We start from the raw sequence: 55,026 nt of genomic DNA on the forward strand, positions 1-55,026 counted from the left end.
GGGCTTCACACGCGCAAGCGCGATCCGGAACGGCGTCTCGCGCGCATGGCGCTCGGCATATTCCGGCTTGGCGAACTCCAATGCATAGAGCCGCGCCGCCGGCCAGCGCACCAAGTCGAGCTGGCGCGCGCCCAGCCACATGGGGCCGCGGAACTCGAAGGCAATCTCGGGCAGCTCGAACTCGCGATTGTCGAGATCGACATCGCGATAGATGAGATCTTCCTTCTGCAGGCGGCCACCGCCATCGAGCTTGCCGATGAACCGGGCAATGCTCTTGGAGCGCAGCAGGTCGGAGCGGAAGGAGAAGTCCGGAAGCTGCGATTGCGCGAGTGCTGCGATCATGGCGCCGACCGCGACCGTGGTCTTGGGGTCCTCGACCCTGAGCCGCGCGTCGCGGAACGGGTACCAGGCGCCGACGCGATAATCGTGCAGCGAGATCACCCGCTCCGGCGGCAGCGGCAGCAGTTCCATCACCAATGCGCGGATGCCGGGCAGGCGCGACGGACGGCCCGAGAGCAGCAGCACGTCGCAATCGTAGGCGTGGACGATCTCGGCCAATGGCGCCAGCACGCGGCCCATCTCGGCCCGCACCGTCTTGTCGAGGCCCGGCAGGTCGACCGGGAACACGACCTCGCGCAGGTCGAAGTTCTGCGCGCCGCGCTTGCGCGCCGCCTCGTTCACGAAGGTGATGACCTCCTCGGAGGGCTTGGCGCCGCCGGGGAAGAAGGTCTCGTAGGGCCGCGGCTCGGCCGCGACGACGCCCGAGGTCGGATCGTAGGTTTCGGCAGCGCGCAAAAATTCGAGGGCGAGCGGATGGGCGATCTGCAGCGCGAACTGCTGGCGCAGGTTGCGCTGGATCACGTCCTCGCCGCCGCGGTCGCCACCGACCAGCTCGGCCATCAGGTCGGCCGGATTGGCAATGCCGGCCGTGCGCAGGGCCGCCTCGATCGGCGGCAGCACATGGCCCTGTACGACGCGCAGCAGGATATCGTCGCCCGCGACGCTGAAGCCCTCGCGGAACTTCTGTTCGGGGAACAAGGTCACCGAGGTGCCGGCGCCCTCGAGGCGATAGGAGTTGATGATGAGGTCGGTCGTGCCGCCGCCCACGTCGATGCTCGCGATGTTGAGCACGTCGTCGCTGGGCTTGCCGCGCGGCTTGCGCGTGATCTGGAAGAAGCGGCGGGCGTCGCCGCCGAAATTGCGCGCAACCTCGGTATAGAGATAGACGAGCTGCGTGCAGCTCGCCTCGTCCCAGTCGGTCAGTACGCGCGGCGCCGGCGCTGCCGGATCGTCGAGCTTCCAGCCCAGCATCATCCAGACGAGATCGCGCGCGGCCTCGGCGCGCTTGCGGAAGATCAGGCGCTCGGCCAGCGGCATGCCGGTCGGCAGGGTGAGCACGATGCGGCGCAGCCGGCGCGGCGTTTCGGCATGGGCACGCCGTCCGCGCTGCTGCGGCGAGTTCATGAGGGTCAGTGCCTGCAGCAGCACTTCGGTCAGCACGAAAGTCATCACCGAGGAGCGCGAATAGAGCGGCTCGAACACCGGCAGGTGGTCCGCCGAATCGGCATCGGCATCGACCAGATGCAGCGGCTCGCCCTTCTGGTTCACGAGCTGGGCCATCGGTCCGGCCGCGGCCGGCATCGCCGTCTGGTCCTGCGCGTAGGCCACGTTGAAGCGCCATTCGCGTTGCTGCGGCTCCTCGTCCCACAGATAACGCTTGGGGCTCGACATGCCGGTATTGCCCTCGGTGCCGCGGCGGCGTGCGGCCAATCGCGTCGCCTCGGGACCGACGCGCGTCATGGTCGGCCAGACGAAGGCATCGGCACGGCCGCCGAGGCGCGAGAGATGGTTCTTGCCGAACCATGCCTGCGCGAACTCGACCCTCGATTCGAAGGGCCGCGTATGCACGACCTCGGGATGCGAGAGGTCGCGCAACGCGAGTTCGTAGGAATCATTCAGGTTGACGCCCAGCTCGCCGGCCGCCTCGATCAACAGGCCGCAGGTCCGCGAGTTGCCGACGTCGAGCACGAGATCGACCTCGATGGCGCCGCGGCCCGGCCGCTCGGCATCGCCCACCAGCTTGACCGGCGGGAAGTGCGCCGCGGCGGCGAGCAGGCCGAGGAAGGCGAGATAGCGCGCGGTGGCTTCCTGCGGCTTCTGCTTGATGTCGTTGTCGATCTCTTCGGCCGTCGCGCGCGGATGCAGTTCGTGGAACAATTCGTCGAGCCACTGGGTCATCCAGCTTTGGCGCAGCAGCCAGTGATTGGCGCGCTGTTGCGGCGCCAGCGCGAACAAAGCGCCCGAGGTCACGTCCTTCGGTGACGGCGCGAGATAGGCGCGGCCCTCGGCCTCGGCGATCAGGCCGGTATCGAAGGCCAGCACCGCGCGGTAGCGGTTGCCCTGCTCGTCGCGATAGCCCGAGCCGTAGCGCGCCTCGAGATCGACCACGCGCACCCGCGCCCAGTCGGCGGGGCCTTCGCGGAACTGGTTGTTGGGCCGCACCTGCAGGAACGGCACCGGCACCCACTTGTCGAGAAAGGGCGCGAGCGCGTCCTTGGCGGTGACGACCAGGTTGGGGTCGGCAGCGCGGCGGCGGCCGTTCTCGACCACCTCGTACTGGCCGCGGCCCTCGTCGAAGTCGAGCTGCACCAGATCGTCGACCGCGTGCGAGGTAGCGGCGTCATGGAAGCCCCATTCGCGCACCTTGAGGCGCACGGGGTCGAAGCCGAAATCGAGGAACTGGATGCCGGAGCGGGCAATCAGCGTCGTCGGGCTGGGATAGCTCGGCAGGCGGGCGAGGTCGCTCATGTCAATCCAGTACGGCCATCATCATGTTTATGTAGGGTCTCAGCGACCGATCTGCACCTGGTAGCTGCGCGGGTCACCGGGTTGGCTGCCCTTGCACTGCGCCGCGCCATCGGCGCCGATCTCGCAGTTCACGGTGTTGCGGGCATAGGTCTTGCCATCGCTGCAACGCGGGTTGCTCTTCTCCTCGATCACCAGCTTGGTGCCGTCCCAGCGCGCCTCGGCGGGAGCCTCGCAGGTGGCGCCGTTCTTCTGGGTGAACGAGACCTTGCCCTTGCCCTTGTCATCTAGCGTGTAGGACGGGCGAATGTCCCTCTCGCCGGTCGCCGTCGCGAGGCCGGTGCGCGAGCGCCAGTCGCCCTTCAGGAAGGCGAGGTCCTGCTTCTGCTTGGCCTCGGGCGGGACGACCATCGGCTTGGGTTCGTCCTTCTTGTTCTGCGCGTTGTTCTTGGGATCGTTTCTCGGATCGTTCTGTGCCGCGTTCTTGTCCTTGTTCTGATCGTCCGGCCCCTTCATGTCGGCGCCCTTGGCGTCCGGCTTGTTGGGATCCTTCGCCGGATCGTTGGCGCCCATGGCGGCATCGGGGCCGGCGCCGCGCTCGATCGGCGGTCCACCCATGTAGCCCATGGCGCCACCCGGCACGACGATGCCTGCCGCGCAATCGCCGCCGCGGCGTGAGAGCTCGTCGGTGAGACGGGCCAGCTCAAGGCGCAATTCCTCATTGTCGTGCACCAGGGTCGAGACGCGGGTCTGCTGCAGCTCCATGGGCTGAAGAACGCCGAAGCGCAGCGCGCGCTCCCGCGCTTCCGCCTCGATGTAGGGCTCGATGCGCGGCAGGTAGGGGCGCACCAGCCAGGCGAGCAGCGCCAGGATCAGCATCAGCAGCACGCCGAGCAGTACCCATTGCCACCATATGGTGCGCGGCGCCGCGACCGCGGCAAATGCCGGTGCCGATGCCATGACCGCCTCAGGTCGCCCGAGGTGCGGCGCGGCGGCTATGCGCGGGGCCGCCGCCATGGGCGGAAGGCTCGGCAGGAACACGCCGGGCAGCGCCGCATCGGCGGTGAAGCCCCAGAAGGTCATGACCGGACGGCCGCCCACGACATAGAGCGTCTCTTCGCCCGGTGCGGTAAGCGCGTGACGCAGCAGGCGCGCGAAGTTGCGCTCAGCGTTGGAGCGCTCGACCGCTTCCATCTGGGTCGCGAGGCCCGCGATCTCGCCGTGCAGGCGGTGCACCTGGTCGAGGATCTCGCGCTTCTCGGCCTCGCCGAGATCGGAGAGGCGCTTCACCTCACCGTCGAACGGCGCGTACCAGTTGATCGTGCGACCGCTCGGCTCGGCTTCGGGCAGCGCCAGCAGATCGGCATGCTCGCGCGACAGGCGCGCGGCAATGGCGGCGCGCAACTGTCCCGCGGCGCGCCACACCGGATCGCCGGCGAGCCCCAGCGCGCGATAGCGCTGCAGCGGCTCACTGACCAGTAGCGGACCTGCGGCCATCTCGGCTCCTTACCGTCTGCTGCCACGGGGGCAGGAAATCGCGTAGTTCCAGCGCGTGCCCCATTGTTCACCCGTTACGATCACATCGACCGAATAATCCCCGGCGACCGGATTCCAGTCGAACCCGAAGCCGCCGCGACCGCTGCGCGGCCCGCCGGTGCCGGCGATGTTCTGGCCGCGATACATCACCCTGATGTCGTCGGGCCGCACGAAGAGCTGGTAGTTCAGCGCCACGAAGCCGGGCTTGTCACCGAGATAGTGCTTGTTGCGTGTGACGCCCTCGCCGCCGGAATCGCCCGACCAGTCGCAGGGAAGCTGGCCCGGCGGCGGCCGGTTGACCGGCGGCGCGGAGGCCTGCTGCGGCGGCTGCGGCTTGGGAGCGGGCGGCGGCGGGGGCGGCTTCGGCGGTTCGGCCTTGGCCACGGGTGGCGGCGCGGGCGGCGGCTTGGGCGGCTCGATCGGCTTGCACTGATCGAGCTTGTCCTTGAGCTCGGCCTGAAGCGACGCGAGTTCGGCCTTGAGCTTCTGTTCCTCGTCGACCGCCGAATCGAGCCCGGCCTTCAGAAGAGGCGTCGGATCGGGCGGCGCTTCGGGGGCGGGCGGTGCCGGCGTCTCGAGCGTGGCGATGTTCACGGTCGGATCGACCGGCACGCAGGCGCGCAACAGCCACGAGGTCAGCAGCAGGAGAAGCAGCAGCAGCAGACCGAACAGCAGCGCGCTGAACCATGGCGCCCAACCGACGATGCGCGTTGCCGGCAGCATAGCCGCCGCTGGTGCGCTGGCGAACACGGCCTCGGGCCGTGCCGCCGCGGGAACGGTCGCAAGCTGGAAGGTTCGCAGGCTCGCCGCGGCATCGGCTTCGTAGCCCCAGGCGACGATCACCGGCTGGCCGTCGACGACGAACACGAAATCGTCCGAGGGACGCGAGGTCGAGATCTCGAGCGAGCGGCCGATCAGCCGCGCTTCCTCGCTGGTCTGCGAGCCCATGAGCTGCGCAGCCAGGGCGCGGATGGAAGAGAGGTGCTCCTCCACGGTGCGCAGTACCTGTGATCGTTGCGCGTCGTCCAGTTCGGAAAGGCGTTGGACAGTGCCGCTACGTGCGGCGTACCAATCGATGCCGTCACCGGACTCGCGAAGCTGCGGATCGGCCAGCAGGTCGGCGGGACCGTCGCCCAGGCGACGGCGGATGACGGACAGCAACTGGCCGGCGACCGAGTGCAGCGGTTCGCCTCGTACGCCCAGCGGGCGCACACCGAGTCGCGTCGTCATCAACAGTGTGGGGCGTTCGCCCATGGATGCCCGAGGTCAGAATTCCGGATACTGGCTGAGGCATCATATCATCGTCCGAATCCGGCGGGACTATGTCGGATTGAACACCGATTCGCGGTGAATCAGCCGGGGCTCAGGAATGCAGTCCCACTGGCGGCCTCGATCCGCACGATCGGCGTGGCGAACACGGACGAGAGCCGTTCCGGATCGAGCGTCTCGCGCGTCGGCCCCAGATTGGTCACACGGCCCTCCTCGACGATGCCGACCCGGTCGGCGTAACGCGCCGCCATGTTGAGATCGTGCAGCACCGCCAGCACGCCCAGCCCGCGATCGGCACGGCGCCGGGCGCTGGCCAGTGCGGCGTGCTGGTGCGAAAGGTCGAGGCCGGTGATCGGCTCGTCGAGTAGCAGGAAGGGCGTCGCCGCGGGATCGGCGTCGCATTGGGCAAGCACGCGGGCGAGCTGGATGCGCTGGCGTTCGCCGCCGGACAGAACCGTATAGGGACGATCCGCGAAGGCGAGCGCCTCGGTCTCGGCGAGGGCCTTCTCGGCCAGCGCCTGCATCTGTCGCTCCGACAGGGTGCCGCGAAAGGCGAGCAGCCCCAGCATCGCGATCTGCAGGCCGGTGAAATCGAAGGCCACGGCCGAATGCTGCGGCAGCACGGCGCGCCGCCGCGCCAGTTCCAGCTTGCTCCATTGTCCCAGCGGTCGTCCGTCGAACAGGATCTCGCCGGCAGCCAGGACGCGATCACCGGCCAGGGCGTTCAGCAGCGTGCTCTTGCCGGCACCGTTGGGGCCGATGATCGCCACGAACTCGCCCGGCGACACTTCGAGCGAGACGTCGCGCAGCAACGTCTTGGTGCGGGCTCGCACCTCGATGCCGATGGCCTGCAGGAGCTTCACAGCCCACCTCGCGCGGCGCGGCTGGCCAGCAGCCAGAGGAAGAACGGACCGCCGACCAGCGCCGTCAGCACGCCGATCGGTAGCTCGGCGGGCGAGACCATGGTGCGGGCCAATGCGTCGGCCAGCACGAGAAAGGCACCGCCGAACAAGGCGGCGGCCGGCAGCAGGGTGCGGTGCGAGGGGCCGAGCAGCAGGCGCACGATGTGCGGCGCGATCAGGCCGACGAAGCCCACGATGCCGGAGATCGCCACGCCGGCGCCCACGGCCAGCGCGACCTGCGCCACGAGGCGCTTCTTCAGCCGCTCGACATCGACACCGACATGGCCGGCCTCGCGCTCGCCGAGCGCCAGCGCATCGAGCAGGTGCGCGGTCGGCAGCAAGGTCGGCACGCTTATGAGGAGGATCAACAGGGCGGGCGTGATCGCGATCCAGGTGACCGAACCGAAGCCGCCCATGGTCCAGAAGATCAGCGTCCGCAGCTGCTGGTCGTCGGCGACGAACACCAGCATGCCGATACCGGCGGAGGTCAGCGCGTTGATCGCGATGCCGGCCAATAGCAGCGTGCCGACCAGGGTCACGCCCTCGCGCGCGGCGATGCGATAGACGACGACGGTGGCCGCGAGGCCGCCGAGGAAAGCCGCGATCGGCAGGGTCCAGGGCCTGAAGCCCGGCGGCACGATGTGCATCACCTTCTCGCCCAGCACGATCACCGACACGGCGGCCAGCGCGGCGCCGCTCGAAACGCCGAGCAGGCCGGGATCGGCCAGCGGGTTGCGGAACAGGCTCTGCATCGCAGCGCCACCGGCCGCCAGCGCGGCACCGACGGCGAAGGCCGCGAATACGCGCGGCGCGCGGATCGCATAGAGGACGGCGGCCGTCGTGTCGTCGAGCGGCGCGCTCGACAGGCCGATCGCCGACAGGATCTGGCCGAGGCCGACGGGAAAGGCGCCGATGCACAGGCTCGCCACCACGCTCGCCAGGGCGGCGAGCGCGAACAGCGGGATCGGACGGCGCAGCGCGAACGCCGTCACGGCGCGCGGACGAGGTCGGGATGCAGCGCCATCGCGAGTTCGGTGGCGGCTTCCGGCGTGCGCGGGCCGAAGCCCAGCAGGAGCAGCGTGTCGAACTCGATGATCTTCCCGGCCTTGCCGGCCGGCGTGCGGTTGAGCGACGGCTGGTCGAGGATCGCCTGCTTGCCGCCCATCGCCTCCACGGTCTGGCGCGTTACCAGCACGAAGTCGGCATTGGAGGCGATGACCGATTCCGGCGTGAGCGGCCGGTAGCCCGAGTAGCCGTCGACCGCGTTGACGCCGCCCGCCAGCTTGATGATGCCGGCGGCCGCGGTGTCCTTGCCCGCGGCCTGCGGGGCACCGCCGCTCATGGAGAGAAGGAACAGAACCCGCGGATGGGTCTTGGCCGTCGCGAGCTTTTCCGCGAGCGACTTCATGGCTTCGCGGCCCTTGGCGATCATGGCGTCGGCTTCGGCGACCTTGCCGGTCACCTTGCCGATGGCGGCGATCTTGGTGACCACGCTGTCGTAATCGTACTTGTCCGGCAGGATCATGACCTCGATGCCGGTCGCTTTGAGTTGCTCGATCGCGCCGGCCGGTCCGGCCGCCGTGGTCGCGATGATCAGGGTCGGCTTCAGCGACAGGACGCCCTCGGCCGACAAAGCGCGCATATAGCCGACCTGCGGCAGCTTTCGTGCGGCCTCGGGATAGAGGCTCGTCGTATCGACGCCGACCAGCAGCTTCTCGGCGCCGAGCCCGTAGATGATCTCGGTGATCGAGCTGCCGACCGATACGATGCGGGGCGGCTGCTGCGCGTTGGCGGGGAGGGCGGCGGCCGCCGCCGCGGCGGCTCCCAGTCCAAGGAGGGTCCGGCGCTGCATCACGAGGCTGCCTGCTTCTCGGCGTTCGCGACGATGGTGCGCCATTCCTCGAGTTCGGGGTTGCCGGGTTTGCGCGCGCCGAACATCAGCAGGATGTTGCGGTTGTGCGCGTCGAAGGCTTCGATCGAGGTCACGATTCCGTCCTCGGTCGGCTTGCGCACCGAGAAGACGCGGGCCACGCCCGCGTCGCGCAGATGCAGGTTGAAGTCCGGGTCGAGCACGTTGAACCAGCCGTGCACGTCGACCAGCCGCTTCACCGGGCCGGTATGGATCTGGATGCAGCCATGGCTGCCGACGAAGACCATGATCGGCGTGCCGTTGGCGGCCGCCGCCTCGAAAGCAGCGCGCAAGGTTCGCACCGGCAGCTCGCGGGCGAGATCCTCGCCGACCAGGCGCAGCGCCTGGACGCGGCCGACCTTGAATTTGCCCAGCATGCCGAAGAATTCGTGCGTGTCCTTCATGCCGAGCCAGGCGGCGCGCAGGCCCGCGACGTCGATCTCGGAGTCGGGACGGTCGATCGCGCTTGGCGCGCGCTCGACGATTTTCAGGTCGGCCAGAGTGTCGGCCGTATAGCGCGCGATCAGCGTATCGAAGGCCGGCCGGTCGGTCTCGTCGGTGGCGTAGATCTTGTGCACGGCCTCGCCGGCGGCGTCGAAGAACTGCAGGCTGAGCCGCTCGCCCTGCTTCAGAGGCTCGCGCACGGCAAAGCCGTGCTTCCAGATGCCGAGAAACAGCCGCAGGTCGATGTCCGGGCCGAGCACGATCCCGTGGTGCCCCTTCACGTTCACACCCTCGAAGCGGCCATGGCGCTCGTGCACGCAATGCTCGTTGCGCGTCAGGCACATCACGCGGCCGACCTCGGGCATGTCGCTCAGAATGCCGCGCCAGTCCGTCTTCAGTGGAGTCGCGGTCCTACCGACGCCCAGCGCCACCAGCTCGGCCTCGCTGACGCCCAAGGTCGCGGCGGCATCGCGGATGCGCAGCGCAGGCTTCTCGCCGCGCAGTTGGCTCCAGCGCAAGGCAAGATCGGTGTTCGCGGGTGAAAGCATGGGGCTGTCCTTTCAACGAAGGTGGAAACGAACGGGTATTTCGACCCAGGCGGCGACCGGATGACCGTCGCGCATGGCAGGAAGGAACTGCCAGCCGCGCACGGCAGCGAGGGCAGAACGGTCCAGCAGGGGAAAGTTGCTGCTGCGCGAGATCACGATTTCGGCGGCGCTGCCGTCGGGATCGAGGCGCACGCGCACCATGACTTCACCCTGCTGGCCAAGCTCGATGGAGCGCGGCGGATAGACGGCGGGCGTCGGCGGCACGCGGTAGCGCGGCTTGCCCTCGAACACGATGAGCGACGAGGAGGCGGCCGCCTGCTGCTGCGTGATGCTGGCATTGCCAGTGTCGGGCGAAGGTGCCCGGGTAACGGTGGCCTGCGGCGTCGGGCGCGGCGCGGCTGCCGGCGTGGGCGGCTTCGGCTTGGGCGCCTCGACCGGCTTCATTTCAGCCGCCGTGGGGGGCGGCGGCTCGTCGGGTGGGGGGAGCTCGACCTTGATCTCGGGCTCCGCGGCGGCAACCTCCTGCGGAGGCGGTGGCTCCGGTTCGGGCGGCGGCGTCACTTCGGTCTGCTCGACCGGAGGCGTCGGCGGCTCGGCTTGCTGTTGAGGTTCTGGAGTGGCTTCGGGTTGGTCGGCTTCGGACGCGGGACCCTCGGTGGGCGCCGCGAGCGACAGTTCGACCATGAGGGCCGGCGCCGAATCGTCGTTGGCGCTGCTGCCGGACATGCCGGCGAGAAGAAGGGGAACGATGGCCAGCCCATGCAGTGCAAGCGACAACGCCACCGGCACGCGCGGACCGCGTGCCGGTGGCGCCGGCAGTCGCTCGGCAGAGAGGGCTGCCGGGACTACCATCGCGCTATGAGGTTGACGCCGAAATACCGGCCGGGCTGCGCGTAGAGATCGAGCAGCGGGTTGGTCGGCGCGATGCCGATCGTGTCCGGGGAGTTCCAGTACTTGGCGTTGGTGATGTTGAACGCGCCGGCATTGACCTTGAAGTGGTCGTTGAAGATGTAGCTGACGGTGGCGTCGAGGTTGAAGTAGCCCGGTGCCTGGAAGTAGGTCGGGCTGCTGACCTGGTTGTGAGCGGCCGCCACCGTACCGATGAGCTGCGCCACGAAGCCCTTGTCGAAGCCGTAGCGGATGCGTGCCTGTGTGGTCCACGGCGACACCGAGTCGACCGGCAGGCCGGTCCTCTGGTCGGTGCCCTGCGCGAAGGCCGTCCAGCCGGCAACCGCCCATTCCGGCGCGAAGCGGTACTCGCCGCGCGCCTCGATGCCCCAGATCGTCACATTGGTGAGGTTGACGTACTGGTACTGGGTGACCGGGCCCACCATGCCGACGACGACCGATTCGAGGAAATTGTTGTAGAGGTTGTAGAAGCCGGTGAGCTGCCAGCTCGAGCCGTTCTCGTACTTGCCGCGGAAGCCCACTTCGAACGAGTTCGCCGTCTCGGGCTTCAGGTTGGCGTTGGGCAGGATCTGGTAGAACGATGCTGCATTGGTGAAGCCGAAGTTCGCATTGTCGTACGGCGGCGCGCGGAAGCCTGTCGCGTACTGGAAGTAGCCCGAGTAGGTGTCGTTGAAGTGATACAGCAGGCCGAGCTTCGGCGAGGCCGAGACGTAGGTGGTGGCCGTCGGCACGGCGTTGAGCGTGGCGCCCGTCGAGTTCCAGAAGTAGCGGTCTGGATTGGGCGTCATGTTGTAGTAGTCGAGGCGCACCGCCGGCGTGATCTTCAGGCGACCGCCCATCGCAGTGATTTCATCCTGGACGTAGATGCCGGCCTGGACCGTGTCGGTGTCGGGGAAGTTCTTGTTGGGATAGGTCTCGCCGCCCACCGCGTTGGTGACGGCGCCGGTTGCCAGCGTGATCTGGTACCGGTCGCGCGGCCTGGTCGTCGTCGTCCACGAGAAGCTCGCCCCGTAGGTGAAGAAGTTGTCGAGGCCACCGATGTTGCGATCGGTGTGCATCTGCAGTTCGGCACCCGTGACGTTCTGGTTGTAGTAGAACCGCGACGTGCGGGCATTGGTCGGGATGACGCCGTTGAAGCCGCCGCGCAGCGTGTAGGTGTCGGCCTGCGTGTTGACCGAATTGAAGTAGGCCAGGAAGCTCAGCCGGTCGACGAAGCCGATCGGGGCGTTGTGTTCCCACTGCGCGCTGAGTCGATAGGTCTGGGTGTAGTCCTTGCCCCATTCGTCGAAGACGCGCGCGAACAGGCTGGAGAAGTTGCCGATGCTGGAAAGTGCGTTGGTGGTCTGGATGCCGTTCGAGTAGGTGCCGGTGAGGCGGATCGTGTCGACCTCGGTGGGCTTGATCACCAGCTTGGCGAAGAAGTTGTTGTTGAACCAGTTCGTCGGGTTGGTGCTGACGTCGGACTGCGCCGGCTGGAACTGTTGTCCGTCGCGCCGCGTGTAGATGCCCATGAACTCGACGTTGCCGGAGCGCACCGCGCCCGTGAACGACTCGGAGAACTGCTGGTTGGCGCCGCTATAGGCAGCCTTGGCGCTGGCATAGAAGTCCTTGCCGCCCAGCATGTAGTCGCCGGGATCCTTGGTCGTGTAGGCCACCACGCCGCCGATCGCGTCCGAGCCGTAGAGCGCCGAGGCGGGGCCGCGGATGATCTCGACCCGCTTGATGTCCTCGAGGTCGGGCTGCTCGCGAGAGTAGGTGCCGGCGCCCTGGTTGCTGTCGGGGAAGTCGGGCGTGCGCATGCCGTCGACCATCAGCAGCACGCGATTGCCGCCGATGCCGCGGATCACGAAGTTCTGGAAGCCGGCGCGCGTCGCGTTGTTGCCGATCGTGACGCCGGGCTCGTTGCGGACGAGATCACGGACATCCTGCATGTTCTCGCGATCGATGTTCTCGGTGGTGATCACGGAGACGGTGGCCGGCACGTCGTCGAGCGGTCGCCGGCTGCGCATGGCGGCCGTCGTCACGGCATCGAGTTGGGTGGGAACGGCCTGGGTCGCCGGCGGGACCTGGGCCGGCGGCACCGGGGTCGGGACGACGGACGGAGCCGTCGTCGTTTGTGACCATGCAGGCGTGCTTAAAGGCGCACTGATGGCTGTTGTCGCCATCAGCGCATAAACGATGCGCGTTTTCATTTGAGCCAGGTCCCCAAGAAAAAAGGACGCCTGGCTTGCGGACCCCGTGCGGGGACCTGCTGGCTGGGCAGTTTAGCCGAGGAGGGATGGCCCCTCGGGGTCTCAGAATTACTTCGTCAGAATGAGCTTGTTCGAGGCGGTGAGGCGCAGCCGGTACGTCTCGGCACCGTGGCGGATCATGAGCTCACGCCGTCCCTGCAGGATCGCGGCGCTCTCGACGGCGGAAACGGTCAGTTCCAGCCGGTCGCTCTGCGCATCCAGTACCCGAAGCGGACGGGTCATCTCGTTCATGGCGTTTCTCGCTTGCCTTTTTAAGTTTGCGAACGACTCTTAATTGCATAGACTGTCGATCCCGTCAAGCTCCTTCAATTTTCGGTGAGGCCATGGAAACCATTCAGGAACAGCGGCTTAGCGCCCTGCACAGCGATCCGAAGCCGGGCTGCGGAAAAGCCGACTGCGCCTGCGCCCTGCCCGTAAGCGAGCGCTTCGTGCTGTGGGCGCTGCGCCAATGGCAGCAGGATCGTGCGCTGCCCTGCGAAGGGTCGATCCTTCATCGCGGCTTCAAGGTCGCGGGCCTGCTCAACGCGCTGCCGGACTTCGCGATCGCCATGGACGCCTTCCTGTTCGGCGCCCGCCGCGCGATGGAAATCCATGTGCCGACATGCTCCAGCGTGAGCCGCGACGAGGCCGTGCTGGTCGCGCTCTGCGGCCTCGCCCAGGCCGACCATGACCGGCCGCTGCTCGCCTCGCTCGACATCATGATGGCGCCGACCGCGTCGCGCGTGGCGGCGATCCGCCTGAAAGCATTCGCCGTCGCCCTCGCGGGCGCGGGCCTCAGGCTTGCTCCCGCGGCCGGCGCCGCCGCTGGCCGTCTCAATTGAAAGGCGCTCCCATGACTGCACCGATGCCCGATCGCCTGTCCGACCTGCAGCACGCCATGCGCGTGATCGCCGATGCCGTCGAAAGCCTGCCCACGGAATGCCGCGACCTTGCCGGCAACGCCCTGCTCAATATCGCTGCTGAGGCGGTGGCCCAGGATGTCGGCTGCACCGAAGCGGGCCGCATCTTCGCGCGGCTGGGCGATCTCCTCTCGCGCGGGCTGCAGCCGCCGGCTAGAGATGCGATCTCGCTCACCGGCTTCGATGCATGACGACGGACTTCGCCCGCACCCTCCCGATCCTCGCCTCCCTCGACATCGCCGAGACCAGTGCCTTCTACGTCGACTGGCTGGGCTTCGCGGTCGGTTACCAGGACGGCAACTACCTGATCGTCAAACGCGACGAGATGGAGCTGCACTTCTGGAAGACCGACGACCGGCAGTTCCCCGAGAACACCTCCTGCTACATCCGCGGCGGCCAGGTCGCCGCGCTCCACGCGGAGTATTCGGCGCGCGGCGTGCCGAACCTGTCACCCTTCCTGGTGCGGCCGTGGAACATGAAGGAATTCTACATCCACGACCCGCACGGCAACCTGCTGAAGTTCGGCTGCGGCGAATGGTGAGGCGCTAGATCTCGATGCGGCTGCCCAGCTCGACCACACGGTTGGTGGGCAGGCCGAAGAAGTCGCCGGCACTGGCGGCAAAGCGCGACAGAGAGAGGAAGAGCTTCTGTTGCCAGCGTGGCAGCAGTGGTTTGCTGGCGCCCATGTAGGTGTTGCGGCCGACGAAGTAGGACGTCCGCATCGGGTCGAACGGTATGCCCTTGTCTTCGAGCAGGGCGAGGTCGCTCGGCACGTCGGGCTGCTCCATGAAGCCGTAGTGCATCACGACGCGGTGCACGCCCTTGCCGAGATGGGTGACCTGGCTGCGCGCTTCGGGCGATACGAAAGGTGTTTCGGGGACCTCGATACTCAGCAGGACGACATGCTCATGCAGCACTTCGTTGTGCTTGAGATTGTGCATCAGTGAGCGCGGTGCGTTGGCCGAGGAGGCGGTCAGGTAGACGGCGGTACCCTGTGGCCGGTGCACGCGGGCCGGATTGATGCTCTCGAGCAGCGTCTCTAGGGGCAGCGCATCTTCCTGCTCGCGTTTGGCCACGGCGGCTCGACCCGTCAGCCAGGTCCACATGCAGAGGAAGATCATGGCGGCGATCGCCAGCGGCACCCAGCCGCCGTCGAAGAACTTCAGCATGTTGGAGGAGAGCAGGGCCAGGTCGAGCGCCATGAAGCTGCCGAATACAAGGATGCTGAGCGGCCAGCCCCAGTTCCAGCTGCGCACGGCCAGGACGAAGACCAGCGTGCTGGTGATCAGCATCGTGCCGGTGACGGCGATGCCGTAGGCCGAGGCCAGCGCGGTCGACGACTTGAACGCCAGGATCAGGATGACGACGCCCACCATCTGCAGCCAGTTGACCACCGGCAGATAGACCTGCCCGAACTCGCTGGCCGAGGTGTGCTCGATGTGGACCCTGGGGCTCAGGCCCAGCAGGGCCGCCTGCTTGGCCATCGAGAAGGCGCCCGAGATGGTGGCCTGCGAGGCGATCACGGTGGCGGCCGTGGCAAGGGCAACCAGCGGATAGAGCGCCCAGTCCGGGCCGAGATTGAAGAACGGGTTGGCCAGTGCGGTCGGATCGTCGAGGATCAGCGCCCCTTGCCCATAGTAGTTGAGGAGCAGGGACGGCAACACGAGGCCGAGCCAGGCCATCCGAATGGGCTTGGCGCCGAAATGGCCCATGTCGGCGTACAGCGCCTCGGCGCCGGTGATGGCCAGCGTGATCGCACCCAGGGCGACGAAGGCCACGATCTTCTCGCGTATGGCGAAGCCGATCGCATGGTGCGGCGACAGCGCCAGCAGCACTTCGGGACGCTGCACGATCTGGTGCACGCCGAGCAGCGCCAGCACGATGAACCAGATCAGCGTGATCGGGCCGAACCATTTGCCGATGCCGCTGGTGCCGAAATGCTGGACCGAGAACAAAGCGACGATCACGCCCACCGCAATCGGCAGGACCATCGGTTGAAAAGCCGGGGTGGCGACGGTGAGACCCTCGACGGCGCTCAGCACGGAGATCGCGGGCGTCAGCAGGCAGTCGCCGTAGAACAGCGCGGCACCGGCAATGCCCAGCATGAGATAGAAGCGGCGTCGCCAGGCCCCTGGAATGTTGTTCTGGCTGGCGACCAGCGCCATCAGCGCCAGTACGCCGCCCTCGCCCTTGTTGTCGGCGCGCATGACCACGACCACGTATTTCAGCGTGACGACGATGATCAGCGCCCAGGTGATGAACGACAGCATGCCCAGCACGTTGTCGTGCGTCGGCAGGATGCCGGTGTACTCGCTGAAGCACTCCTTGACGGTGTAGAGCGGGCTGGTGCCGATGTCGCCGAAGACGACACCGAGGGCGGCCAGGGTCAGCGCCGCCCGGCGCCGCCGGCCGGCGGGTTCAACTACGGTGCCGTTGGCGGCCATTTGTGCGACGCGACTCCCCCTGCGAACGATTGATCCTAGCCGCGAATTCCGGGACGCTGCAGTCCAGAATTCGTAACAAAGGAGGAAACGATGGCCGAGAGCGAGAACTACAAGAAGGGCAGCGAAATACGGGCGAAGCTCATGGGGGAGAAATTCGCCGCCGACATGAACAAGTCGGTCTACGACGACCCCATGATGAAGAAATTCGGCGACTACGCCCGCGAGGCGGTGTTCGGCATGCTGTGGTCGCGTCCCGGCCTGGACCTCAAGACGAAGACCCTGATCTGCGTGATTTCCGACACCGCCCAGGCCCGCTGGCCGGAACTGGCCATCCACCTCCGCATGGCCCGCCGCCAGGGCTGGACCGAGGATGAATTGTCCGAGGCGCTGATGCACCTTTGCGGCTATATCGGCCTGCCGTCGGTGCGCGAGGCGATGCTCACCGCCAAGGAAGTGTTCGAGGAACTGCGCAAGGAAGGCTGAGGCCGATGATGCTGATGACGGTGAGCGACCTGCCGCTGGAGCGGATCGCGCGCGGCAAGGTGCGCGATGTCTATGCGGTGGATGCAGACCGGCTGCTGCTGGTCGCGACCGACCGGGTGAGCGCCTACGACGTAGTGATGGCCGAGCCCATCCCGCAGAAAGGCGCCGTGCTGACCCAGGTCAGCGCCTGGTGGTTCCGCCAGCTGGGCGGCCTCGTCGAGCATCACATGATCTCGGCCGACGCCGACGAGATCATCGCCGCGGTGCCGGCCCTCAAGGGCCACCGCGCCGAGATCGCCGGCCGCGCCATGCTCTGCCGGCGCGGCACGGTGTTCCCCATCGAATGCGTCGTGCGCGGCTACATCACCGGCTCGGCCTGGCGCGAATATGCCAAGGCCGGGACCCTGGCCGGCGAGACGCTGCCCAAGGGCCTGAAGGAAAGCGGCCGCCTCGACCCGCCGATCTTCAGCCCGGCGACCAAGGCCGAGAGCGGCCATGACGAGAATATCACCGTCTCCCAGATGCAGAAGGAACTGGGGGCCGACGTCACCGCCGAGCTCGAACGGCTGACCCGCCTCGTCTACACGCGCGGCCGCGACGTCGCGCTGAAGCAGGGCATCATCATCGCCGACACCAAATTCGAATTCGGCCGCACCGCCGCCGGCAAGATCCTGTTGATCGACGAGGTGATGACCCCGGATTCCTCGCGCTTCTGGCCGCTCGACGGCTATGAAGAGGGGCGCCCGCAGCCCAGTTTCGACAAGCAGCCATTGCGCGACTGGCTCGACGTCGAGCGCCATGCCGGCCGCTGGAACGGCGAGGCGCCGCCGCCGAAGCTGCCAACCGAAGTCGTCGAGGCGACCAGCAAACGCTACCTCGAAGCCTATCGGCGGCTGACCAGTGCCGACCTGTCGGTGTCGTGACGGAAGACAAGGACTGGCGGGCGATCAATCGCGCCAACTGGGACGAGCGAGTCGCCGTCCACCTCAAGGCGCCGGGCTACGATCTGGCGCCGCTGCGGGCCGGTCAGGGCAGGCTGAACGTCATCGAGGAAGCCGAGCTGGGCGACGTGCGGGGCTTGCGCGTGCTCCACCTGCAATGTCATTTCGGCGCCGACACGCTCTGCCTGGCCCAGCGCGGCGCTTCGGTGATCGGCCTCGATTTTTCGCCGGCCGCCATCGACGCGGCCAATGCGCTGGCTGCGGAACTCGGTCTCACCGACCGCGCGCGCTTCGTCTGCGCCGATCTTTACGACGCGTCGTCGGCGATCCCGGAGCCGGGCTCGTTCGATCTCGTCTATGTGACCTGGGGTGCCACCTGCTGGTTGCCCGACATAAGGCGATGGGCGGAAATCGTTTCCGGGTTCCTGAAGCCCGGCGGCCGACTCTACTACGCCGACGGCCATCCGGCCGCGCTCGTCCTCGACGATCTCGTTCCGCAGCCGGACGGCATGCCGGGGTTCTTCCTGTCCTACTTCGAGCGCCGGCCGCTGACGTTCGACGACCCCAATGACTATGCCGATCCTGCCGCGCGGCTGATGAACGCCACCAACGTCAGCTGGCTTCACCCGCTGTCGGACATCGTCTGCGGCCTGATCGACGCCGGCCTGTCGCTCGACTGGCTGCACGAGCATCCGAACGTGCCGTGGCGGATGTTCAAGATTCTGGAGCAGCGCGACGATGGCGACTGGCACTGGCCCGACCGGCCCTGGCTGCCGCTCGCCGTATCGCTGCAGGCGAGCCGTAAGCGTTAATCGCCGGCGTCAGTCGCGCTTGGGCAACGTGAAGCGCGCGTCGCGCAGCTTCTTCTCGAGCGGCGGGATGCCGGCGGCATAGTTGCCTTTGGCGCATTCGGACATCGCGACGCCCGCGGTGACGTCGGGGAAGAGCTGGCCGTTGCCGTTGCCGCCCAGATAGCGGCGATAGAGGCTCGACAGTTCGGCGCAGTAGGAGGCGTCATCGGCGAGAGCGGCCGACGGCGCCAGCAGGATTGCGAGAAGGGGCAGGAGCTTGCGGGACATGCGCGCGGTCCTACGCCGCGCCACAAGGCCCCGCAAGCATCGTACCTTCAGCCTTACTGCGGGCTGCGCGCCACGCGGGCGTTGCGCAGCACGAGCCGCTCACGCACCCACAGGAAGAGTGCGGCGAGCGGCAGCCAGCCGATCCAGCGCAGGCCTTCCATCAGGTACTCGCCCTGCGTCGTCGCCATGAGGTAGTCGGCCTGGACCTTCCAGACGCTGGCGGCGATCTCGAAGCCCAGCATCCAGATCAGGATGGCTGGCAGCAGCACGGTCAGCGGCTTCATCGGCTCGCTGAGACGCTCGGCGTACCAGGGCGCCAACGCGATCGAGAAGGCCAGCACGGCCAGCACCAGCTTGGCGGCCGGGTGGGCCTCGAACCAGCTCACCAGCATCGGCTCGCGGACGATCATCCCGTAGGCGGTCCAGCACAGGACCGCGCCGCCCAGCAGGATCACCGACGGGTAGCGGTCGACCAGCTTGATCACGAGCTGGCTGCCCCAGACGATGATCGGCACGCTGATGGCGAGGCCCAGCAGGATCAGGAGGATCGAGCCGTGCGAGGCGCCGCCGATGGCCAGCACGTTGTCGATGCCCATTACCGCGTCGGCGATGATGATCGTGCGCACCGCCGCGGCAAAGCTCGCCGCCGGCGCCTTGACGAGGTGGCTCTCCTCCGCATTGTCCTGGGGCGTGAGCAGCTTGCGCGCGATCCAGACCAGCGCGAGGCCGCCGGCCAGCATGAAGCCCGGCACGGCCAGGATGTAGACGACGAGGATGGCCATCAGGGCGCGGATGGCGATGGCGCCGAACGTGCCCCAGAAGATGACCTTGTTCTGGCTTTCCTTGGGAAGATTGCGCGCGACCAGGCCGATGATGAGGGCATTGTCGCCCGCCAGCACGAGGTCGATCAGGATGATGGCGAGCAGCGCCGAGAAAAACGCGCCCGAAAACAGTTCGAGTTCCATGAGAGTCTCCAACAACAAGTGAATGAGTGCCGACGCCGCTCACTTCCTAGGAAGGGCGGTCGCCGGCGTTTTCAGCCAGTCGTCAGAGCTTGATCGGCACCTTCTCGACGTCGTCGGGTGCAGCGGAATCGAGCGGCCGGAAGAACGCGCCGGCCACGATACGAAGGACCATGATGCCCGCGGCCATCACGCCGCCCGCGAAGAGCAGCTCGATGAGGTGCCAGTGGCGCATCGCCAGCACCGAGAACTCGCCGCCCAGGTCGAAGAAGGCGAATTCCAGTCCAGCCTCGCCCAGCCAGGTCGGATCGACGGCATCGCCGAACGAGGCCAGGATCATGCAGATCACGATCGACGCAACGAACAGCTCGCCGCTCGGAGACACGGTCCGGACGGCGTTGGCGGCGCGATGCGATCGATGGATCAGGCGCATGGTTCGGTCAATTTCCGGCGTGGCCGCCTGCAGATCAAGCGCAAAGCGACACGACCGTCCCGAAATGTCGCAGACAGGTTTTAGATTTCCAGCCGTCGCAGTCGGAGTGCATTTCCGATGACGCTGACTGAACTCAAGGCCATGGCCGCGGCGGCGAGAATGGGGCTGAGCGTGATGCCGAGGACCGGATAGAGCACGCCTGCCGCCACCGGCACGCCCGCCGCGTTGTAGACGAAGGCGAAGAACAGGTTCTGGCGGATGTTGGCCATGGTCGCCCGGGAGAGGTGACGCGCACGGGCGATGCCCAGAAGGTCGCCCTTCACCAGGGTGATGCCGGCGCTCTCGATGGCAATGTCGGTGCCGGTGCCCATGGCGATGCCGACATCGGCCGCCGCGAGGGCCGGCGCATCGTTGATGCCGTCGCCGGCCATGGCGACGACGCGGCCTTCGGCCTTGAGGCGCTGGACGATCCGAGCCTTGTCCTCGGGCAGGACCTCGGCCTCGACCGCGTCGATGCCCAGCCGGTCTGCGACCGCTGACGCGCTGCGCCGGTTGTCGCCGGTCAGCATGACGATGTGCAGGCCGGCCTCGCGCAGGCGCTTCAGCGCCTCCGGCGTCGTGTCCTTCACGGGATCGCTGACCGACAGCAGCCCCTCGGCCTTGCCGTCGACCGCCAGCAGCACGACCGTGGCGCCGGTCTCGCGCAGGGCGTTGGCCTTCGCGTCGGCGGTCGCCCCGTCGATGCCGGCCTCGCGCAGGAAGGCGGCATTGCCCAGCAGCAGGCGCCTGCCGTCGACCGTGCCCGACACGCCTTTGCCGGCGGGCGAGGCGAAGCCTTCGACGGTCGCCATCGCGAGACCCTGCGCCTGCGCACCGGCCAGGATCGCGGTGGCGATGGGATGCTCGCTGCCACGCTCCAGGCTCGCCGCCAGCCGCAGGATCTCGGCTTCCGGCAGGTTGCCCACCGGCTCGACGGCCGACAGGGTCGGCTTGCCGAGCGTCAAGGTGCCGGTCTTGTCGACCACCAGGGTGTCGACCTTCTCCAGCCGCTCCAGCGCCTCGGCGTTGCGGATCAGGATGCCGGCGGCGGCGCCGCGGCCGACGCCGACCATGATCGACATCGGCGTGGCGAGGCCCAGCGCACAGGGGCAGGCGATGATCAGCACCGAGACCGCCGCGACCAGCGCGTAGGAAAAGGCGGGCGACGGACCCCAGATCGACCAGGCGGCGAAGGCGATCACCGAGACGGCGATCACCGCCGGCACGAACCAGCCGGCGACGATGTCGGCCAGGCGCTGGATCGGCGCACGGCTGCGCTGTGCCTCGGCCACCATCTTGACGATGCGCGACAGCATCGTGTCGCTGCCGACCAGCTCGGCCTTCATGACGAAGGTGCCGCTGGCGTTCACCGTGCCGCCGATCACCTTGGCGCCAGCGGCCTTGGAGACGGGCATCGGCTCGCCGGTGATGCTCGATTCATCGACCGAGCCCGCGCCCTCGACGATCGAGCCGTCGACCGGCACCTTCTCGCCCGGTCGCACGCGCAGCCGGTCGCCGACCGCGATCTGGTCGATCGCCACTTCGGCATCGTTGCCGCCCGCGTCGACACGCAACGCCGTGCGCGGCGCCAGTCCCAGCAGCGCCTTGATGGCACCGCCCGTGGCGTCGCGCGCCCGCAATTCCAGCACCTGTCCGACCAGTACCAGCACGACGATCACCGCCGCCGGCTCGAAATAGACCGGCACCATGCCGTCGGCGCCGCGCAGGCCGGTTGGGAAGAGGCCAGGGGCGATCGTCGCCACGACGCTGTAGATCCACGCCACGCCCGTGCCGAGCGCGATCAGGGTGAACATGTTGAGATGACCGGTGCGCACCGATTGCCAGCCGCGCACGAAGAACGGCCAGCCGGCCCACAGGACCACCGGTGTGGCGAGCGCCATCAGCAGCCAGGGCGTGAGACCGTGCGGCAGGAGCCCGTGCAGATTGAAGAGATGCCCGCCCATGTCGAGCGCCACGACGGGAACGGTGAGGGCGCCGCCGATCCACAGGCGGCGAGTCATGTCCAAAAGTTCTTCGTTCGGGCCGTCGTCGAGCGAGATCTCGGCCGGCTCCAGCGCCATGCCGCAGATCGGGCAGCTTCCCGGTCCGACCTGGCGGATCTCGGGATGCATGGGGCAGGTGAAGATGGTGCCGGGCGCGACCGGCGGGGCGGGCGGCGCTTCCTCGGGCTTCAGGTAGCGCGCCGGCTCGGCGGTGAACTTCTGCAGGCACTTCGGGCTGCAGAAATAGTAGGGCCGCCCTTCGTGGACCGTCGTGTTCTTCGCGCCCTCGATCTTCACCTTCATCCCGCAGACGGGATCGATGGCGATATTCGGATCCGCGGCCGGATGGGCGGCGGGCGCATGGGAAGCGTGGCAGCAGGCGTGACTCATGCTTGCTATCTATACCCTACGGGGGTATGGTTCAAGGATGGACGACAAGCTCAAGAAGTCGCAGCTCGCGCGCCTCAGCCGGATCGAGGGCCAGGTGCGCGGCGTGGCGCGCATGATCGAGGAGGAGCGCTACTGCATCGACGTGCTGACGCAGATCCGCGCCGTCCGCGCCGCGCTCGACAAGGTCGAGCAGGAGACGCTGGGCGATCACCTGCAGCATTGCGTGGCGCACGCCTTCCATGCCGGCTCGGAGAAGGACCGGCAGATCAAGATCGACGAGATCCTCGAAGTGCTGGACAGCCGGCGCCGCTGACATGATCCGCCTGCGCTCCCTCCTCTGGCTGTTCGCCCTGGTCGCCCTGGTCTCTCCGTCGTTGGGAACCTGGGCGGCAACGCAGCCGGCGATGGAGCATGCGGCGACGATGGATTGCGGCGGGCACGAAGCGCCGCTACCCGATGACGGCTCGTCCAGGGACGTGGCCAAGCACGTCGCCGGCGAGTGCTGCGCCTTCATGTGCGTCGGTATGGCTGTAATGCCCGCCGATCCGGTGCCGCCTGTCATCCTGCTGGCGGAATCCCGCGAAGCAGCGCCGATTCGCGACCTGACCGGCCGTCACCTCGCGAAGGACCCACCGCCTCCCAGGACCTGAACCGAAGCCCAATTCGCTTGCTTTCAGTTTCGGGAGATTTCCATGTCGATTCGACGTTCGTTCATCGGCCTCGCGGTGCTGGCCCTCGGACTTGTTGCTGCACCGGCATTCGCCGGCACCTATGATCTCGTCATCGATCGCACGGATGTCGTGATCGACGGCCAGACGCGCCGCGTCTTTTCCATCAACGGCGAGATCGCCGGTCCGACCTTGCGCTGGACGGAGGGCGAGGATGTGACGGTGAACGTCACCAATCGCCTGAAGGAGGACACGTCGATCCACTGGCACGGCATCCTGCTGCCCTACCAGATGGACGGCGTGCCGATGGTGAGCTTCCACGGCATCAGGCCGGGCGAGACCTTCACTTATCGCTTCAAGGTCAAACAGGCCGGCACCTACTGGTATCACAGCCATTCCGGCGGCCAGGAACAGGAGGGCATGTATGCGCCGATCGTGATCGCCCCCGTGAAGGGCGAGCGCGAGAAGGCGGCGCGCGACTATGTGGTGATGCTCTCCGATCATCACCCGATGTCGCCGGGTGCCATCCTGCGCAAGCTCAAGCAGGAGCCGGGCTACTTCAACGACCGCAAGCGCACCTTGCCCGGCCTGATGCGCGACCTTGCGGCGGCGAAGACGACGGAGGAGAAGCAGGCCGTCATCTCGAGCCGACTGATGTGGGGCGAGATGCGCATGGACCCGACCGATCTCGCCGACGTGACGGGCTACACGTTCCTGGTAAACGGCCGCGGTCCTGCCGACAACTGGACCGGCCTGTTCAGGCCCGGCGAGAAAGTGAGGCTGCGCTTCATCAACGGTTCGGCGATGAGCATCTTCGACACGCGCATCCCCGGGCTGCGCCTGAAGGTCGTGCAGGCCGACGGGCAGGACGTGAAGCCGGTCGAGGTCGACGAGTTCCGCATCGGCGTCGGCGAGACCTACGATGTCATCGTCGAGCCGAAGGACGACCGCGCCTACACGATCGAGGCGGAGTCGGTGGATCGACGCGGCTTCGCCCGCGGCACGCTGGCGCCGCGCGAGGGCATGACCGGACCGGCGCCGGTGCCGCGGCCGCCGGCGCTGCTCACCGAGGCCGACATGGGTCACGGCACGGGACACGGCAGCATGGCCGGCATGGACCATTCGAAGATGGATCATTCGAAGATGGGCCATGCCGCATCGGCATCGTCCGACCTGTCGGGCCTCGTCCATGTGCCGCCGGTCGATGCACCGGCGGGATCGAAGGTGCTGTCCTACACCGACCTGCGCCGCGCCGACCGTTCGTACCGGCTGCGGCCGCCCGACCGCACGATCGACATACGGCTCACCGGCAATATGGAGAAGTTCTTCTGGTCGTTCGACGACAGGAAGTACTCCGAGGATCCGGTGATGAACTTCACGCAGGGCGAGACGGTGCGCCTGGTCTTCAAGAACGAGACCATGATGAACCATCCGATCCACCTGCACGGACTCTGGATGGATCTGGAGAATGGCGCGGGCGAGGAGCGGCCGCGCAAGCATGTGGTGATCGTACCGCCGGGCCGCACGGTGAGCGTCACGGTGCGCATGACGGAGGCCGGTCGCTGGCCGTTCCACTGTCATTTCCTCTACCACATGATGACCGGCATGTTCCGCGAGTTCGTCGTGGCGCCGTCGGCGGTCCCGGTGGTCGACGATGTCACGCCCGCGGACGAGCCTGCGGCGCGAACGCCGAGACCAAGGCCGGCACCGCGGCCCGTGGCACCCGCTCCTGCACCAACGCCCGCACCCGCGACGGGAGGTGGTCATGGCCAGCACCATCACTAAGCCTTTGGCCATCACGGCGCTGCTGCTCGCGATGGCAGCACCGGCGCAGGCGATGGACGACCAGGAACTTTTCTGGCGCGTCGACGCCCGTGTCGAGAAGCGTCTCTCCTCGATCGCGCCGGCGACCGAGTGGGCGGCGTCGGCGTGGCTCGGCGAGGATCGCAACAAGCTGCGGCTGGAGAATACCGGCATCGTTGGCGACAACGGCCATATCGACAATGAAGGCGGCACCAAGGGCATCGACAGCCGCTTCTTCTACAGCCGGCTGATCTCCGACTTCTGGGATGCCAAGGCCGGTGTGCAGTTCACGGTGTTCGACGAGGGCGTCACCCGCTCGGGGTTCCTCGCCGGTGTCGAGGGGCTGGCGCCGTTCGGCATCCATGTCGATCTCGTGGCGGGTGTCAGCCAGACCGGCGTGGTCAGTGCGCGGCTCGAAGCGTCCTACGATGCGCTTCTGTCGCAGAAGCTGATCGCCACACCCTATCTCGAGGCGATGGTCGCCTCGAAGGACGATCCCGCCATCCAGCTCGGCAGCGGCCTCGCTCGCTTCGAGCTGGGGTTGCGGCTGCGTTACGAGATCACCAAGGAAGTGGCGCCGTACATCGGTGTCGCCTTCGAGCAGTTCACCGGCAACACCGCGGGCTTCGTCGCGGCGGCCGGCGAACCGACCTCGCTGGTGCGGGCGCTGGTGGGCCTGAAGGTCTGGTTCTGACGCCAACCCGTGGCATGCAAATTGCTGCATCGTTCCTGGAAATTCGGGGACGATCCAGGGGGTTCGCATGTTCCGTCGTTTGCTGTCTGGTCTCGCACTGGCGACGGCAGTCGTCTCCGTCGCTTCGGCGCAGGATCTGCCCAAGAGCCAGTTCAAGGTGATCGGGCTCAACAGCCCGACGCCGGTCTCGATTCATGACGAGCTGCCGTTCTGGCGCAAGACGCTGCCCGAGGCGTCGAAGGGCGCGATCACGGCCGACGTGACACCGCTCGACCAGATGGGCATCGACGACAAGACCATGCTGCGGCTGCTGAAGCTCGGCGTCATGGATTTTGCCGCCATGGACATCTCCAAGATGGCCGGCGACGATCCGCGCTTCGAGGCCTGCGATCTCGCCGGCCTGACGCTCACGCCGGACAAGGCCCGCGCCGCCTGCGATGCCTATCGCGGCGTGATCGACCGGCAGATGCAGAAGAACTGGAACGCCAAGCTGCTGGCCTTCGGCGGCAACACGCCCCAAGTCTTCTGGTGCAAGGATGTTGCAACAGGACTGGCCGGCCTCAAGGGCAAGAAGATCCGCGTGTTCAACAACACGATGCGCGACTTCCTGGGCGGCGTCGGCGGTACTTCCGTCAGCATGGCCTTCGCCGAAGTCGTGCCGGCGCTCAGCGCCGGTGTCGTCGATTGCGGCGTGACCGGCAGCCTGTCGGGCAACACCGCGGGCTGGGCCGAGGTCACCAAGTCGATCTATCCGATGTCGCTGGGCTGGAGCATCAACGTGCTGGCCGTGAACCTCGACAGCTGGAAGCGCCTCGATCCCAAGACGCAGGCCTTCCTGACCGAACAGTTCAAGGCCTACGAGGAGAAGATGTGGGCCACCGTCAAGACCACGACCGCCGAGGCCGACAACTGCAACACAGGTGTTCAGCCCTGCACCATGGGCAAGCTGGCCAAGACCACCATCGTCCCGGTGAAGCCCGAGGAGATGGAGACCCACAAGAAGCTGGTCGAGGGCGCGGTGCTCGCCGGCTGGGCCAAGCGTTGCGGCGCGGAGTGCACCAAGGAATGGAACGACACGGTCGGCAAGGCGCTCGATCTCAAGGCACCGACGCCGTAAGGATCATCTTGAGATGAATCGCCTGCAGGCGGCCGCCGAAGGCATATCCCGCGTCGGTGCGATCATCGGCGGCGCGATGCTGCTGGTGGCGTCGGTTCTGATCTGTATCGACATCACCTTGCGCTATACGATGTCGGTCACCCTGGGCGGCGCCGATGAACTCTCGGGCTATGCGCTGGCCATCTCCAGCGCCTGGGGCTTCTCCTCGGCCCTGCTCAGCCGCTCGCACATTCGCATCGACACCGTCTATGTGCGGCTGAAGTCGATCAAGGCGCGGGCGCTGCTCGACCTGATCAGTCTCGCGACCCTGATGGGCTTCTTCGGCATGGTCGCCTGGTACGCCTGGGGCGTCGTGAAGCAATCCTGGGTATCGGACTCGCACTCGCTGTCGGCCATCGAGGCGCCTCTGGTGATCCCGCAGGGCCTGTGGTTCGCAGGCCTGCTCTTCTTCGTGCTGCTCTGCGCGCTGCTGCTGGTGCGGGGCCTGCTGGCCTTCATGGCCGGCGACTATAACGGCCTGTTCGCGCTGATCGGGTCCAAGTCTGCACTGGCCGAAGCGGAAGAGGAGATCGCCGCGGTGGCGCACGGTCTCGAGCAGGAGAAGAAGCAATGACCGCCGGCGTTTCGCTCGTCATCCTGCTGTTCCTGCTCGGCAGCTCGATCGCGGTCGCGGCCGGCATGGGCCTGGCGGGCCTGCTCCTGAACGGCATCTATTCGCCGATGCCGATGAATCGCATCGTCGGCGAGCTCACCTGGTCGACCACCAGCAACTTCATCCTGACGGCCATTCCCTTCTACATCATGTTCGGCGAGATCCTGCTGCGCAGCGGCACGGCCGAGCGCATGTATGCGGCCCTCGTCCAGTGGCTGTCGTGGCTGCCCGGCGGGCTGATGCATTCCAACATCGGCTCCTGCGCGCTGTTCGGCTCGGTGTCGGGTTCCAGCGTCGCGACCGCGGCGACCATCGGCGTCGTGGCGATGGGGGAGATCGACAAGAACAAGTACAACGAGCCGCTCTTCCTCGGCACCCTGGCGGCCGGCGGTACGCTCGGAATCCTCATTCCGCCCTCGATCAACATGATCATCTACGGCGTGATGACTGACACGTCGGTGCCCAAGCTCTATCTCGCGGGCTTCCTGCCGGGCTTCATCCTGACCGTGCTGTTCAGCCTCACCGTGCTGGTCGCCTGCCTGTGGAAGCCGGAATGGGGCGGCCGCAAGGTCGAGACCAACTGGGAGATGCGCATCAAGCTGCTGCCCGACCTGCTGCCGCCGCTGGCGCTGCTGATCGTCGTGATCTTCTCCATCTTCTTCGGCATCGCCACGGCGACCGAGGCCGCCGCCGTCGGCATCGTCGGCGCGCTCATCATCACCGCCCAACGTGGCCGGCTGTCGTGGCGCATGCTGCGTGACGTCTGCGAGGGCACCGTGCGCACGACGGCCATGGTCGTGGCGATCCTGGTCGGCGCCTTCTTCCTCAACGTCATCATCCAGACGATCGGCCTCACCCAGCAGCTCAGCAAGCTCATCACCCACTGGCAGCTCTCGCCGGTCCAGGTGCTGGGCGCGGTGATCGTGCTCTATCTCGTGCTCGGCACCTTTATGGAGGAACTCTCCATGATGATCTCGACCATCCCGATCACCACGCCGCTCATGGTGCAGGCCGGCTACGATCCGGTCTGGTACGGCATCCTGCTGGTGCTGCTGATCCAGACGGCAATGATCTCGCCGCCCTTCGGCATCAACCTGTTCGTGATCCACGGCATCCGCGGCCGCGGCACGCTCTCCGACGTCGAGAAGGGCTCCGCGCCGTTCGTCGTGGCGCTTTTGGCGATGATCGCGATGATCTGCATCTGGCCGGATATCGTGATGATCGCGGTGCGCTGGTTCGGCTGAGTACGTTTCTCCTCCCCCGTCTTACGGGGGAGGTGTCGGCGTTTTACGCCGACGGAGGGGGAGAGCCACAGTGCGGGTCGCTGTGACCCCTCCGTCGGCCTATGAGCCCGACACCTCCCCTTCGCGGAATCCGCGAAGGGGAGGCAAATGATCAGAGCGTAATCACGATGTTCCCGGCGCTGTCGCGCTCGGCGCGGGCGCCGGGCGGGACGACGCAGGTCGTGTCGTACTCGTCGATGATGAGCGGGCCGGTCTTGGCCTCCGCGAGATCGGCGCGGCTCACGACTGGCGTGTCCATCCAGCCGTGCTTGTCGCCGAACCAGGCGCGGCGTGACGCCCGTGCTTCGGACTCAGCCCGGCTCGACCGCACGTTCTGGGGCACGCCGCTGCCTTCGCGAAGGCCGGCGCCCACCAGCTGGATGGCGACCAGCTCGACCGGTTCATCCGGTCCGGCGCGATGGCCGTAGGTGCGTTCATGCTCCTGGCCGAAGGCTTCTTCGAGATGCGCGACCATGCGGGCATCGATCGGCCCTTCCGGTACCGGGACGGTGAGCTCGTAGCTCTGGCCCTTGTAGTGCAGCGCTGCCGAACGCTTCAGTCGGGCGCCGGTGCCCGTGAAGCCTTCGACGGCAAGCTGCCCATCCGCCTGCTGCGCCATCGTCGTCCAGGCGCGGTCGATCTCGCCGAGATCGGCCTGGCGCAACAGGCGCCGGAAGGTGCGCGCATAGTGGTGCTCGACATCGGCATAGAGCAGGCCGAAGGACGAGAAGAGGCCGGCCGACGGCGGCACGATCACCTTGGCGATGCCCAAGGCCGCCGCCATGCCCGCGGCGAACAGCGGTCCGTTGCCGCCAAAGGCAAACAGCGAGAACTCGCGCGGATCGCGGCCGCGCTCGGTCGACACCGCCTTGATGGCGCGGATCATGTTGGAGGCGGCAATCAGGTGCGCGCCGTAGGCCGCACGCTCGACCGTCATGCCGAGCGGCTTGGCGATCTTCTCCTCGAACACGGCGCGTGCCTTGTCGGCGTTGAGCTTCACCGCCCCGCCCACGAGATGGCCGGGATTGATGTAGCCCAGCAGCACGTTGGCGTCGGTGATGGTCGGCGCTTCGCCGCCCTTGTCGTAGCAGACCGGGCCCGGCGATGCGCCGGCACTCTCGGGGCCCGCCTGCAGCGCGCCGCCCGGATCGATCCAGACATGGCTGCCGCCACCCGCGCCCACTTCGGCGAGGTCGATGGCCGGGACCTTCAAGGTGTAGCCCGCGCCCGTAAGGAGTCGCGAGCCGATCATGATGCCGGCGCCGACGGCATATTCCTGGGCGCGCGCGACCTCGCCGTCCTCGACCATCGAGGCCTTGGCGGTGGTGCCGCCCATGTCGAAGGTGATGATCTTCTCGAGGTTCTTGGCGCGGGCCAGCGCCTGTGCGCCGACCACGCCGCCGGCCGGACCGGATTCGATGATGTTCATCGGCCGCTCGGCCGCAGCCGTGTCGGTCGTGAGGCCACCGTTTGATTGCATCAGAAGCAGGCGCGCCGGGATGCCGGCGTTGTCGAGCCCGCGGCGCAGCGCATGAAGATAAGTCGCCACGATCGGCATCACATAGGCGTTGATGACCGTGGTCGAGGTCCGCTCGTATTCCTTGATCTCGGGCAGTACCTCGCAGGAGACGCTGAGTGGCAGGTGAGGGGCCTTTGCGGCGACGATGTCGCGCAGCATCAGCTCGTGCGCGGGATTGGCGAAGGAGTTGAGCAAGCAGATGGCGATCGCCTCGACCTTCTCGGCCAGCAGCGCATCGACGGCCCGTTCCGCGTCGGCCGGGTCGAGGGCGCGGTCGACCTTGCCGGCATGATCGACCCGCTCATCGACCACCCGTCGCAGGTAGCGCTCGACCAGCGGCTCCGGCTTGGTCCAGCCGAGGTCGTAGAGCTTGGGCATGCGCAGGGTGCGGATCTCCAGCACGTCGCGGAAGCCCTTGGTGGTGATCAGCCCGACCCTGGCGCCCTTGTGCTCGAGGATCGCGTTGGACGCGACCGTGGTGCCGTGGCGGATCTCTTCGATGGCGGCGCCGTCGAGACCGGTCTCACGGAAGACCTCGCTCAGACCGTCGACGATCGCCTGGGCGTAGTTGCCGACGCTCGATGAGATCTTCTTGGTATGGATGGTGCCGTCGGAGCCGAGCAGCACGATGTCGGTGAAGGTGCCGCCGATGTCGACACCGACGCGGTAGGAAACGGTCATTGGATCTGCTCATGGCTGGGAGCGCGCCACTCCAGTGGCGCGTCTTCGTGCGATCTCAAAACTTGAGCGCCACTGGAGTGGCGCGCTCCCGGCAAGGACATGAGAGCTATTCGGCGGCCCGGACGAGCGGGGCCGGATCGTGCCATTGCACCTTGGGCGTCTCCGTCCAGCCGCGCGCCTTGGCGATCCCGGCGCGGCGCTGCTCGGTCGCGGCGGTGTCGACTTTCCACGCCTTGGCGTCGATCACGACGCCATAGTCGGTGAGCGCCTTTTCGGGCGACAGCAACTCGTTGCGCACGTCGCGCAGCACGGCGTCGGGATTGCGCTCCAGCGGATCGCCCCAGCCGCCGGCACCGGCCAGCACATGGCGGAAGATGTCGCCGCCCTTCACGGTCATCGTGAGCTTCGAGGGCAGCAGCCGGTTCTCGCCGTCGGGATTGAGATAATTCTCCGAAGGCCCGCCGGGGCTGCCGCCATAGAGGCCGAACGGGCGATGGTCGCGCCGGTCTGAACGGACCTGCAGCATGCCTTCCGTTTCGAGGAATTTGTAATCGCGCAGGAACGGCACGCCGCCGCGATACTTACCGGCGCCGGCTTTGTCGGCCACGAACTCGTAGGCCAGCAGCTGGATCGGCTGCTCGGCTTCGGTCACCTCGATCGAGTGCGAGGCCATGTTGGCGAACATGTGCGAATTGCCGTCGAGCCCGTCGGCGAAGGGCCGCGCGCCCCAGGCGCCGCAGGTGAAGTCGACATAGACGAAGGGCTTGCGGGCCGCATCGTAGCCGCCGATCGAGATGCCGGTATTGCCGCCGTCGCCCGCCGCCTTCACCCTGTCGGGCAGCATCATGGCGAGCGCGCCGAACATGCAGTCGGTCATGCGGAAGCCGGTCAGGCCGCGCGCCGCACAGGCGGCCGGCAGCACGCCGTTGCCCACCGTGCCCGGCGGGCAGATCACCTCGATGGCGCGGAACACGCCCTCGTTGTTGGGGATGCCCGGCGGCAGCACCGAGCGCACGCCGGTGTAGGAGGCCGCCTTGGTGAAGGAGAGCGTGTTGTTGATCGCGCCCTTTACCTGAGGGTTGGTGCCCGTCCAGTCGACCACCATGTGGCCGCCCTTCTTGGTGATGGTGACGAACAGGCGGATCGGCTTGCCGTAGTCGACACCGTCATCGTCGATCCAGTCCTCGAAGCTCCACTCTCCGTCCGGCAGCTCCTGGATGGCCGCCCGCGTCAGCCGCTCGGCATAGTCGATGACTTCGTTGAGATAGAACTTGGTTTCCTCGGCGCCATGGCGCGCCACCAGCTCGGCGAATTGCTTCTCGCCGATATGGCAGGCCGCGAGCTGGGCGCGCAGGTCGCCGAACAGCTGGACGGGGAGGCGGACGTTCTTCTCGATGAACGTCATGATCGTCTTGTTGAGGACGCCCTTGTCGTAGAGCTTCATCGGCGCGATGCGCAGGCCCTCGGCATAGATCTCCGTCGAGTCCGAGGCATTCGAGCCCGCCACACGGCCGCCCACGTCGATGTGGTGGCAGACGGTGCAGGCGAAGGCCAGCCGCTCACCCGCGTGGAACAGCGGCTTGATCACGAAGATGTCGGGCAGGTGCATGCCGCCGTCGAACGGGTCGTTCATGATGAAGACGTCGCCCTCCGCCATGTCGTCCTTGAAGTGACGCATGATCGATTCCATGGCGGTCGGCACCGAACCGAGATGTCCCGGCAGGGTCAGGCCCTGGGCGGCGAGCTTGCCGTTGGCATCGGCGAAGCCCGTCGAATAATCCATGTTATCCTTGAGGACACCGGAATAGGTCGTCCGGAAGACCGTGAGCGCCATTTCGTCGGCGATCGAGAAAATGGCGTTCTTGAAGAGCTCCAACGCGATCGGATCGGACACCGGCACTTTTGTCTTCCTCCCGGGATTTGCGGACGTCATTTGGCGAGCCTCGCCATGCAATTTGCAAGCCGCTTCGCCTGTCGAATTTTGCGAAACACGTGTGTTTTTGGCGCGCGGTTCGACCGGTCGCATGGGCGAAGTCGTCTGCGTCGCCTAGACTGGGGTCTACTGTTTTCGAAGAAAGTCCTCATGCCCAAGACCAAGATCGCCCTCGCCTGCCAGGGCGGCGGCAGCCAGACCGCCTTCACGGCCGGGGCCGTAAAGACCCTGTGCCAGGCCAAGCTCGGCGAAGAGTTCGAGTTCGTGAGCATCAGCGGCACGTCGGGTGGGGCCGTGTGCGCCACACTCCTCTGGTACTCGTTCATGAAGGGCGAACGGCCGGTCTGGAAACGCATGATGGATTTCTGGGAGGAGAACACCGCCCAGGGTCCCGTCGAGCATGCCATCAACCGGTTCATCGTCGAATCTTCGCGACTGGTGAACTCGGGCATGATGCCGACCCTTCAGCTCAGCCCGTCCTCACCCGTCATGCAGTCGATGATGCAGTTCATGACGACCGGACAGCGCATGGGCTTTTCCGATTTCCGCGGCCTGCTCGAGAAGCACATCGATTTCGCCGAGATTGCCTCGTGGGGTCCTCAGCCGGGCCGGCCGGTGCTGATGCTGGGCGCGGCCAATATCACGAGCGGCGCGCTGGCGAAGTTCGTGTCGACCCAAGAGCCGATCCGGGTCGAGCATGTCCTGGCGTCCTGCGCCGTACCGAATATCTTCCCGGCGGTGCAGATCGACGACCATGCCTACTGGGACGGTCTCTTCTCCGACAACCCGCCGGTCGAGGAACTCATCCGCCCGCGCTCGGTCGGCGAGGCGAACATTCCCGACGAGATCTGGCTGATCAAGATCAATCCGACGGCCAGCCGGCGCGTCCCGAAGAAGCCGGGCGAGATCGTCGACCGGCGCAACCAGCTCGAAGGCAACATCTCGCTGTTCCAGCAGCTCGGCCATCTCGAGTTCATGAACGACCTGATCCTGGCCGATGCCTTCCGGCCGGAGTTCCTGGCGCGCTTCGACATCAAGGCGCCGGTGCGCATCCCGAAGTCGTTCCATTCCGATGCCGACAAGCCCTACCACATCCCCTGCATCGAGATGCCGGTCGAGCTGCAGGACCTGCTCGACTACGAGGGCAAGATCGATCGCGGGTCGGCGAATATCTCCCGGTTGACCGCGGAGGGCGAGAAGGCGGCGGCACTCTTTCTGCGCGAGCGCGCGGCGGTCGTCGCCGCTTCGTCTCTAAGCCAGGACGAGACCGCCGGGCAGGCCGAGTCACAGGATGGTGCTCCCCACCCGCTGCCTTTGGCGCGATGGAAGGATCCCTCGTAGCGCGTGCAACGAGCCTCTACTGAGGTTCGATCTTCGCGATCTTGACGTATTCGGCCCACTTGGCGCGCTGCTCGCGATCCTCGGCCGCGCATTGCTCAAGCGTCAGGGGCTTGGCCGTAAGGGCAAATTCATCGATCAGGCGCTTGTTGTTCTCGGGCGTGGTGATGGCTTCGTTGATCAGCGTGTTCAACCGCTGCTGGATCGGCAGCGGTGTCGCTTTCGGAACCGCGATCACCAGGAACCCGGTGCTGGTGAAGCCAGGGAAACTCTCGGCGACGGTCGGCAGATCGGGATAGAGCGGGCTGCGCGCGGGCAGGGTGGCGGCAAGGGCCCGTGCCTTGTTCGCCACGACCTGGCCGCGGCCGGCCGTGAGGTCGACGAACATGAACTGGATTGCGCCGCCATAAAGGTCCGTCCAGGCGTTGGCGATCGCCTTGTAGGCGACGCCCTGCCACTCGACGCCGGCCCGCTGGCCCAGCACTTCGGCCGGAACCTGCGAACTTGCGTTGAAGTAGCCGAAGTTGAGCTTGCCTGGATTGGCCTTCGCGTAGGCCAGCAATTCGGCGAGTGTCTTGTAGGGTGCGTCGGCCGGCACGACGAGGAAGGCGCCGCTCGAACCGATGATGCCGACGACCGAGAAATCCTTTTCCGGATCGTAGCCCGGGTTCTTGTACATGTGGACGTTGGCGGCGTTGGTCGAGGTCGTGCCCAGCATCAGCGTGTAGCCGTCCGGTGGCGCGGCCTTCACGTACATCGCACCCACGATGCCGTTGGCGCCGGGCTTGTTCTCGACGATGAAGGGCTGGCCGGTCTTGTCCTCGATGTACTTGCCGACTAGGCGCGCCGTGATGTCGCCTGAGCCGCCGGGCCCGAACGGCACGATGATCCGGATCGCCTTGGTCGGATAGGTTTCGGTCTGCGCGGCGGCCGGAAGGGCCGCGAGAAGCGGAAGGGCGAAAAGGCTGCGTCGTGACAGCGACATGCGGAATGTGTCCATGAGTGTGAAGTCTAGCTCATACGCGGCGCATGGACAGCGCACCACCTGCAGTCCTACCTTGCGGCCATGTCAAAATCAGGTCGGCCGCCCCTCGACGGCATTCGCGTCATCGATTTCTCCCGCGTGATCGCGGGGCCCATGTGCACCCAGATGCTCTCCGACATGGGCGCCGAGGTAATCAAGATCGAGAATCCCGACGGCGGCGACGACACGCGCAAGGGCGCCGGTCCGCGCGCCGGCGGTGCCAATGGCGAGAGCCATTTCTTCATGGCCTTCAACAGGGGCAAGAAGAGCGTTGGGCTGGACTTCACCAAGCCCGAGGGCCAGGCGATCGTGCACAAGCTGCTCGCCGAGGCCGACGTGCTGGTCGAGAACTTCCGGCCGGGCGTGCTGAAGAAGTACGGCTTCGACTATGCCAGCGTCGCGGCGAAGTATCCAAAGCTGATCTATCTCTCGATCTCGGCCTACGGCCAGACCGGGCCATTGTCGGACCGGCCGGGCTACGATCCGGTGCTGCAGGCCGAGTCGGGCATGATGAGTGTTAATGGCGAGGCCAACGGCGAGGGGTTGCGCCACGCCATCGCCATCGTCGACACGATGACGGCGATCCATTCGGTGGCTGCAATCAATGCCGCGCTCTACGCGCGTCGCGACACCGGCAAAGGCCAGCAGATCGACCTCGCGCTGTACGACACTGCGCTCGTGTCGCTGGGCAACATGGGCGCCTACTACCTGATCGGCGGGGACCAGCCGCGGCGCGCCGGCAACGGCCATTTCGCGTCGGCGCCCAACAGTTCGTTCGAGACGGCGAACGGCAAGATCTACATGGCCGTGGCGAACCAGAAGCTGTTCGGCGACACCGCCAAGGCGCTTGGCCATCCGGAATGGGTGACCGATCCGCGCTTCGACACGGTGGCCAACCGCGTCGCCAACAAGCCCGAGCTGACGCGCCTGATGGAAGAGGTGCTGACGACCGACACCAAGGAGAACTGGGCGCAGAAGCTGCGCCATCTCCCGGCCGGTCCGATCCGCACCATGAAGGAGGCGCTGGACGAGCCGGAAGTGAAGCGCCGCGGCATGCTGAAGACCTACAAGCACAGCAAGGTCGGCGACGTGCCGCTGATCGGCTCGAACTTCCACTTCTCCGACACGCCGGTCGACGACACGCGCCCGCCGCCGGCACTGGGCCAGCACACCGATCAGGTGCTGACGGAGCTCGCCGGCCTCGGTGCGGCGGAGATCGCCGCGCTGCGCGAGAAGAAGGTGATTGGTTAAAGGCTCTCCTCCCCATTCAAATGGGAAGGTGTCGTCGTCTTACGACGACGGAGGGGGCATGACCCCATCGCCCTCGTAAGACGAGGGCACTTCCCCTTTGCGGAGTCCGCAAAGGGGAAGAGGCTGACGCTAAGCCCGCCTCTCCAGCCACGCCTTCAGGATCATGTTGGTCTCCTCGGGCCTCTCCATCGTGACGAGATGCCCGCACTGCTCGATCACCACGAGGCTGGCGAGCGGGATGGCCTTGGCGATCTCCTCCGACAGGAAGAGCGGCGTCGCGGCATCGTCACGCCCGCATATGACGGTGGTCGAGCATTTGATGCGCGGCAGGTCGGGACGGCGGTCGGTGCGGATCGCGGCCAGCTCCTCCTGGCGCTTGTAGATCTCGACGCCGATCTCGCCGCACATCGTCATCACCTCGTCGACCAGCGCCTTGTCGGGCAGGCGATAGGCCGGGATGAAGCGCGTCATCTGCATGCCGAGGACCAGTTCGAAATGGCCTTCGTTGGCGAGGCGGATGCGGGCGCGCCGGACCGCGCGCTCGGCCTCGTTCTGGCTGCGCATGCCGGTGTCGAGCAAGGCCAACCGGGTCACGCGGTCGGCGGCGAACTGCATGATCTCGACCGCCAGCATGCCGCCCAGCGACAGGCCGGCCAGCGCGAACTTCTCGGCCGGCATCTGGTCGACGACCCAGCGCGCGGCGCTCTCCCAACTGTCCCAGATGGACAGCGGCGCCTTGCGCCAGTCGGGCACGACGATGTCGGCCTGGCCCTCGAGCGCGGCGACCTGGGCAGCGAACAGGCGCGGCGAGCACAGCACGCCGGGGACAAGCAGCAGGGGTATCTTGGGCATCTCTTTCCTCCGACGCGAAACGTAGCGCAGATGATTCGCCTGCGGTACCAATAGGCATGGCAGCCGCCCCCGTTCGCGACATCCGTCTCGACCTGTTCCGCGGGCTCGCTCTGTGGTTCATCTTCCTCGACCACATCCCGACCAACATCGTGAGCTGGCTGACGGTCCGTAACTACGGCTTCAGCGACGCCACCGAGGTCTTCGTCTTCATCTCTGGCTACACCGCCGTCATCGCCTACAGCCGCATGCTGGAGCATGACGGCTGGCCGCGGACCGCGGCCCGCATCTACCGCCGCGTCTGGCAGCTCTACGTCGCCCATATCCTGCTGTTCGTGGCCTTCTCGGCGCAGATCGCCTGGGTCTCGATCGCCCGCGACACGCCGGCGCTGATCGAGGAGATGGAACTGCTGGGCCTCGGCCAGAACCCCTATCGGGCCATCCTCGAAGCCGCTCTGCTGAGGTTCCGACCGGTCAACCTCGACGTGCTGCCGCTCTACATCGTGCTCCTGGCGGCGTTCCCGCTGGTCCTGCCGGTGGTCGTGCGCTGGCCCTGGGCCGTGATCGCCGCATCCTTCGCGCTCTATGCGGCAACCAGCCACTACAATTGGAGCCTGCCCGCCTATCCGGACGAGAAGGTCTGGTATTTCAATCCCATGGCCTGGCAGGTCGTGTTCTATGTCGGGGCGGCCTGCGCGGTGTTCGGTCCCCGACTGTCGTGGCTCGACCGGTTCCGGGGAACGCTGACCGTCCTGGCGATCGCCTTCATGCTGTTCGCGGCCTTCATCGCCTTGTCCTGGCACTATAATCCGCTGGAACAGCTGATCCCGTCCTGGCTGGCCCGGATCATCTATCCGATCGACAAGACCAACCTCGACATCCTGAGATTGCTGCATTTTCTGGCCGTCGCCTGGCTGGTCCGGATCGCGGTGCCAATCGACGCACCCGGGCTCAAATGGCCCATTTGGCTCCCACTTCGCAGATGCGGTGAGGCTTCCTTGCTTATATTCTGTATCGGGACCTTCCTGGCGCTCAGCGGCCAGGTGATCGTTAGCCACTATGAAGATTCGATCTTGTCGCAGATTCTCGTGAGCATCGGGGGCATCGCCGTCATGTGCGTGGCCGCCTACATCGCCGCCTGGTTCAAGCACGGTCACTCGCGCGCGCCGGCACGTCTGCATCCTGCGGCCAGGGCCCACAAGTGAAGGGCGCAGTCGTCCTGCTCGCGGCAGCCTTCATGCTCGCTTTCGGCGGCACCGCCTTCGCGCAATCCATGACCCTGTGCCGCGCCAAGCCCGCCATGCTGGCGCTCGGTTCGACCTTGCCGATCGCCCGCAAGTCGATCGCCGAGAAGAAGAACCTCCGCATCATCGCGCTGGGCTCCTCGACGACCGCGGGCTACGGCGTTTCCAACCCGGCTTACGCCTATCCGACGCAACTGCGCATCGGCCTGGAGAAGGCGCTGCCCGGCATCGACATCGAGGTGATCAACCGCGGCATCGGCGGCCAGGACGTCGAGGAGATGGCCGCCCGCATGCGCGCCGAAATGGAAGGCAATCCGGCCTCGCTGGTGATCTGGCAGACCGGCACCAACGCCGCCATCCGCCACATGCCGCTCGACAAGTTCGACAAGACCCTGCGCGAGGGCCTGAAGCTCGGCACCTCGCTGGGCGCCGACTTCATCCTGATGAACCTGCAATACGTGCCCGCCGTCGTCGCCGTGGCCGACAAGGAAGCCTACGAGAAGGTGATGGCGGGCGCCGCCAAGGACTATGCCGCCGGCCTGTTCCGCCGCTACGACATCATGCGCGGCTGGTACGATGACGGCATGCCCTATGCCCAGTTCGTGCAGCTCGACGGATTGCACCTGAACGATTTCGGCCAGAAGTGCATCGGCAGGCTGCTGACGCGCTCGATCCTGGATGCGCTGACCGCCCCCTGAGAAGAGGACGCAAGATGCCTCGCCGTTTCGTCGATCTTTCCATCTATCTCGAAAACGACGTGATCTCCGATCCGCCGCCGTTCGGGCCCAAGATCCAGTATCACAAGCACGCCGACACGGCCGGCCAGATCGCCGGCTTCTTCCCCGGCCTCAAGAAGGAAGACCTGCCGGACGGCGCCGGCTGGGCGGTCGAGAACGTCAACCTCTCGACGCATAACGGCACGCATCTCGATGCGCCCTATCACTTCCATCCGACGATGAACAAGGGCGAGCGTGCCATCACCATCGACGAGGTGCCGCTCGAATGGTGCTTCCAGCCCGGCGTGAAGCTCGACTTCCGCGACAAGCCCGATGGCCATGTCATCACCGCTGCCGAGGTCGAGGAGGAGCTGCAGCGGATCGGCCATGAGCTGAAGCCGTTGGAGATCGTCGTCGTCAACACGCGCGCCGGCTCGCGCTACGGCAACAACGACTATGTCAATTCAGGCTGCGGCATGGGCTACGACGCCACGATCTTCCTGCTGGAGAAGGGCGTGCGCCTGACCGGCACCGACGCCTGGAGCTGGGACGCGCCGTTCTTCTTCACCGCCCAGAAATGGGCGAAGGACCACGATCCGTCGATCATCTGGGAAGGCCACAAGGCCGGCCGCGACATCGGCTACTGCCATCTCGAGAAGCTGCACAATCTCGAATCGCTGCCCGGCGACGGCTTCACCATCGCCTGCTTCCCGCACAAGATCCGCGGCGCCTCCGCCGGCTGGACGCGTGCGGTGGCGATCTTCGAGGAATAGCTAAAGAGTCGCTGGCCGGCGCGCGAAGAGAAGGGCCAGTCCGAGAGCTGCGATAAGACCGCCCGCGGCTGTGCGCAGGCGGCGCAGCATCGTCGGCCGCCCGATCGCGATCGAACGGGCCCGCGACGCCAGCATCGCGACCACGACGTCGACGGCGGTGTTGAGCGCCACGGAGATCAGGCCCAGCACCAGGAACTGCAGCCAGACCGGACCGGCCGACGGGTCGACGAACTGCGGCAGGAAGGCCAGGAAGAAAGCGGCGGTCTTGGGATTGAGCGCCTCGACGAGGATACCCTCACGGAAGGCTCGGGCCGCGCCGGTCGTCACCGCCTTGGCCTCGAAGGGAAGGCGAGCCTCGCGGATCGTTTTGATCCCGATCCAGACCAGATAGAGGGCGCCGGCGAGCTTCAGAAGCGTGAAGGCCTCGGCGCTCGCCATCACCAGTGCCGACACGCCAATAGCGCCGGCCGCGACATGGACCAGCCCGCCCAGCCCCGTGCCGAAGCTGGAGGCTAGGCCTTCGCCGCGGCCGCCGGCCAGCGTGCGCGCCGCGACGTAGAATATGCCGGGGCCTGGCGATATCGCGATCGCCAGGGCGGTTGCGAAGAAGAGTGCGAGGGTCGTGAGATCCATCGCTGCTTACGGCAGCGGGTCGGGCTCGCCCGGCGGCAGCGGCATCTCGAAGACGTTGAGGGTCATCGACACCAGCATGTAGTAGCCGCAGACGCCGACCAGATCGACGACACCCTTTTCACCGAACGCGTCGACGGCACGCTTGTAGTTGGTCGGCGCGACCCTGTTGGTCTCGAGATATTCGGTGACGAAATCGTAGATCACCTTCTCGACGTCGCGCGTGAAGGGCGGCGTCATGCGCAGGCGGACCGCCTCGACGATGTCGGCCGAGAGACCGGCTTCCTTGGCGAGACGGGCATGGGCGTAGAATTCGAACTGCGCCTTGAAGTGACGGCCGACCAGGCAGATCGCCAGCTCGGACAGGTCGCGCGGCAGCGAATTGTCGAAGCGGCAATATTCGCCAAGCTTCTGGGCGCGGTCGGCCAAGACGGGGCTGCGCAGCCACGGCTCGAAGGGCCCGCGCAGGCCGCCGCGCGGGCCGGTCATGATCGCGTCGGCGACCTTCTTCTGTTCGGGGTCGAGTTTGTTCAGGTCGAGCGGAGCCAGACGCGGCATGACGTTTCCTTCATTCTGTTTTGCGGAAGAGCGGTTAGATCGGGCAGCCGGCGTCGGCGACGCGATTGGCATCGGCATTGTCGAACATGTGGTTCACGATCGACATGCCGGCCTGCATCGCGGCACTCGACCGCACGCTGCAGGAGCCGGTCGCGCTCCACAGCACCTTGCCGCCGCTGGATTCGTAGAGCGTCAGCGAGACGCGCAGGGTCGAGCCCCTGGGCGCCGCCGGAATCGTGTCGCGCCGGCCGATCGGATTGGCGGGCAGCATGAGGCGCGGATTGGCGCCGGTCTCGTAATCCTGGCTCTGCATCATCGGCATGTCGCGGTCCAGGCTGCTGCCCAGGTCGAAATAGCTCACGTCCATGCGCATGATGTTGCCGCCGCTGAAGCCCACCTGGTTGCCGCGCTGGGTGAGGCGGACCATGACCTGGCGGCGCAGCTCGCGCGCAAGGTGCGTGTCGGAGGTGAGCTGGACGGCGATCTTGACCTTGGGAATCTTCTGGTAGGCCTTGATCTCGAGGTCGCCGAGCTTCGGCCCGCCGGTGCCGCCGAGCCCATATCCCTGGGCCGAGACCGGCGCTGCGAAACAGAGCGCCGAGAGCGCGACAAAGGTGGCGGCGATGCGCATTCGTCTTTCCCCTAACGTCCCTCGACCGCCGTCAGCCTGCTCCAGCCGGCTTCGTCCCGGTCGAGCATGCGCTTCAGCGATTCAAAATGCAGGAAGGCCTGCTGCGCCTCGCCCGCGATCTGCCTGGCCGTATGCTCGGCCATCGCCTCGTCGATATTGTGCAGCTCCCGGCCGGTCTGCATGGCCAGGACCTGCACCATCGCCGCACGTTCGAGGTAATAAAGGTCGTCGTAGGCTTGGGCAACGGTCGGACCCGAGACGATGATGCCATGGTTCCGCAGGAACAGGATGTCCTTGTCGCCCATCGCCCGGCACATGCGCTCGCCCTCGTCGTTGGACAGCGCGACGCCGCCATAGGCCTCGTCGTAGGCGATGCGGCCCCAGTAGCGGAAGGCGTTCTGGGTGCACATTTCGATGCGGCCGTCGCGGATCGAGGTGAGTGCCGTGGCGTAGGGCATGTGGGTGTGCAGCACGACCTTGGCGCGCGGGTTGCCGGCATGGATGCGGGCATGGATGTAGAAGGCGGTCGGCTCGACCTCGTACTTGCCCTCGATGATGTTGCCGTCGCCGTCGGCCATCACGATGTCGGACGGCGTGATCTCCGACCAGTGCAGGCCCTGCGGGTTGACCAGGAAGAGATCGTCGCGGCCGGGCACCGTCATGCTGAAGTGGTTGCAGACGCCCTCGTTCAGCCCGTGCCGCGCGGCGGCGCGCAGGGCGGTGGTCAGGTCGATCCGCGCCTGGGTGACCGGGTCGTTGGCCAGCATTCAAAGGACTCCATTGAAGAAGGGCTCGGCTGCGGGCGATGATGCGGCTAAGCGCATATGTGGCCAAGCAAAATCGCCGCCTGCCGGGAGACGCCTGGATGAACGTTCTGTTCGGTTCGCCGGTGGGAGCCTTGCTGGCGCGGCCATGGGTCGATCCGGTGGGGCTGTATGGCCTGCAACGCTGGTATCTGCCGCTCTCGCGATTGTGGGCCGCGGCCAATCTCGCCGGGATGGATGTCGCCCGATTCCGTGAGGAAATCGGCATTGCCCTGCCGGGCTTCTGGTCGGAGGCGCGATTGCGGGGCCTGCTGGCGCGTCATGGACGGGCGCAGGCCCGTGCAGACGAGACGCGCGCGGCCTGGGAGACCGGCCTCTTCGATCCGGCGGGCGAGGGCGATCCGGAACGGTTGGACGGTCAAAGGCGTGCTGCCGCGACGACTCATCTCGCGACCCGGGCACTCTTCTATCCGTTGCTGTTTCCCCGGCGGCCGCCTCTTGCGCGCTGGCGAATCGACGAGCCGAAGCAGGTCGAACGCGAGCTCGGTCCTGTGCTGGACGACGCTTCCGCCCTCTATGTCGCGCCGATCGCTGTCGAGACCCTGGCGATATCGCGCGACTTCGTGCGGGACGGCATTCGCGAATACTGGCTGCGCGCGCCGACGCCGTCGGCCCGGCTCCAACGACGTGACGGCAGCGAAACACTCTATGCCCGCGTCGCCGAACCTGTCGGTGGGACAAGCGACACCCTGATTTTCGGCAACGGCCTCTGCGTCGAGTCCGAGTTGATGTCGATGGACCGGGGCCCTGGCCCCCAACTCGCCGCGATGGGGTGGAGGGTCATCGAGCCGGTTTCGCCCTATCACGGTCTGCGGGCGATGCCGGGTTTCTATGGTGGGGAGCCGTTCTTCGCGGCAAGCCCGACGAGTTCGATGGATCTCATTGCCGGGCAGGCGATCGAATCGGCGCTCCTGACCGCTTGGGCCCGCGCCCGGTTCGGCGGCAAGGTGGCGCTGGCGGGCATATCGATGTCGTCGTTCGTGGCGCAGTTGGCCGCCAGCCACTGTCATCTCTGGCCGGTCGGAGCGCGCCCCGATGCGGCGATGCTGATCAGCCATTCGGGCCGTGTCGAGGACGTGACATTCGGTGGCGCGCTTGCCGCCATGCTGGGTCTCGACCGGGCACTGGTCGAGGCAGGCTGGTCGCGCGAGTCCCTGGCGCGACTGTCGCGGGCAATCGATCCTGCGGAAACGCCGGCTTTGCCGCCGTCGCGCATCGTTTCAGCGCTGGGCGAAACCGACCGATGGGTGCCCTATCGCGACGGGCTGGCGCTCGCCCAAGGCTGGCGATTGCCGGAGGAGAACGTCTTCCGGTACCAGCTCGGCCATCTCGGCATGCCGGTTCAACTCATCCGCGACGGCACGCCCTTCCAGAGGCTCAGGCAGGTGTTGAACGAGGCGTAGGCGCGCTGTCGGAAATCTCGCGCACCAGCTTGGTGCGGACGGCGCGGCCGAAATGGTCGAAATTGTCGGCCACGATCATGAACGAACCCGGGCCGCCGATGACACTCTCCTCGTAGTACTTGTCGAGGGTGAGGTCGGGCGGGCGGCCGAAATTGCTGCGGTTCATCATCACCGGCAGCCCGTTCACCACGATGCCTTGCGACACCAGCTTGTCCCGCACGATCTCGGCCGGCGGCCCGTCGTTGGTGCGGCCATCGCCCGACACGTCGATGACACGGCGCTTGGCGACGAAGGGCGCATTCTCGAAACGCTGGCCGGCATGGGCGAGGGCGGCGCCGACGGCGGTCCAGCTTTGCGACGCCCGGGGCGCCTCGGCCAGCTTCTCGGCGAAGCGCCGCGCCGCGCCGGGACTGTCGATCAGGGTCCAGTCGAGCACGACGACCTGGTAATGCGTGCCGGCCCATTCGGTGTAGCAGACGGCGATGCGCCTGTTCTCGCCCGACAGGATGGCGTCGATGACCCGGTCGTTGGTCAGGGCCTCGATATAGCCGCGCCGCTGGAGTTCGGCCTCGACCTCGTCGATGGAGCGCGAGACGTCGACGGCCAGCACAAGCTGCAGGTCGACCGGTGTCTGGGCGCGGGCCGATGTTCCCATCGTCAGGGCCGCCAAGGAGCCTACGAGCGCCGACCGTCGCCTCATGCCCACCTCCGTCACAGAGATGAAGCATAACACCCTGGCGCTTCCCGCAAACAAAAACGCCGGAGGAAATCCTCCGGCGTTCCTGTCGACTGTCAGAGCAGTCTATTGCCAGTCTGATCTATTGATCGTCGTCGAAGCCGCGCTTGCGCGGTTCGTAGTCACGGTCTCGGCGCGGACGGTCCGGAGCACCGCCGCCGCCATGGCGACGCGGCGGCTTGCCGAAGTCGCCACCACCGGGAGCACCAGCATCGGGAGGAGGAGCGCTGGAGAAATCGGCGCGGCGATCCCGCATCGGGCCGCCGTCACCACCGCCACCCGGGGCAGCGCCGCGATAACCACCGCCGCCGCCGCCGCCGTCGCGACCGCCACCACCGTAGCCGCCGCCACCGCCGCCGCCGTAGCCTCCGCCGCCACCGCCGCGATAACCACCGCCACCGCCGCCATCACGACCGCCGCCACCACCGTAGCCGCCACCGCCGCCGTCACGACCGCCACCACCGTAGCCGCCACCACCGCCACCGCCGCCATACGGCGGACGCGGACCACGCGGACGGAAGCCGCCGCCATCACGGCCGCCACCACCGCCACCACCAAATCCACCGCCGCCGCCACCGCCGGGCTGACGCTCGACAGCTTCACGAACCGCGATCGAGCGGCCATCCAGCAACGCACCGTTCATGGCCTGCATGGCCGAGGCGCCTTGGTCATCGGTTTCCATCTCGAGGAACGCGAAGCCGCGGCTGCGGCCGGTCTCGCGATCCACGATCACTTTCGAAGTTGTAACGGTGCCGAACTGAGAGAAGGCTTCTTGCAGACGCTCAGACGTGACCGAATAGGGCAGGTTGCCCACAAACAATTTGCGACTCATTCAAGGCTCTGGGCTAGAGGAAGGATCGAGCGGAGTCCGGCGCGCGCTTGCTGGACAAATGCGTCCAAGCGTTTCGATGACCTTTGACAGATGACCAAGTAGCTCACGGGAAGACGTTGACCGGTATCGCGCTCCGCGACTGTGGGCCGAGACTCGTGATGATGCTCGTCGGCTAGTGTCGCAATGCAGCACTTATGCGCTGATTCAAGCCTTGAGTCTACCGCGCAACAGGGTTGAGACGGTACATGTGACGTCTCACAATCAACGGGGAAACGGGAGGGATTGCGAATGATCATCGACCATCGAACCTACGAACTTCAGCCGGGCCGCCTGCGCGACTTCCTCGCGCTCTACGAAAAGGAAGGGCTGCCGGTGCAGCTCAAGTATCTCGGTAATCTGGTCGGCTACTATACAACCGAGGTCGGCAACGTGAACGAGATCGTTCACATCTGGGGCTATGCCGATCTCGCGGATCGCACGAAGCGTCGCGCCGCAATGGCCGCCGATCCCGCCTGGCAGGCTTATTTGCAGAAGAGCCGAGAATATATGAAGACGATGAACAACAAGATATTGGTGCCCACCACCTTCTCACCCACGAAGTAAGGGAAAGATCTCCAACATGGCTACCGTATACCCGCGCCGCAGCGGCGCGCAGGTTCTGATCGATCAACTGCGTATCCACGGCACCGACACGATCTTCGGCGTACCCGGCGAAAGCTACCTGGCCGCCCTCGACGCGCTTTACGCGCAGCGCAATTCCATTCGCTATGTGATTTGCCGCCAGGAAGGCGGCGCGTCCTACATGGCCGAAGCCTACGGCAAGCTGACCGGCAAGCCGGGCGTCTGTTTCGTCACGCGCGGTCCCGGCGCGACCAATGCCAGTGTCGGAATGCATACCGGCTTCCAGGATTCGACGCCCATGATTTTGCTGGTCGGGCAGGTCGCGCGCGAACAGGCCGAGCGCGAGGCGTTCCAGGAAATCGACTATCGCCGCATGTACGGCCAGATGGCCAAGTGGGTGACGCAGATCGAAGATGCCCGCCGCATCCCCGAGATCGTGAGCCAGGCTTTCCATCGCGCGATGAACGGCCGGCCCGGTCCGGTCGTGATTGCACTGCCGGAAGATATGCTGGTCGACGAGGTCGAGGTCGCTGACACCGGACCCTACAAGGTCGCGCGCGGCGCGCCGGCGCCGGAAGACATGGCGACGTTCCGCGAACTGCTCGCCGCGGCGAAGCAGCCGCTGGTCATCCTGGGCGGCGGCGGCTGGGACGAGAAGGCCTGCGCCGACATCAAGGAGTTCGTCGAAGCCAATCACCTGCCGGTGACAACCGCCTTCCGCAACCAGGACCTGATCGACAACCGCCACGATAATTTCGTCGGCGACCTCGGCATCGGCGTGAACCCGCCGCTCGGCAAGCGCATCAAGGAGAGCGATCTCATCATCGCGATCGGTCCGCGTCTCGGCGAGGCGACGACCGGCGGCTACACGCTGTTCGACCTGCCGGTGCCGGCGCAGAAGATGGTGCATGTGCATGCCGGTGCCGAGGAACTCGGCCGCGTCTATCAGGCGACCCTGCCGATCAACTCCGGCATGTCGCAGTTCGCCGCCGCGGCCAAGGCGATGAAGCCGGTCGATGCCTCGGCGTGGAAGGCGGGCGTGCCCACGGCGCGCGCTGACTATCTGAAGAACATCGAGCCGACGCCGCAACCCGGTTCCGCCAACCTCGCCGAAATCGTCGGCTGGCTGAACAAGCGTCTGCCCGACGACGTGATCGTCACCAACGGCGCCGGCAACTATGCCGGTTACGTTCACCGCTTCTTCCAGTATCGCGGCTTCCGCACCCAGCTCGCGCCGACCAACGGCTCGATGGGCTACGGTGTGCCATCGGCGGTGGCGGCGAAGATCGCCGCGCCCGGCCGCACCGTCGTGTCGTTCAGCGGCGACGGCTGCTTCCTGATGAACGGGCAGGAGTTCGCCACCGCCGTCCAGCACGGTGCCAACGTGGTGTTCATCGTGGTCGACAACGGCATGTACGGCACGATCCGCATGCATCAGGAGCGTGAGTATCCGACGCGCGTGCACGGCACCGAGCTCAAGAACCCCGACTTCGCGGCCTATGCCCGCGCGTTCGGCGGCCACGGCGAGACGGTCGAGCGCACGGCGGACTTCGAGGCGGCGTTCGAGCGCGCGCTGGGCGCCGGCAAGCCCGCGATCATCCATGTGAAGACGGACGCCGAGGCGATCACCTCGCGCATCACCATGACCAAGCTCCGGGAGCAGGCGCTCGCCAAGCAGAAGCACTAGATCGAGATCGGATCAAAATTCCTCCCCCGTCAAACGGGGGAGGTGCCCCCGAGGGAGGCGGAGGGGGAAGGCCATAGATCTGAACTCTCCGAAACCGACAAATCATCGCGTTGCTTTCCCCCTCCCGGCCTCCCCCGTAAGACGGGGGAGGAGAAAGGCAGGGGTGATCTCAAATAGAGAAGAAACAACAACGAAGGGGGAAACAATGAGCATCACACGTCGCGCTGCCCTGGGCACTCTCGGGGCAGCGTCGCTGGCGTCGTTCGCGGGAACGGCGCGGGCACAGGCTGAATGGCCCAAGGGCCAGCCGATCAAGGTGCTCATCCCCTTCGCGCCGGGCGGCGTGCCCGACATCATCGCCCGCATCGTCACGCCGAAGATGGCCGAAGGGCTGGGACAGTCCTTCGTCATCGACAACAAGCCGGGTGCGGGCGGTGGTCTCGCCGGCCAGCTTCTCGCGCAGGCCGCACCCGACGGTTACACGCTGCTGATGGGCACGGTCTCCACCCTGGCGATCGTGCCCGCCATCAACCCGTCGCTGAAATACGATCCGACCAGCTTCGCCGCGATCGGCCTCGCCGCCATCGTGCCGATGGTCGTGCTCGTCCGTCCTGAGTCTCCGGCGCAGGACATCCCCGGCCTGATCGCGTTGATCCAGCGCAGCCCGAAGTTCGACTACGGTTCGTCGGGCAACGGCTCGATCCTGCATCTCACCGCCGAGCTCTTCCGTCTGCGCACCGGCGTGAAGATGCAGCACATCCCCTATCGCGGCTCGGCGCCGGCGCAGCAGGCGCTGCTCGCCGGCGAGATCGACGTGGTGTTCGATGCGCTCGCACCGGCGATGGGCCAGATCCAGGCGGGCAAGCTGCGCGCCGTCGGACTTGCCATGGCCAAGCGCTCGCCGGCCCTGCCCGATCTCAAGACGGTCGGCGAGCAGGGCGTCGCCGGAGTCGAGGCCTATACCTGGGCCGGCCTCTATGCGCCCGCAGGCACGCCGGCGCCGATCGTGCAGCGCCTGAATGCCGAGCTGCTGAAGGCGCTGAAGGACCCCGAGGTCGCCAAGAAGATCTCCGACCTTGGCTACGAGATCGCCTCCTCGACCCCGGCCGAGCTCGCCGCCCATACGGCAGCCGAGCTGAAGAAGTGGACCGAGGTCGCCAAAGCAGCCGACGTGAAGCCCGATTGAAGGGCTTGCGTCCGGCTACCGCCCTCCTTATAGAGGCGGTCCGTGGAGATTTGAGCCGACCGGCTTGCGACCACGTTAAACATCGCTAAAAGGTCGGAGGTGCTCGCAAAGCCCCCGTCCTTCTAGGTCGGGGGTTTTTCGTTTGCGTTGCCGGGAAAGGGCACGCGGCGAGAGGAGAAGTGTGATGGACGGATCGATTCCGAAGAAGAAGACCGAGGCCGATATCTCGAAGTGGCGCACCCAGACCCGCGCCGTGCGCGGCGGGCAGGTCCGCAGCAATTTCGACGAGACGTCGGAAGCGCTGTTCCTGACCTCGGGCTACGCCTATTCGAGCGCCGAGGAGGCCGAGGCGACCTTCAAGGGCGAGAGCAACCACTACCAGTATTCGCGCTTCGGCAATCCGACCGTCACCATGTTCGAGAACCGGCTCGCGGCGCTGGAAGGCGCCGAGGCCTGTCGCTCGACCTCGACCGGCATGTCGGCAGTATTCTTCGCGCTGCTGGCCCTGCTCAAGTCGGGCGATCGCGTCGTCGCGGCGCGCCAACTGTTCGGCTCCTGTCACTACATCGTGGCCGACCTGCTGCCGAAGTACGGCATCCAGAGCGAACTGGTCGATGGCGGCGATCTCGCGCAGTGGGAGAAGGCGCTCTCCAAGCCCACGCAGGCCGTGCTGTTCGAATCGCCGTCCAACCCGATGCTCGACATCGTCGACGTGAAGGCGGTGTGCGATCTCGCGCACAAGGCCGGCGCCAAGGTCGTGCTCGACAACGCCTTCGCCACGCCGATCCTGCAGCGGCCGCTCGAATTCGGCGCCGATGTCGTGGTTCACTCCGCCACCAAGTACATCGACGGCCAGGGACGCACCCTGGGCGGCGCGGTGCTGGGCTCGAAGGAGTTCATCATCGACAAGCTGCAGCCGATCATCCGCAACACCGGCCCCGCGCTCAGCCCGTTCAACGCCTGGGTTCTGGTCAAGGGCCTGGAGACGCTGGGCCTGCGCGTCGAGCGCCATTGCGCCAATGCCCGCCGCGTCGCCGACGCGCTGGCCGCGCATCCGGCGATCGGCCGCGTGCTCTATCCGGGTCGTCCCGACCATCCGCAGCATGCGCTGGCGGCCAAGCAGATGTCGGATTTCGGTGGCGTGGTGACGTTCGACCTCAAGGCCGGCAAGTGGGCGGCGTTCGAGACGCTGAACCGCCTGCAGATCGTCGACATCTCCAACAACCTGGGCGACGCGAAGAGCCTGGTCACCCATCCCGCGACGACGACGCACATGCGCATCGGCGCCGAAGAGCGTGCGAAGCTCGGCATCACCGACGGCACCGTACGCCTCTCGGTCGGCCTCGAGGATGTCGAGGACATCATCGCCGATCTCGTGCAGGCGCTGGGCGGCTGACGCCGGCATTCGGAGAAGACCATGTCGCTCTCGGCCGACCTGTGGGCGGCGAATTCGGACCTGGCCGCGCGCGTCGTGGCGCACGGCTTCGTGCGCGGGCTGCGGGACGGCTCCCTGCAGATCGAATGCTTCAAGGGCTATGTCACGCAGGACGCCTATTTCCTTGAAGCCTTCGCACGCGCGTATGCCTTCTGCCTCGCCAACTCGCAGGCGCGCGAAGACCTCCACGCCTTCGCCAGCCTGATTGCCGGCGTGCTGACGGAGCTGAAGCTTCACAAGGGCTATGCCGACCGCTGGCGGGTCGACCTCGACGGTGTCGCGCCCATCGGGGCGACACGCGCCTATGTCGATTTCCTGCTGGAGACGGCCCGGCGCGGCAATCTCGGCGAGACGGTCGCGGCCATGACGCCGTGCCTGCGGCTCTATGCGTTCCTTGGCCGGTCGCTGGCGGCGAACAATGTGGCGAAGCTCTATTCGGAGTGGGTGAAGACCTACGCCGATCCCGGCTTCGAGGCGCTGGCCGCGCAGCTCGAAGCCCTGCTCGACCGGCATGCCGGGGACACCGAAGCCGTGCGCGCCAACTACCGCCGCGCCATGGAACTCGAACTCGGCTTCTTCGCCGCGCACGTGTAGGCGCCTGAAATGGAGCGCGCCACTCCAGTGGCGCTCATGATCATGATTGCGCCACTGGAGTGGCGCGCTCCATTGAGCCGTTCCTCGGCCTCCAGCCATTAGAATTTTTCGCGGCCGCCTCAGCGACGGCCGCTCGCCGCCAGGGCCGGACGGACCGTCCGCGCCTGCGGGGCGCTCAGCTCCTCGACCAGCCATTCCTCGAAGGCCTTGGTCTTGGGACGACTGACCGACGCGGGCGGGCAGACGAACCACCAGGCCTTGCCGCTGTCGACGATCTGCTCGAACGGCTGGAACAGGCGGCCCGCGGAAAGCTCCTCGCGGAAAAGTTGTGGCGGACCGACGGCCACACCTGCGCCTTCCATCGCCGCTTCCACCGCAATCATCGTCGAGTCGAAGGTGAGCACGCGCTTGGGCTTGAAGTCGCCGAGGCCGACGGCGCGCAACCAGATCGACCATTCTGGATCGTGCGTCATGTCGATGAAGGGCACGCGCTTCAGGTCGTCGAACGTCTTCAACTTGTCGCGATAGCGCTTGCCGCAAAGCGGCGTCAGCACATCGCTGAAAAGCCTCGTTGCATGCAGTTCGGGCTCCGGCTGCACGGTGAACCTGATCGCGCAGTCGACATCCTCGCGCGCGAAGTCGACGCGCTTCTGGCTCGTCGTCATGCGCACTTCGATCTCGGGATGCTTGGCCTGGAAGCGATGCAGTCGCGGCACCAGCCAGCCCAGCGCGAAGGTCGTGACGAGGCTCACGTTCAGCGTGCCCGAGTTGGCCTTGCGGCCGACACGCTCCAGCGCATTGGTCATGCGGTCGAACGCGTCGCGCAGATCGGGCAGCAGCGCCTCGCCTTCGCTGGTGATCTCGAGACCGCGCGGACGGCGCACGAACAGGGCGACGCCGAGCCTCTCCTCAAGCGCTTTCACCTGGTGGCTGACGGCGGCCTGGGTGACGTGAAGCTCCTCGGCGGCGTGGGTGAAACTGGCGTGTCGGGCGGCGGCCTCGAAGGCGCGCAAGGCATTGAGCGGCAGTTGCGAACGACTCATCTTTGAAACCCGTTCATAGAAATTCTATGCCTCCCCCGAGCTTTCATCCTTTGTAAGTATCCACAGGATACAGCAAATTCAGGCCAGAAACGAGGCGGAACAGCCGATCCCCGGCACTGTCGCCTCAAGCGGAGCTAAGTCATGTCGATCGTATCCAGCGTGCGGATGGTCCGCACCGGCGCCCCTTCCCTCTCGTTCGGCCGCGCGATGTCGCTGCTGGCGGGCACGGTCGTGGTCGGGATCGAGAAAGTCATGACCCGAGCCGAGCTTGCCCGTTCGCGAAATCAGCTGGCCCAGCTGGACGAGCGACTGCTGCGAGATATCGGCATCGACCGGGCGACCGCCCGGTTCGAGGCCGACAAGCCCTTCTGGTCCTAAACCGGAATTGCCGGCGGGCACCGGATAGAGCAGGTTGAGTCATGGTGCTTTGATGGCGCCATGACCCAACATCCTCTTTCCTTTCCCGCCGTGGCCCTCGCCACTTCCCTTCTTCCCGACCCGGAGACCTGCTGGCACGCCGTCCAGCGGCGCGACCGTGTCTACAACGGCCGGTTCTGGTTCTCGGTCAAGACGACCGGGGTCTATTGCCTGCCGTCGTGCGCGGCCCGTCCGCCGTTGCGCCGCAACGTCGACTTCCATGCCTCGCCCGAGGCGGCGGAAGTGGCGGGCTTCCGGGCGTGCAAGCGCTGCAAGCCGCGCGACTGGCAGGCCGAGGTCGGCCTGAGCAAGCCGGTGGCGCGCGCCTGCGCGCTGTTCGATGCGGACGATGCCGACACCCCGCCGTCGCTGGCGGAGGTGGCGCGCAAGGTCGGCCTGTCGAGCGGCGCTCTGGGCAAACGCTTCCTGGCCGAGCTGGGCGTTGCCCCGCGCGACTGGCTGGTCGCGCGCAAGCGCGAGCGGTTCCGCAGCGCCCTGCGCGGCGGCGCCAGCGTGGCCGATGCGATCTATGGCGCGGGCTACGGCTCGCCCAGCCGCGTCTACGAGAACAGCGACAAGGCGCTGGGCATGACGCCCGCGACCTACGCCAAGGGCGGCGCCGGCGCCCATATCGACTACACCACGGTCGACTCCGACTATGGCCGCGTGCTGGTCGCCGCGACGCAGAAGGGCATAGCTGCCGTATTCCTGGGCGACGACGATCGCGCCCTCGAGAAGAGCCTGAAGCAGGACTTCCCCGCCGCCAAGATCGCGCGCAACGACGAAGTCCTCGGCCCGCGCGTCAAGGGCGTGCTGTCACGGCTCTATGGCCGCAAGCCCTCGGCGCTCGACGCACCCGACGTGCCGCTCGACATCGTGGGGACCGCTTTCCAGTGGAAGGTGTGGAAGGCGCTGACCGAGATCCCGGCCGGCGAGACCCGCACCTACGGCGAGATCGCCCGCAGCATCGGCGAGCCCAAGTCGGCCCGCGCGGTGGGACGGGCTTGTGCGACCAACCAGGCCGCGGTGGTCATCCCGTGCCATCGCGCCGTGGGATCGAGCGGCGCGCTGACCGGCTATCGCTGGGGCGTGGCGCGCAAGGAACGGCTGCTGGCCGAGGAGCGCCGGCGCAGCAGCAGGTAGAAGGCGCCCGTGCCGCCGTGATGGGCGTGGGCGGCCTTGACCGCCCGCACCCGCTCGCGGTTGTCGCCGCGATTGAGCCAGCCCACGAACTCCGCCCGGATGCGGCCGTCGATCGTGCGGTCGCCTTCGCGGCGCAACCCCTTGCCGGTCACGACCAGCACCACGCGCATGTCCTGCGCCGATACCCTTGCCAGGAACTGCGTCACGGCCCGTTCCGCCACCGCGAGCGTCATGCCGTGCAGGTCGATGGTCGCTTCCGGCGACAGCTTGCGCCGCGACAGGGCGCGCGAGACGTCACGGTCGAACTGGCGATCGTCCGGCGACAGGTCGGGCACGCTCGGCCTGACCGGCAGCGGCCGTGGCTTCGGGGCAACGGTCGTCGGCCGGGTCGCCGCTTGCTTGGCCGCGGCCTTCGGGGCCGACTTGGACACCGCCTTGGCTTCCACTGCCGGCACGCGTCCCGCCGCCGCCCGCTTGCGCCTGAGCGGCTTCACGCCAGCCATCGCCGCGGCGAATAATTCGACGTCCTTCACCATGGCATTTCGTCTAGCCTTGGCCGTGGGGCGGGTCTACACAGCCCGGCATGGCCATCGCGCCCCCCAATCGGCCCAACGGCCAGCCGCAACCCGACCCTGATCTCCAGACCGGCCTGCAGTATCTGCGCGCCGGCTGGTACGACCGCGCCGAGCCGCTGTTCCGCAGCGGCCTCGCCCGTTACGGCGAGCGCCCCGACATCCTGCATTATCTCGCGGTCTGCCTGTCGCACCGTGGCGCGCTGAAGGAGGCCGAGGGCCTGTGGCGTAAGGCGGTCGCGAAGGACCCCGGCGAGCCGATGCTGCATTACAATCTCGGTCTCGTCGCCCGCCGGATGGGCAATGTCGACGAAGCCGCCCGGCACCTGCGCGACACGATCCGGCGCGCGCCGGCCCATGTCGAGGCGCGCCTGGCCTTGGCCTCGCTCCACATGGACACGGGCCGCTTCGCCGCCGCCGAGCGCGAACTGCAGGAATTCGTGAGCAACGTCGACCGCGCCATCCACGAGCACGGGACCGAGCAGCTGAAGCCGCTGCAGGCACGCGCCCGCAACATGCTGGGCTACGCCCTCTATCGCCTGGGCAATCATTCGGCGGCGCTCGAGGTCTTCGACATGGCGCTGCAGGATGCCGGTGACAATGCCGAGCGCCGCGGCCAGATCCTGGGCGACCGGTCGCTGTCGCTGGCCGCCCTCGGCCATCACGACGAGGCCATCGCCGAGGCCACGCGGGGACTGGAGCTGGCGCCCAACAGCGCCACGCTGCACCATACGCTGGGCTTCGTACTCTATTCCGCCGGCCGTCCGAGCGACGCGATCCCGTTGATCGAGAAGTCGCTCGAGCTCGACCCGTCCTTCGTCGCGGCGATCAGTACGCTGGCGCTGGCCCGGCAGGCGGCGGGCCAGGTCGACCAGGCCGTCGACCTCCTCAAGAAGGTCCTCGAACGCAACCCGCTGGAGCG

54 protein-coding genes and 1 riboswitch (2 of these 55 running past the window's edge) are annotated in these 55,026 nt (G+C 66.8%); of the genes, 27 read left to right on the forward strand and 27 right to left on the reverse strand.

Going from position 1 to position 55,026, the window contains the following annotated elements; genetic code table 11:
• The 10 genes from AC1ROX_RS02975 to AC1ROX_RS03020 all read right to left on the reverse strand — a co-directional run.
• A protein-coding gene (locus AC1ROX_RS02975; RefSeq protein WP_493122216.1) for a virulence factor SrfB crosses the window boundary here: on the reverse strand, positions 1–2,808 show its 5' portion. Its footprint begins 159 nt before the window's first position; the window shows 2,808 of its 2,967 coding nt (coding positions 1–2,808); it begins with the start codon at positions 2,806–2,808; the stop codon falls past the left edge of the window.
• Between the two features lie 39 nt (positions 2,809–2,847).
• Positions 2,848–4,302 (reverse strand): SrfA family protein, encoded by a 1,455-nt coding sequence (locus AC1ROX_RS02980; RefSeq protein WP_493122218.1) that lies wholly within the window; start codon positions 4,300–4,302, stop codon positions 2,848–2,850.
• Between the two features lie 9 nt (positions 4,303–4,311).
• Positions 4,312–5,571 (reverse strand): hypothetical protein, encoded by a 1,260-nt coding sequence (locus AC1ROX_RS02985; protein ID WP_493122219.1) that lies wholly within the window; start codon positions 5,569–5,571, stop codon positions 4,312–4,314.
• A 122-nt stretch (positions 5,572–5,693) separates the two neighbouring features.
• Complete coding sequence (locus AC1ROX_RS02990) at positions 5,694–6,473, reverse strand: heme ABC transporter ATP-binding protein (protein ID WP_493122220.1); 780 nt, start codon at positions 6,471–6,473, stop codon at positions 5,694–5,696.
• Positions 6,470–7,504 carry a FecCD family ABC transporter permease gene (locus tag AC1ROX_RS02995; RefSeq protein WP_493122222.1) on the reverse strand — a complete coding sequence of 345 codons (1,035 nt, stop codon included), beginning with the start codon at positions 7,502–7,504 and terminating at the stop codon, positions 6,470–6,472. Before AC1ROX_RS02995 ends, AC1ROX_RS02990 begins: the two co-directional genes overlap by 4 nt.
• On the reverse strand, positions 7,501–8,364 hold the full coding sequence (locus tag AC1ROX_RS03000; protein ID WP_493122223.1) for a heme/hemin ABC transporter substrate-binding protein: 864 nt from the start codon (positions 8,362–8,364) through the stop codon (positions 7,501–7,503). The genes AC1ROX_RS02995 and AC1ROX_RS03000 overlap by 4 nt, the downstream gene beginning before the upstream one ends.
• Entirely contained in the window at positions 8,364–9,413 is a 1,050-nt protein-coding gene (locus AC1ROX_RS03005) for a hemin-degrading factor (protein ID WP_493122226.1), read from the reverse strand. Before AC1ROX_RS03005 ends, AC1ROX_RS03000 begins: the two co-directional genes overlap by 1 nt.
• 12 nt (positions 9,414–9,425) lie before the next feature.
• Positions 9,426–10,265, reverse strand: a complete 840-nt coding sequence (locus AC1ROX_RS03010; RefSeq protein WP_493122227.1) for an energy transducer TonB — start codon at positions 10,263–10,265, stop codon at positions 9,426–9,428.
• Positions 10,259–12,514 (reverse strand): TonB-dependent hemoglobin/transferrin/lactoferrin family receptor, encoded by a 2,256-nt coding sequence (locus AC1ROX_RS03015; protein ID WP_493122229.1) that lies wholly within the window; start codon positions 12,512–12,514, stop codon positions 10,259–10,261. Before AC1ROX_RS03015 ends, AC1ROX_RS03010 begins: the two co-directional genes overlap by 7 nt.
• Positions 12,515–12,622: 108 nt before the next feature.
• A complete protein-coding gene (locus AC1ROX_RS03020) occupies positions 12,623–12,805 on the reverse strand; it encodes a hemin uptake protein HemP (protein WP_493122230.1) in 183 nt (60 codons plus the stop codon).
• A 92-nt stretch (positions 12,806–12,897) separates the two neighbouring features.
• On the opposite strand from AC1ROX_RS03020, the gene AC1ROX_RS03025 reads away from it, so the two are divergent.
• Genes AC1ROX_RS03025 through AC1ROX_RS03035 form a run of 3 tightly spaced genes read left to right on the forward strand, consistent with a single transcriptional unit; the run spans position 12,898 to position 14,014 of the window.
• Entirely contained in the window at positions 12,898–13,395 is a 498-nt protein-coding gene (locus AC1ROX_RS03025; protein ID WP_493122232.1) for a hypothetical protein, read from the forward strand.
• Between the two features lie 11 nt (positions 13,396–13,406).
• Positions 13,407–13,664 carry a hypothetical protein gene (locus tag AC1ROX_RS03030; RefSeq protein ID WP_493122234.1) on the forward strand — a complete coding sequence of 86 codons (258 nt, stop codon included), beginning with the start codon at positions 13,407–13,409 and terminating at the stop codon, positions 13,662–13,664.
• Complete coding sequence (locus AC1ROX_RS03035; protein ID WP_493122236.1) at positions 13,661–14,014, forward strand: bleomycin resistance protein; 354 nt, start codon at positions 13,661–13,663, stop codon at positions 14,012–14,014. The genes AC1ROX_RS03030 and AC1ROX_RS03035 overlap by 4 nt, the downstream gene beginning before the upstream one ends.
• A 4-nt stretch (positions 14,015–14,018) precedes the next feature.
• Here AC1ROX_RS03035 and AC1ROX_RS03040 read toward each other — a convergent pair whose 3' ends face one another.
• Positions 14,019–15,917 (reverse strand): potassium transporter Kup, encoded by a 1,899-nt coding sequence (locus AC1ROX_RS03040; protein WP_493122238.1) that lies wholly within the window; start codon positions 15,915–15,917, stop codon positions 14,019–14,021.
• Between the two features lie 90 nt (positions 15,918–16,007).
• Between AC1ROX_RS03040 and AC1ROX_RS03045 the strand changes: the two genes are divergently transcribed.
• The 3 genes from AC1ROX_RS03045 to AC1ROX_RS03055 are packed head-to-tail and all read left to right on the forward strand — an operon-like array spanning position 16,008 to position 18,153.
• Entirely contained in the window at positions 16,008–16,400 is a 393-nt protein-coding gene (locus tag AC1ROX_RS03045; RefSeq protein WP_493122240.1) for a carboxymuconolactone decarboxylase family protein, read from the forward strand.
• A 5-nt stretch (positions 16,401–16,405) separates the two neighbouring features.
• Positions 16,406–17,323, forward strand: a complete 918-nt coding sequence (locus AC1ROX_RS03050; protein WP_493122242.1) for a phosphoribosylaminoimidazolesuccinocarboxamide synthase — start codon at positions 16,406–16,408, stop codon at positions 17,321–17,323.
• Entirely contained in the window at positions 17,320–18,153 is an 834-nt protein-coding gene (locus AC1ROX_RS03055; protein WP_493122244.1) for a class I SAM-dependent methyltransferase, read from the forward strand. The genes AC1ROX_RS03050 and AC1ROX_RS03055 overlap by 4 nt, the downstream gene beginning before the upstream one ends.
• 9 nt (positions 18,154–18,162) lie before the next feature.
• Here AC1ROX_RS03055 and AC1ROX_RS03060 read toward each other — a convergent pair whose 3' ends face one another.
• The 4 genes from AC1ROX_RS03060 to AC1ROX_RS03075 form a co-directional block, all read right to left on the reverse strand.
• Entirely contained in the window at positions 18,163–18,420 is a 258-nt protein-coding gene (locus AC1ROX_RS03060) for a hypothetical protein (RefSeq protein ID WP_493122246.1), read from the reverse strand.
• 53 nt (positions 18,421–18,473) lie between these two features.
• Entirely contained in the window at positions 18,474–19,385 is a 912-nt protein-coding gene (locus tag AC1ROX_RS03065; protein WP_493122248.1) for a TerC family protein, read from the reverse strand.
• Positions 19,386–19,467: 82 nt separating this feature from the next.
• Positions 19,468–19,815, reverse strand: a complete 348-nt coding sequence (locus AC1ROX_RS03070; RefSeq protein WP_493122250.1) for a hypothetical protein — start codon at positions 19,813–19,815, stop codon at positions 19,468–19,470.
• Positions 19,816–19,895: 80 nt separating this feature from the next.
• Positions 19,896–22,247: a heavy metal translocating P-type ATPase gene (locus AC1ROX_RS03075; protein ID WP_493122252.1), complete on the reverse strand. Its 2,352-nt coding sequence runs from the start codon at positions 22,245–22,247 to the stop codon at positions 19,896–19,898.
• Between the two features lie 37 nt (positions 22,248–22,284).
• Here AC1ROX_RS03075 and AC1ROX_RS03080 point away from each other — a divergent pair, with 37 nt between their 5' ends.
• The 7 genes from AC1ROX_RS03080 to AC1ROX_RS03110 all read left to right on the forward strand — a co-directional run bounded on the left by AC1ROX_RS03080 (position 22,285) and on the right by AC1ROX_RS03110 (position 28,425).
• On the forward strand, positions 22,285–22,560 hold the full coding sequence (locus tag AC1ROX_RS03080) for a metal-sensitive transcriptional regulator (RefSeq protein WP_296326836.1): 276 nt from the start codon (positions 22,285–22,287) through the stop codon (positions 22,558–22,560).
• Position 22,561: 1 nt separating this feature from the next.
• Positions 22,562–22,897, forward strand: coding sequence for a hypothetical protein (locus tag AC1ROX_RS03085; RefSeq protein WP_493122254.1), 336 nt, complete (start codon positions 22,562–22,564; stop codon positions 22,895–22,897).
• Between the two features lie 42 nt (positions 22,898–22,939).
• Entirely contained in the window at positions 22,940–24,700 is a 1,761-nt protein-coding gene (locus AC1ROX_RS03090) for a copper resistance system multicopper oxidase (protein WP_493122256.1), read from the forward strand.
• Entirely contained in the window at positions 24,681–25,412 is a 732-nt protein-coding gene (locus tag AC1ROX_RS03095) for a copper resistance protein B (RefSeq protein WP_493122258.1), read from the forward strand. Before AC1ROX_RS03090 ends, AC1ROX_RS03095 begins: the two co-directional genes overlap by 20 nt.
• Positions 25,413–25,479: 67 nt before the next feature.
• The gene (locus AC1ROX_RS03100; RefSeq protein WP_493122260.1) at positions 25,480–26,529 is read left to right on the forward strand and encodes a TRAP transporter substrate-binding protein; all 1,050 of its coding nucleotides are present in this window, start codon (positions 25,480–25,482) and stop codon (positions 26,527–26,529) included.
• A gap of 13 nt (positions 26,530–26,542) precedes the next feature.
• Positions 26,543–27,142, forward strand: coding sequence for a TRAP transporter small permease subunit (locus AC1ROX_RS03105; protein WP_493122262.1), 600 nt, complete (start codon positions 26,543–26,545; stop codon positions 27,140–27,142).
• A complete protein-coding gene (locus tag AC1ROX_RS03110) occupies positions 27,139–28,425 on the forward strand; it encodes a TRAP transporter large permease (RefSeq protein WP_493122264.1) in 1,287 nt (428 codons plus the stop codon). Before AC1ROX_RS03105 ends, AC1ROX_RS03110 begins: the two co-directional genes overlap by 4 nt.
• 151 nt (positions 28,426–28,576) lie before the next feature.
• Here AC1ROX_RS03110 and AC1ROX_RS03115 read toward each other — a convergent pair whose 3' ends face one another.
• Both AC1ROX_RS03115 and AC1ROX_RS03120 read right to left on the reverse strand, forming a co-directional pair.
• Positions 28,577–30,664 carry a hydantoinase/oxoprolinase family protein gene (locus tag AC1ROX_RS03115; RefSeq protein ID WP_493122266.1) on the reverse strand — a complete coding sequence of 696 codons (2,088 nt, stop codon included), beginning with the start codon at positions 30,662–30,664 and terminating at the stop codon, positions 28,577–28,579.
• A 106-nt stretch (positions 30,665–30,770) separates the two neighbouring features.
• Positions 30,771–32,558 carry a hydantoinase B/oxoprolinase family protein gene (locus AC1ROX_RS03120; RefSeq protein ID WP_493122268.1) on the reverse strand — a complete coding sequence of 596 codons (1,788 nt, stop codon included), beginning with the start codon at positions 32,556–32,558 and terminating at the stop codon, positions 30,771–30,773.
• 189 nt (positions 32,559–32,747) lie between these two features.
• On the opposite strand from AC1ROX_RS03120, the gene AC1ROX_RS03125 reads away from it, so the two are divergent.
• Entirely contained in the window at positions 32,748–33,938 is a 1,191-nt protein-coding gene (locus tag AC1ROX_RS03125) for a patatin-like phospholipase family protein (protein WP_493122270.1), read from the forward strand.
• A gap of 16 nt (positions 33,939–33,954) precedes the next feature.
• Here the strand turns inward: AC1ROX_RS03125 and AC1ROX_RS03130 are convergent, their stop codons facing one another.
• The gene (locus AC1ROX_RS03130) at positions 33,955–34,920 is read right to left on the reverse strand and encodes a Bug family tripartite tricarboxylate transporter substrate binding protein (RefSeq protein WP_493122272.1); all 966 of its coding nucleotides are present in this window, start codon (positions 34,918–34,920) and stop codon (positions 33,955–33,957) included.
• Positions 34,921–35,001: 81 nt separating this feature from the next.
• Here AC1ROX_RS03130 and AC1ROX_RS03135 point away from each other — a divergent pair, with 81 nt between their 5' ends.
• The gene (locus AC1ROX_RS03135; RefSeq protein WP_493122274.1) at positions 35,002–36,210 is read left to right on the forward strand and encodes a CaiB/BaiF CoA transferase family protein; all 1,209 of its coding nucleotides are present in this window, start codon (positions 35,002–35,004) and stop codon (positions 36,208–36,210) included.
• Positions 36,211–36,339: 129 nt separating this feature from the next.
• Here the strand turns inward: AC1ROX_RS03135 and AC1ROX_RS03140 are convergent, their stop codons facing one another.
• Positions 36,340–37,062: an alpha/beta fold hydrolase gene (locus AC1ROX_RS03140; protein WP_493122276.1), complete on the reverse strand. Its 723-nt coding sequence runs from the start codon at positions 37,060–37,062 to the stop codon at positions 36,340–36,342.
• A gap of 56 nt (positions 37,063–37,118) precedes the next feature.
• Between AC1ROX_RS03140 and AC1ROX_RS03145 the strand changes: the two genes are divergently transcribed.
• From AC1ROX_RS03145 to AC1ROX_RS03155, 3 genes are read left to right on the forward strand one after another with little or no spacing between them, the layout of a single operon-like run.
• Positions 37,119–38,264, forward strand: coding sequence for an OpgC domain-containing protein (locus AC1ROX_RS03145; RefSeq protein WP_493122277.1), 1,146 nt, complete (start codon positions 37,119–37,121; stop codon positions 38,262–38,264).
• Positions 38,261–39,001 carry an SGNH/GDSL hydrolase family protein gene (locus AC1ROX_RS03150; protein WP_493122279.1) on the forward strand — a complete coding sequence of 247 codons (741 nt, stop codon included), beginning with the start codon at positions 38,261–38,263 and terminating at the stop codon, positions 38,999–39,001. The genes AC1ROX_RS03145 and AC1ROX_RS03150 overlap by 4 nt, the downstream gene beginning before the upstream one ends.
• 14 nt (positions 39,002–39,015) lie before the next feature.
• Positions 39,016–39,792 (forward strand): cyclase family protein, encoded by a 777-nt coding sequence (locus AC1ROX_RS03155; RefSeq protein WP_493122281.1) that lies wholly within the window; start codon positions 39,016–39,018, stop codon positions 39,790–39,792.
• Here the strand turns inward: AC1ROX_RS03155 and AC1ROX_RS03160 are convergent, their stop codons facing one another.
• The 4 genes from AC1ROX_RS03160 to AC1ROX_RS03175 are packed head-to-tail and all read right to left on the reverse strand — an operon-like array spanning position 39,793 to position 42,378.
• A complete protein-coding gene (locus AC1ROX_RS03160) occupies positions 39,793–40,425 on the reverse strand; it encodes a LysE family translocator (protein WP_493122282.1) in 633 nt (210 codons plus the stop codon).
• Between the two features lie 6 nt (positions 40,426–40,431).
• Complete coding sequence (locus AC1ROX_RS03165) at positions 40,432–40,980, reverse strand: carboxymuconolactone decarboxylase family protein (protein ID WP_493122284.1); 549 nt, start codon at positions 40,978–40,980, stop codon at positions 40,432–40,434.
• A gap of 34 nt (positions 40,981–41,014) precedes the next feature.
• Positions 41,015–41,611 carry a hypothetical protein gene (locus tag AC1ROX_RS03170; protein WP_493122286.1) on the reverse strand — a complete coding sequence of 199 codons (597 nt, stop codon included), beginning with the start codon at positions 41,609–41,611 and terminating at the stop codon, positions 41,015–41,017.
• Positions 41,612–41,622: 11 nt separating this feature from the next.
• A complete protein-coding gene (locus AC1ROX_RS03175; RefSeq protein WP_493122288.1) occupies positions 41,623–42,378 on the reverse strand; it encodes an aldolase in 756 nt (251 codons plus the stop codon).
• Between the two features lie 98 nt (positions 42,379–42,476).
• Here AC1ROX_RS03175 and AC1ROX_RS03180 point away from each other — a divergent pair, with 98 nt between their 5' ends.
• Complete coding sequence (locus tag AC1ROX_RS03180) at positions 42,477–43,838, forward strand: hypothetical protein (RefSeq protein ID WP_493122290.1); 1,362 nt, start codon at positions 42,477–42,479, stop codon at positions 43,836–43,838.
• Here the strand turns inward: AC1ROX_RS03180 and AC1ROX_RS03185 are convergent.
• Both AC1ROX_RS03185 and AC1ROX_RS03190 read right to left on the reverse strand, forming a co-directional pair.
• The gene (locus tag AC1ROX_RS03185) at positions 43,813–44,538 is read right to left on the reverse strand and encodes a DUF1194 domain-containing protein (protein WP_493122292.1); all 726 of its coding nucleotides are present in this window, start codon (positions 44,536–44,538) and stop codon (positions 43,813–43,815) included. The two genes, AC1ROX_RS03180 and AC1ROX_RS03185, sit on opposite strands and share 26 nt — an antisense overlap.
• A gap of 118 nt (positions 44,539–44,656) precedes the next feature.
• Positions 44,657–45,406, reverse strand: a complete 750-nt coding sequence (locus AC1ROX_RS03190) for an RNA recognition motif domain-containing protein (RefSeq protein WP_493122294.1) — start codon at positions 45,404–45,406, stop codon at positions 44,657–44,659.
• A gap of 288 nt (positions 45,407–45,694) precedes the next feature.
• Between AC1ROX_RS03190 and AC1ROX_RS03195 the strand changes: the two genes are divergently transcribed.
• The 5 genes from AC1ROX_RS03195 (at position 45,695) to AC1ROX_RS03215 (ending at position 50,929) form a co-directional block, all read left to right on the forward strand.
• Positions 45,695–46,009: an NIPSNAP family protein gene (locus AC1ROX_RS03195; RefSeq protein WP_493122296.1), complete on the forward strand. Its 315-nt coding sequence runs from the start codon at positions 45,695–45,697 to the stop codon at positions 46,007–46,009.
• A 16-nt stretch (positions 46,010–46,025) separates the two neighbouring features.
• Entirely contained in the window at positions 46,026–47,714 is a 1,689-nt protein-coding gene (locus AC1ROX_RS03200; RefSeq protein ID WP_493122297.1) for a thiamine pyrophosphate-binding protein, read from the forward strand.
• A 205-nt stretch (positions 47,715–47,919) separates the two neighbouring features.
• On the forward strand, positions 47,920–48,900 hold the full coding sequence (locus tag AC1ROX_RS03205) for a Bug family tripartite tricarboxylate transporter substrate binding protein (protein ID WP_493122298.1): 981 nt from the start codon (positions 47,920–47,922) through the stop codon (positions 48,898–48,900).
• A gap of 32 nt (positions 48,901–48,932) precedes the next feature.
• Positions 48,933–49,009: riboswitch (SAM riboswitch) on the forward strand.
• 75 nt (positions 49,010–49,084) lie between these two features.
• On the forward strand, positions 49,085–50,296 hold the full coding sequence (locus AC1ROX_RS03210; protein ID WP_493122300.1) for an O-succinylhomoserine sulfhydrylase: 1,212 nt from the start codon (positions 49,085–49,087) through the stop codon (positions 50,294–50,296).
• Positions 50,297–50,317: 21 nt separating this feature from the next.
• On the forward strand, positions 50,318–50,929 hold the full coding sequence (locus AC1ROX_RS03215; protein WP_493122301.1) for a TenA family protein: 612 nt from the start codon (positions 50,318–50,320) through the stop codon (positions 50,927–50,929).
• A gap of 119 nt (positions 50,930–51,048) precedes the next feature.
• Here the strand turns inward: AC1ROX_RS03215 and gcvA are convergent, their stop codons facing one another.
• Positions 51,049–51,972, reverse strand: coding sequence for a transcriptional regulator GcvA (gene gcvA, locus AC1ROX_RS03220; protein WP_493122303.1), 924 nt, complete (start codon positions 51,970–51,972; stop codon positions 51,049–51,051).
• 141 nt (positions 51,973–52,113) lie between these two features.
• Between gcvA and AC1ROX_RS03225 the strand changes: the two genes are divergently transcribed.
• Both AC1ROX_RS03225 and ada read left to right on the forward strand, forming a co-directional pair.
• Positions 52,114–52,350 (forward strand): DUF1127 domain-containing protein, encoded by a 237-nt coding sequence (locus tag AC1ROX_RS03225; protein ID WP_493122305.1) that lies wholly within the window; start codon positions 52,114–52,116, stop codon positions 52,348–52,350.
• A gap of 60 nt (positions 52,351–52,410) precedes the next feature.
• On the forward strand, positions 52,411–53,532 hold the full coding sequence (gene ada / locus AC1ROX_RS03230) for a bifunctional DNA-binding transcriptional regulator/O6-methylguanine-DNA methyltransferase Ada (RefSeq protein WP_493122307.1): 1,122 nt from the start codon (positions 52,411–52,413) through the stop codon (positions 53,530–53,532).
• On the opposite strand, the gene AC1ROX_RS03235 is transcribed toward ada, so the two are convergent.
• Entirely contained in the window at positions 53,466–54,068 is a 603-nt protein-coding gene (locus tag AC1ROX_RS03235; RefSeq protein ID WP_493122309.1) for a Smr/MutS family protein, read from the reverse strand. The genes ada and AC1ROX_RS03235 overlap by 67 nt on opposite strands.
• Positions 54,069–54,115: 47 nt before the next feature.
• On the opposite strand from AC1ROX_RS03235, the gene AC1ROX_RS03240 reads away from it, so the two are divergent.
• A protein-coding gene (locus AC1ROX_RS03240; protein ID WP_493122311.1) for a tetratricopeptide repeat protein crosses the window boundary here: on the forward strand, positions 54,116–55,026 show its 5' portion. The gene runs 445 nt beyond the window's last position; the window shows 911 of its 1,356 coding nt (coding positions 1–911); it begins with the start codon at positions 54,116–54,118; the stop codon falls past the right edge of the window.

Source organism: Reyranella sp. GW821-FHT14A01 (assembly GCF_058803965.1).

Excerpts from the sequence above, each read along its gene's own strand:
- AC1ROX_RS02980 (WP_493122218.1), bottom strand. The coding sequence starts at position 4,302 with ATGGCCGCAGGTCCGCTACTGGTCAGTGAGCCGCTGCAGCGCTATCGC.
- AC1ROX_RS02985 (WP_493122219.1), bottom strand. The coding sequence starts at position 5,571 with ATGACGACGCGACTCGGTGTGCGCCCGCTGGGCGTACGAGGCGAACCG.
- AC1ROX_RS03000 (WP_493122223.1), bottom strand. The coding sequence starts at position 8,364 with ATGCAGCGCCGGACCCTCCTTGGACTGGGAGCCGCCGCGGCGGCGGCC.
- AC1ROX_RS03005 (WP_493122226.1), bottom strand. The coding sequence starts at position 9,413 with ATGCTTTCACCCGCGAACACCGATCTTGCCTTGCGCTGGAGCCAACTG.
- AC1ROX_RS03010 (WP_493122227.1), bottom strand. The coding sequence starts at position 10,265 with ATGGTAGTCCCGGCAGCCCTCTCTGCCGAGCGACTGCCGGCGCCACCG.
- AC1ROX_RS03015 (WP_493122229.1), bottom strand. The coding sequence starts at position 12,514 with ATGAAAACGCGCATCGTTTATGCGCTGATGGCGACAACAGCCATCAGT.
- AC1ROX_RS03020 (WP_493122230.1), bottom strand. The coding sequence starts at position 12,805 with ATGAACGAGATGACCCGTCCGCTTCGGGTACTGGATGCGCAGAGCGAC.
- AC1ROX_RS03025 (WP_493122232.1), top strand. The coding sequence starts at position 12,898 with ATGGAAACCATTCAGGAACAGCGGCTTAGCGCCCTGCACAGCGATCCG.
- AC1ROX_RS03030 (WP_493122234.1), top strand. The coding sequence starts at position 13,407 with ATGACTGCACCGATGCCCGATCGCCTGTCCGACCTGCAGCACGCCATG.
- AC1ROX_RS03035 (WP_493122236.1), top strand. The coding sequence starts at position 13,661 with ATGACGACGGACTTCGCCCGCACCCTCCCGATCCTCGCCTCCCTCGAC.
- AC1ROX_RS03040 (WP_493122238.1), bottom strand. The coding sequence starts at position 15,917 with ATGGCCGCCAACGGCACCGTAGTTGAACCCGCCGGCCGGCGGCGCCGG.
- AC1ROX_RS03045 (WP_493122240.1), top strand. The coding sequence starts at position 16,008 with ATGGCCGAGAGCGAGAACTACAAGAAGGGCAGCGAAATACGGGCGAAG.
- AC1ROX_RS03050 (WP_493122242.1), top strand. The coding sequence starts at position 16,406 with ATGATGCTGATGACGGTGAGCGACCTGCCGCTGGAGCGGATCGCGCGC.
- AC1ROX_RS03060 (WP_493122246.1), bottom strand. The coding sequence starts at position 18,420 with ATGTCCCGCAAGCTCCTGCCCCTTCTCGCAATCCTGCTGGCGCCGTCG.
- AC1ROX_RS03065 (WP_493122248.1), bottom strand. The coding sequence starts at position 19,385 with ATGGAACTCGAACTGTTTTCGGGCGCGTTTTTCTCGGCGCTGCTCGCC.
- AC1ROX_RS03070 (WP_493122250.1), bottom strand. The coding sequence starts at position 19,815 with ATGCGCCTGATCCATCGATCGCATCGCGCCGCCAACGCCGTCCGGACC.
- AC1ROX_RS03075 (WP_493122252.1), bottom strand. The coding sequence starts at position 22,247 with ATGAGTCACGCCTGCTGCCACGCTTCCCATGCGCCCGCCGCCCATCCG.
- AC1ROX_RS03080 (WP_296326836.1), top strand. The coding sequence starts at position 22,285 with ATGGACGACAAGCTCAAGAAGTCGCAGCTCGCGCGCCTCAGCCGGATC.
- AC1ROX_RS03085 (WP_493122254.1), top strand. The coding sequence starts at position 22,562 with ATGATCCGCCTGCGCTCCCTCCTCTGGCTGTTCGCCCTGGTCGCCCTG.
- AC1ROX_RS03090 (WP_493122256.1), top strand. The coding sequence starts at position 22,940 with ATGTCGATTCGACGTTCGTTCATCGGCCTCGCGGTGCTGGCCCTCGGA.
- AC1ROX_RS03095 (WP_493122258.1), top strand. The coding sequence starts at position 24,681 with ATGGCCAGCACCATCACTAAGCCTTTGGCCATCACGGCGCTGCTGCTC.
- AC1ROX_RS03100 (WP_493122260.1), top strand. The coding sequence starts at position 25,480 with ATGTTCCGTCGTTTGCTGTCTGGTCTCGCACTGGCGACGGCAGTCGTC.
- AC1ROX_RS03105 (WP_493122262.1), top strand. The coding sequence starts at position 26,543 with ATGAATCGCCTGCAGGCGGCCGCCGAAGGCATATCCCGCGTCGGTGCG.
- AC1ROX_RS03110 (WP_493122264.1), top strand. The coding sequence starts at position 27,139 with ATGACCGCCGGCGTTTCGCTCGTCATCCTGCTGTTCCTGCTCGGCAGC.
- AC1ROX_RS03115 (WP_493122266.1), bottom strand. The coding sequence starts at position 30,664 with ATGACCGTTTCCTACCGCGTCGGTGTCGACATCGGCGGCACCTTCACC.
- AC1ROX_RS03125 (WP_493122270.1), top strand. The coding sequence starts at position 32,748 with ATGCCCAAGACCAAGATCGCCCTCGCCTGCCAGGGCGGCGGCAGCCAG.
- AC1ROX_RS03130 (WP_493122272.1), bottom strand. The coding sequence starts at position 34,920 with ATGTCGCTGTCACGACGCAGCCTTTTCGCCCTTCCGCTTCTCGCGGCC.
- AC1ROX_RS03135 (WP_493122274.1), top strand. The coding sequence starts at position 35,002 with ATGTCAAAATCAGGTCGGCCGCCCCTCGACGGCATTCGCGTCATCGAT.
- AC1ROX_RS03140 (WP_493122276.1), bottom strand. The coding sequence starts at position 37,062 with ATGCCCAAGATACCCCTGCTGCTTGTCCCCGGCGTGCTGTGCTCGCCG.
- AC1ROX_RS03145 (WP_493122277.1), top strand. The coding sequence starts at position 37,119 with ATGGCAGCCGCCCCCGTTCGCGACATCCGTCTCGACCTGTTCCGCGGG.
- AC1ROX_RS03155 (WP_493122281.1), top strand. The coding sequence starts at position 39,016 with ATGCCTCGCCGTTTCGTCGATCTTTCCATCTATCTCGAAAACGACGTG.
- AC1ROX_RS03160 (WP_493122282.1), bottom strand. The coding sequence starts at position 40,425 with ATGGATCTCACGACCCTCGCACTCTTCTTCGCAACCGCCCTGGCGATC.
- AC1ROX_RS03165 (WP_493122284.1), bottom strand. The coding sequence starts at position 40,980 with ATGCCGCGTCTGGCTCCGCTCGACCTGAACAAACTCGACCCCGAACAG.
- AC1ROX_RS03170 (WP_493122286.1), bottom strand. The coding sequence starts at position 41,611 with ATGCGCATCGCCGCCACCTTTGTCGCGCTCTCGGCGCTCTGTTTCGCA.
- AC1ROX_RS03175 (WP_493122288.1), bottom strand. The coding sequence starts at position 42,378 with ATGCTGGCCAACGACCCGGTCACCCAGGCGCGGATCGACCTGACCACC.
- AC1ROX_RS03180 (WP_493122290.1), top strand. The coding sequence starts at position 42,477 with ATGAACGTTCTGTTCGGTTCGCCGGTGGGAGCCTTGCTGGCGCGGCCA.
- AC1ROX_RS03185 (WP_493122292.1), bottom strand. The coding sequence starts at position 44,538 with ATGAGGCGACGGTCGGCGCTCGTAGGCTCCTTGGCGGCCCTGACGATG.
- AC1ROX_RS03190 (WP_493122294.1), bottom strand. The coding sequence starts at position 45,406 with ATGAGTCGCAAATTGTTTGTGGGCAACCTGCCCTATTCGGTCACGTCT.
- AC1ROX_RS03195 (WP_493122296.1), top strand. The coding sequence starts at position 45,695 with ATGATCATCGACCATCGAACCTACGAACTTCAGCCGGGCCGCCTGCGC.
- AC1ROX_RS03200 (WP_493122297.1), top strand. The coding sequence starts at position 46,026 with ATGGCTACCGTATACCCGCGCCGCAGCGGCGCGCAGGTTCTGATCGAT.
- AC1ROX_RS03205 (WP_493122298.1), top strand. The coding sequence starts at position 47,920 with ATGAGCATCACACGTCGCGCTGCCCTGGGCACTCTCGGGGCAGCGTCG.
- AC1ROX_RS03210 (WP_493122300.1), top strand. The coding sequence starts at position 49,085 with ATGGACGGATCGATTCCGAAGAAGAAGACCGAGGCCGATATCTCGAAG.
- AC1ROX_RS03215 (WP_493122301.1), top strand. The coding sequence starts at position 50,318 with ATGTCGCTCTCGGCCGACCTGTGGGCGGCGAATTCGGACCTGGCCGCG.
- gcvA (WP_493122303.1), bottom strand. The coding sequence starts at position 51,972 with ATGAGTCGTTCGCAACTGCCGCTCAATGCCTTGCGCGCCTTCGAGGCC.
- AC1ROX_RS03225 (WP_493122305.1), top strand. The coding sequence starts at position 52,114 with ATGTCGATCGTATCCAGCGTGCGGATGGTCCGCACCGGCGCCCCTTCC.
- ada (WP_493122307.1), top strand. The coding sequence starts at position 52,411 with ATGACCCAACATCCTCTTTCCTTTCCCGCCGTGGCCCTCGCCACTTCC.
- AC1ROX_RS03235 (WP_493122309.1), bottom strand. The coding sequence starts at position 54,068 with ATGGTGAAGGACGTCGAATTATTCGCCGCGGCGATGGCTGGCGTGAAG.